The sequence below is a fragment of the Marinobacter sp. EhC06 genome (genome assembly GCF_001650915.1).
GTDB lineage: Bacteria > Pseudomonadota > Gammaproteobacteria > Pseudomonadales > Oleiphilaceae > Marinobacter.
This window is the reverse complement of record NZ_LXYO01000003.1, coordinates 54,218-111,888: the sequence shown is the minus strand read 5'-3', so window position 1 is coordinate 111,888 and position 57,671 is coordinate 54,218. Positions and strand designations below refer to the sequence as shown.

Annotated in this window: 49 protein-coding genes and 1 riboswitch (2 of these 50 running past the window's edge); of the genes, 26 read left to right on the top strand and 23 right to left on the bottom strand. The window is 57.1% G+C overall.

The genetic code is table 11. The annotated features are described in order from the left end of the window. On the top strand, positions 1-444 hold the 3' portion of the coding sequence (locus A8B84_RS03635; protein WP_227512710.1) for a condensin complex protein MksE. It extends 183 nt beyond the left edge of the window; 444 of the gene's 627 nt are visible here — the last part of the coding sequence; its start codon lies beyond the left edge, outside the window; the stop codon is at positions 442-444. 10 nt (positions 445-454) lie between these two features. Here the strand turns inward: A8B84_RS03635 and A8B84_RS03630 are convergent, their stop codons facing one another. Continuing rightward, positions 455-2,161: a putative bifunctional diguanylate cyclase/phosphodiesterase gene (locus tag A8B84_RS03630; protein WP_064228004.1), complete on the bottom strand. Its 1,707-nt coding sequence runs from the start codon at positions 2,159-2,161 to the stop codon at positions 455-457. A 196-nt stretch (positions 2,162-2,357) separates the two neighbouring features. Beyond that, a riboswitch (glycine riboswitch) is annotated at positions 2,358-2,450 on the top strand. Between the two features lie 163 nt (positions 2,451-2,613). On the opposite strand from A8B84_RS03630, the gene A8B84_RS03625 reads away from it, so the two are divergent. Then, positions 2,614-3,834 (top strand): D-amino acid dehydrogenase, encoded by a 1,221-nt coding sequence (locus tag A8B84_RS03625; RefSeq protein ID WP_064228003.1) that lies wholly within the window; start codon positions 2,614-2,616, stop codon positions 3,832-3,834. Here A8B84_RS03625 and A8B84_RS03620 read toward each other — a convergent pair. From A8B84_RS03620 to A8B84_RS03600, 5 genes are all read right to left on the bottom strand, one after another. Beyond that, positions 3,815-5,374, bottom strand: coding sequence for an FGGY-family carbohydrate kinase (locus tag A8B84_RS03620; RefSeq protein WP_064228002.1), 1,560 nt, complete (start codon positions 5,372-5,374; stop codon positions 3,815-3,817). The genes A8B84_RS03625 and A8B84_RS03620 overlap by 20 nt on opposite strands. After that, positions 5,364-6,965: a glycerol-3-phosphate dehydrogenase/oxidase gene (locus A8B84_RS03615; RefSeq protein ID WP_064228001.1), complete on the bottom strand. Its 1,602-nt coding sequence runs from the start codon at positions 6,963-6,965 to the stop codon at positions 5,364-5,366. Before A8B84_RS03615 ends, A8B84_RS03620 begins: the two co-directional genes overlap by 11 nt. Positions 6,966-6,991: 26 nt before the next feature. Further along, complete coding sequence (locus A8B84_RS03610; protein WP_064228000.1) at positions 6,992-8,596, bottom strand: FAD-binding oxidoreductase; 1,605 nt, start codon at positions 8,594-8,596, stop codon at positions 6,992-6,994. A gap of 122 nt (positions 8,597-8,718) precedes the next feature. Continuing rightward, positions 8,719-9,381, bottom strand: a complete 663-nt coding sequence (locus A8B84_RS03605; protein ID WP_064227999.1) for a transglutaminase-like cysteine peptidase — start codon at positions 9,379-9,381, stop codon at positions 8,719-8,721. 8 nt (positions 9,382-9,389) lie between these two features. Then, the gene (locus tag A8B84_RS03600) at positions 9,390-10,040 is read right to left on the bottom strand and encodes a type II secretion system protein N (RefSeq protein WP_064227998.1); all 651 of its coding nucleotides are present in this window, start codon (positions 10,038-10,040) and stop codon (positions 9,390-9,392) included. Positions 10,041-10,206: 166 nt separating this feature from the next. On the opposite strand from A8B84_RS03600, the gene gspE reads away from it, so the two are divergent. From gspE to gorA, 11 genes are all read left to right on the top strand, one after another. Further along, the gene (gene gspE, locus A8B84_RS03595) at positions 10,207-11,715 is read left to right on the top strand and encodes a type II secretion system ATPase GspE (protein ID WP_064227997.1); all 1,509 of its coding nucleotides are present in this window, start codon (positions 10,207-10,209) and stop codon (positions 11,713-11,715) included. 3 nt (positions 11,716-11,718) lie between these two features. Then, positions 11,719-12,930 carry a type II secretion system inner membrane protein GspF gene (gspF, locus tag A8B84_RS03590; RefSeq protein WP_064227996.1) on the top strand — a complete coding sequence of 404 codons (1,212 nt, stop codon included), beginning with the start codon at positions 11,719-11,721 and terminating at the stop codon, positions 12,928-12,930. A 68-nt stretch (positions 12,931-12,998) separates the two neighbouring features. After that, a complete protein-coding gene (gene gspG / locus A8B84_RS03585) occupies positions 12,999-13,451 on the top strand; it encodes a type II secretion system major pseudopilin GspG (RefSeq protein ID WP_064227995.1) in 453 nt (150 codons plus the stop codon). 6 nt (positions 13,452-13,457) lie between these two features. Further along, positions 13,458-13,988 (top strand): type II secretion system minor pseudopilin GspH, encoded by a 531-nt coding sequence (gspH, locus tag A8B84_RS03580; RefSeq protein ID WP_064227994.1) that lies wholly within the window; start codon positions 13,458-13,460, stop codon positions 13,986-13,988. Then, entirely contained in the window at positions 13,985-14,359 is a 375-nt protein-coding gene (gene gspI, locus A8B84_RS03575) for a type II secretion system minor pseudopilin GspI (protein ID WP_064227993.1), read from the top strand. The genes gspH and gspI overlap by 4 nt, the downstream gene beginning before the upstream one ends. After that, positions 14,356-15,135: a type II secretion system minor pseudopilin GspJ gene (gspJ, locus tag A8B84_RS03570; RefSeq protein WP_227512709.1), complete on the top strand. Its 780-nt coding sequence runs from the start codon at positions 14,356-14,358 to the stop codon at positions 15,133-15,135. The genes gspI and gspJ overlap by 4 nt, the downstream gene beginning before the upstream one ends. A gap of 6 nt (positions 15,136-15,141) precedes the next feature. Beyond that, positions 15,142-16,146, top strand: a complete 1,005-nt coding sequence (gene gspK / locus A8B84_RS03565; RefSeq protein ID WP_064227991.1) for a type II secretion system minor pseudopilin GspK — start codon at positions 15,142-15,144, stop codon at positions 16,144-16,146. A gap of 2 nt (positions 16,147-16,148) precedes the next feature. After that, positions 16,149-17,453 (top strand): type II secretion system protein GspL, encoded by a 1,305-nt coding sequence (gspL, locus tag A8B84_RS03560; RefSeq protein WP_064227990.1) that lies wholly within the window; start codon positions 16,149-16,151, stop codon positions 17,451-17,453. Between the two features lie 4 nt (positions 17,454-17,457). Then, a complete protein-coding gene (gspM, locus tag A8B84_RS03555; RefSeq protein ID WP_064227989.1) occupies positions 17,458-17,988 on the top strand; it encodes a type II secretion system protein GspM in 531 nt (176 codons plus the stop codon). Between the two features lie 56 nt (positions 17,989-18,044). After that, positions 18,045-18,716: a GNAT family N-acetyltransferase gene (locus A8B84_RS03550; RefSeq protein ID WP_064227988.1), complete on the top strand. Its 672-nt coding sequence runs from the start codon at positions 18,045-18,047 to the stop codon at positions 18,714-18,716. Between the two features lie 27 nt (positions 18,717-18,743). Further along, positions 18,744-20,105 (top strand): glutathione-disulfide reductase, encoded by a 1,362-nt coding sequence (gene gorA / locus A8B84_RS03545; RefSeq protein WP_064227987.1) that lies wholly within the window; start codon positions 18,744-18,746, stop codon positions 20,103-20,105. A gap of 38 nt (positions 20,106-20,143) precedes the next feature. Here the strand turns inward: gorA and A8B84_RS03540 are convergent, their stop codons facing one another. From A8B84_RS03540 to A8B84_RS03530, 3 genes are read right to left on the bottom strand one after another with little or no spacing between them, the layout of a single operon-like run. Further along, a complete protein-coding gene (locus A8B84_RS03540) occupies positions 20,144-22,087 on the bottom strand; it encodes an ATP-binding protein (protein WP_064227986.1) in 1,944 nt (647 codons plus the stop codon). Beyond that, positions 22,080-23,057: an ABC transporter substrate-binding protein gene (locus A8B84_RS03535; protein WP_064227985.1), complete on the bottom strand. Its 978-nt coding sequence runs from the start codon at positions 23,055-23,057 to the stop codon at positions 22,080-22,082. The genes A8B84_RS03540 and A8B84_RS03535 overlap by 8 nt, the downstream gene beginning before the upstream one ends. Positions 23,058-23,089: 32 nt before the next feature. After that, positions 23,090-25,240 (bottom strand): TonB-dependent receptor plug domain-containing protein, encoded by a 2,151-nt coding sequence (locus A8B84_RS03530; RefSeq protein WP_064227984.1) that lies wholly within the window; start codon positions 25,238-25,240, stop codon positions 23,090-23,092. 130 nt (positions 25,241-25,370) lie between these two features. On the opposite strand from A8B84_RS03530, the gene A8B84_RS03525 reads away from it, so the two are divergent. Further along, positions 25,371-26,015, top strand: coding sequence for a hypothetical protein (locus tag A8B84_RS03525; protein WP_064227983.1), 645 nt, complete (start codon positions 25,371-25,373; stop codon positions 26,013-26,015). A gap of 16 nt (positions 26,016-26,031) precedes the next feature. Here A8B84_RS03525 and A8B84_RS03520 read toward each other — a convergent pair whose 3' ends face one another. From A8B84_RS03520 to A8B84_RS03505, 4 genes are all read right to left on the bottom strand, one after another. After that, positions 26,032-27,027, bottom strand: coding sequence for a bile acid:sodium symporter family protein (locus A8B84_RS03520; protein WP_064227982.1), 996 nt, complete (start codon positions 27,025-27,027; stop codon positions 26,032-26,034). A 3-nt stretch (positions 27,028-27,030) separates the two neighbouring features. Continuing rightward, the gene (locus A8B84_RS03515; protein ID WP_064227981.1) at positions 27,031-27,708 is read right to left on the bottom strand and encodes a FadR/GntR family transcriptional regulator; all 678 of its coding nucleotides are present in this window, start codon (positions 27,706-27,708) and stop codon (positions 27,031-27,033) included. 82 nt (positions 27,709-27,790) lie between these two features. Continuing rightward, positions 27,791-29,281 carry a flavin-containing monooxygenase gene (locus tag A8B84_RS03510; protein ID WP_064227980.1) on the bottom strand — a complete coding sequence of 497 codons (1,491 nt, stop codon included), beginning with the start codon at positions 29,279-29,281 and terminating at the stop codon, positions 27,791-27,793. Between the two features lie 90 nt (positions 29,282-29,371). Then, positions 29,372-30,283, bottom strand: coding sequence for a LysR family transcriptional regulator (locus A8B84_RS03505; RefSeq protein ID WP_064227979.1), 912 nt, complete (start codon positions 30,281-30,283; stop codon positions 29,372-29,374). Between the two features lie 100 nt (positions 30,284-30,383). Here A8B84_RS03505 and A8B84_RS03500 point away from each other — a divergent pair, with 100 nt between their 5' ends. Beyond that, positions 30,384-32,003 (top strand): NADH-quinone oxidoreductase subunit L, encoded by a 1,620-nt coding sequence (locus A8B84_RS03500; protein WP_064227978.1) that lies wholly within the window; start codon positions 30,384-30,386, stop codon positions 32,001-32,003. Beyond that, on the top strand, positions 32,000-34,456 hold the full coding sequence (locus tag A8B84_RS03495; protein ID WP_082905061.1) for a YbcC family protein: 2,457 nt from the start codon (positions 32,000-32,002) through the stop codon (positions 34,454-34,456). Before A8B84_RS03500 ends, A8B84_RS03495 begins: the two co-directional genes overlap by 4 nt. Positions 34,457-34,487: 31 nt before the next feature. On the opposite strand, the gene A8B84_RS03490 is transcribed toward A8B84_RS03495, so the two are convergent. Together A8B84_RS03490 and A8B84_RS03485 are read right to left on the bottom strand one after the other, a co-directional pair. Continuing rightward, on the bottom strand, positions 34,488-34,760 hold the full coding sequence (locus A8B84_RS03490; RefSeq protein WP_064227977.1) for a YebG family protein: 273 nt from the start codon (positions 34,758-34,760) through the stop codon (positions 34,488-34,490). A gap of 146 nt (positions 34,761-34,906) precedes the next feature. Beyond that, complete coding sequence (locus A8B84_RS03485; RefSeq protein ID WP_064227976.1) at positions 34,907-35,875, bottom strand: beta-ketoacyl-ACP synthase III; 969 nt, start codon at positions 35,873-35,875, stop codon at positions 34,907-34,909. 167 nt (positions 35,876-36,042) lie between these two features. On the opposite strand from A8B84_RS03485, the gene A8B84_RS03480 reads away from it, so the two are divergent. The 3 genes from A8B84_RS03480 to A8B84_RS03475 all read left to right on the top strand — a co-directional run bounded on the left by A8B84_RS03480 (position 36,043) and on the right by A8B84_RS03475 (position 37,102). After that, entirely contained in the window at positions 36,043-36,294 is a 252-nt protein-coding gene (locus A8B84_RS03480; protein ID WP_064227975.1) for a YdcH family protein, read from the top strand. A gap of 169 nt (positions 36,295-36,463) precedes the next feature. Beyond that, on the top strand, positions 36,464-36,616 hold the full coding sequence (locus A8B84_RS21635; protein ID WP_008171150.1) for a hypothetical protein: 153 nt from the start codon (positions 36,464-36,466) through the stop codon (positions 36,614-36,616). 234 nt (positions 36,617-36,850) lie between these two features. Then, positions 36,851-37,102: a hypothetical protein gene (locus A8B84_RS03475; protein WP_064227974.1), complete on the top strand. Its 252-nt coding sequence runs from the start codon at positions 36,851-36,853 to the stop codon at positions 37,100-37,102. Positions 37,103-37,105: 3 nt separating this feature from the next. Here the strand turns inward: A8B84_RS03475 and A8B84_RS03470 are convergent, their stop codons facing one another. From A8B84_RS03470 to A8B84_RS03440, 7 genes are all read right to left on the bottom strand, one after another. Continuing rightward, complete coding sequence (locus tag A8B84_RS03470; RefSeq protein ID WP_227512707.1) at positions 37,106-37,987, bottom strand: peptidoglycan-binding domain-containing protein; 882 nt, start codon at positions 37,985-37,987, stop codon at positions 37,106-37,108. A gap of 116 nt (positions 37,988-38,103) precedes the next feature. Next, positions 38,104-40,110, bottom strand: coding sequence for a methyl-accepting chemotaxis protein (locus tag A8B84_RS03465; RefSeq protein ID WP_227512706.1), 2,007 nt, complete (start codon positions 40,108-40,110; stop codon positions 38,104-38,106). 115 nt (positions 40,111-40,225) lie between these two features. Then, positions 40,226-41,191 carry an ABC transporter substrate-binding protein gene (locus A8B84_RS03460; RefSeq protein ID WP_064227972.1) on the bottom strand — a complete coding sequence of 322 codons (966 nt, stop codon included), beginning with the start codon at positions 41,189-41,191 and terminating at the stop codon, positions 40,226-40,228. Between the two features lie 288 nt (positions 41,192-41,479). Continuing rightward, positions 41,480-43,318 carry a protein kinase domain-containing protein gene (locus tag A8B84_RS03455; protein WP_064227971.1) on the bottom strand — a complete coding sequence of 613 codons (1,839 nt, stop codon included), beginning with the start codon at positions 43,316-43,318 and terminating at the stop codon, positions 41,480-41,482. 9 nt (positions 43,319-43,327) lie between these two features. Next, complete coding sequence (locus tag A8B84_RS03450; RefSeq protein ID WP_064227970.1) at positions 43,328-44,929, bottom strand: dihydrolipoyllysine-residue acetyltransferase; 1,602 nt, start codon at positions 44,927-44,929, stop codon at positions 43,328-43,330. 26 nt (positions 44,930-44,955) lie between these two features. Further along, complete coding sequence (locus A8B84_RS03445; protein ID WP_064227969.1) at positions 44,956-45,933, bottom strand: alpha-ketoacid dehydrogenase subunit beta; 978 nt, start codon at positions 45,931-45,933, stop codon at positions 44,956-44,958. Position 45,934: 1 nt separating this feature from the next. Then, positions 45,935-47,119: a thiamine pyrophosphate-dependent dehydrogenase E1 component subunit alpha gene (locus A8B84_RS03440; protein WP_064227968.1), complete on the bottom strand. Its 1,185-nt coding sequence runs from the start codon at positions 47,117-47,119 to the stop codon at positions 45,935-45,937. Positions 47,120-47,521: 402 nt separating this feature from the next. Here A8B84_RS03440 and A8B84_RS03435 point away from each other — a divergent pair, with 402 nt between their 5' ends. The 6 genes from A8B84_RS03435 (at position 47,522) to A8B84_RS03410 (ending at position 56,488) form a co-directional block, all read left to right on the top strand. Then, positions 47,522-49,144, top strand: coding sequence for an arylsulfatase (locus A8B84_RS03435; RefSeq protein ID WP_201257852.1), 1,623 nt, complete (start codon positions 47,522-47,524; stop codon positions 49,142-49,144). Positions 49,145-49,224: 80 nt separating this feature from the next. After that, the gene (locus A8B84_RS03430) at positions 49,225-50,205 is read left to right on the top strand and encodes an HAD family hydrolase (RefSeq protein ID WP_064227967.1); all 981 of its coding nucleotides are present in this window, start codon (positions 49,225-49,227) and stop codon (positions 50,203-50,205) included. Positions 50,206-50,310: 105 nt separating this feature from the next. Then, on the top strand, positions 50,311-52,596 hold the full coding sequence (locus A8B84_RS03425) for a tetratricopeptide repeat protein (protein ID WP_201257851.1): 2,286 nt from the start codon (positions 50,311-50,313) through the stop codon (positions 52,594-52,596). Positions 52,597-52,745: 149 nt separating this feature from the next. Then, positions 52,746-54,215 (top strand): malate:quinone oxidoreductase, encoded by a 1,470-nt coding sequence (locus A8B84_RS03420; protein ID WP_064227966.1) that lies wholly within the window; start codon positions 52,746-52,748, stop codon positions 54,213-54,215. A 29-nt stretch (positions 54,216-54,244) separates the two neighbouring features. Beyond that, a complete protein-coding gene (locus A8B84_RS03415) occupies positions 54,245-55,981 on the top strand; it encodes an isocitrate/isopropylmalate family dehydrogenase (RefSeq protein WP_064227965.1) in 1,737 nt (578 codons plus the stop codon). Between the two features lie 96 nt (positions 55,982-56,077). Beyond that, positions 56,078-56,488 (top strand): ACT domain-containing protein, encoded by a 411-nt coding sequence (locus tag A8B84_RS03410; RefSeq protein ID WP_064227964.1) that lies wholly within the window; start codon positions 56,078-56,080, stop codon positions 56,486-56,488. Positions 56,489-56,501: 13 nt separating this feature from the next. On the opposite strand, the gene A8B84_RS21960 is transcribed toward A8B84_RS03410, so the two are convergent. Next, positions 56,502-56,636, bottom strand: a complete 135-nt coding sequence (locus A8B84_RS21960) for a hypothetical protein (RefSeq protein ID WP_264753885.1) — start codon at positions 56,634-56,636, stop codon at positions 56,502-56,504. Positions 56,637-56,873: 237 nt separating this feature from the next. On the opposite strand from A8B84_RS21960, the gene A8B84_RS03405 reads away from it, so the two are divergent. After that, positions 56,874-57,671: the 5' portion of an AraC family transcriptional regulator gene (locus A8B84_RS03405; RefSeq protein ID WP_064227963.1), read on the top strand. The gene runs 204 nt beyond the window's last position; only the first 798 of its 1,002 coding nucleotides appear in the window; its start codon is at positions 56,874-56,876; its stop codon lies beyond the right edge, outside the window.

Below are 57,671 nucleotides of genomic sequence, written 5' to 3'. Positions count from 1 at the left end.
TACAACCTGTTGTACAACCATCTGTCTCACTTCCGGACTTTCTATGAGCACCTGGGCAGCGAGCTGGTGTTCAACGAATCCGGCGCGTTTTTCTTCCTTAAGGAAAGCAGTGACGACGAGAATGAAGAACACGATGAGAATGCCTTCCGGGTGCAGGTGATCCTGCTGTTGATCGGGCGCTATTTCGCGCGCAGCGGGCGGGATCTTGAATATCTGGGGCGCGCCGATGCAGGGCTGAATGAGCAAGATCTGACGGCGTTGGCCAGTGATGAGGAGTATCAGGAGATCCTCAGGGCAGCCCGGTTCGAAAAAGGCGTGCTGGAAGCCCTGGACTACCTCGATAAGCGCCATCTTATGTTCCGTGCCGGTGCAGGGCGGTGTTTCCTGAGTTCTGCCGGGCTGTATTTCCTGCAGGAACTGGTTCGGGAATACGAGCAGGGATAAGGTTTTGTGCTCAGAAGCTTGCCAGGAACTCTTCCATCTTTTGGGCCGGCATCGGCTTGGCATACAGAAAACCCTGGGCGAGGTCACAGTCCAGGTCTGTCACCAGCTGGGCCTGTTCATCCGTTTCAACACCCTCCACAAGCACGCTCAACCCCAGACTGTGCCCGACCGTGATCATGGCCTCCATGATGGCCATATCGGCGTTGTTCTGCATCGCATGTTGTAGAAAGCTCCGGTCGATTTTTATGCCACAGACCGGGAGTTTTCTGAGATAGACGAGCGATGAGTATCCGGTGCCGAAATCATCGATGGAAATGTGCAAGCCAGCCTCTTTCAGTTTTTCGAGTTGTCTGGTCTGGTTCTCATCACTGCCAAAAACCTCATTCTCGGTCAGCTCGACCCCTAACTGGTGCGGCTCCAGTTTATAGCGTTTGAGGGTTTCGAGAATGTGGTTGGCAAGGTGCGGATTCGTGAGCTGACGTCCCGACAGGTTGATATCAACCCGCAGGTTCTCCAGAGGCGTTCCTTTCCAGGCGTGGAGCTGTTTGCAGGCCGCTTCGATAACCCAGTCGCCAATCCGGTTAATGAGGCCGGACTTCTCTGCCACGGGAATAAAAATGGCGGGCGAAACGGCCCGTGATTGACCGTTAAAACACCGAAGAAGCGCCTCACAGGAGTCACTTTTGCGTTCGCTGAGGCTGATCTGGGGCTGAAACACCAATTCCAGTCCATCGTTGTTCAGGGCATCCCGGAGCAGGTTGGTGATTTCCTGGTATTGCACCAGTCGATCATTGATATCCGGGGTATAGAAACAGAGGCCATTCTTGCCGGTTTCTTTGGCCTGGTACATGGCCGCATCTGCATTGCCCATAAGCTCCGCCACGGTGGTGCCATTGTGCGGAAACAGGCTGACACCGAAACTGGCGGTAACCTGGTAACAATCGCCTTCCAGGTGGACGTGATGTTCCAGGGCATCAATCAAACGACAGATCAGCTCATGAAGCGCTTCGGGGCCATCGAAGTCGAAGATCAGGAGAACAAATTCGTCTCCACCAAAGCGACTCAGCAGGTCGCCGCCCCGTAGTTCGGCCCTCAAGGTTTCCGCCACTGCTTTGAGGAGGCAGTCACCGTGATGATGGCCCAGCGTATCGTTGATGATCTTGAAATTGTCCAGATCGATGAACACGACCGCCAGTTCCTGCTGCAGGCGATCCGCCTCGTCGAGTCGGCTCGACAATTCCGCTTCCATGAAATGCCGGTTCGGTAATCCGGTCAGGTCGTCAAAACTCGCTCGCCGGTATAGCTCATCTCTGGCACGTTTTTGTTCTTCCAGGCTGATGTCGATACAGAACATCTCACAGGCACCGCTCTCCTGTTTGATCATGACATGGCTGGAGTAAACGGGAACCAGGTGTCCTTCTTTATGCTTGAGTTCGAGTTCGTCGGAGGGAATGCTGATGTTGTTTTCGAGCCAGTCGCGATGGGCTTCAATCACACCGTCACGCATGTGATCGGGAATGATCAGGTCTTCCAATAACTGGCCGAGTGCTTCCTGGCGGGAATAGCCGTAAAGACGGGCGCTGGCATCGTTCCAATAAATGACCCGGCGCTCTCTGTCGTATCCCTGGACAGCCACCATTGGCAGACTCTCAATCAGCTCGTAGAACCTGCTTTCACCGTCTTCTGTCGCTGATCGAAATCCTTGTCTATGTCCCATTGCGGGTCAGGATCCTCCTGGTAAGCGTTTAGCGCACCGCAAAGCGATGATGCGATAGAACTGAGCATAGTTCGGGGCCGGCGTGTTATCTAGTTGATTTGCTTCGTGACAGGGTGAATGCTTTGCAGCGGCTGGTTTCCTGGCTCCGGGTTATTTGCTATGTTTAGGCCCGTGGATTGGGTTTTATTACCAATCAGACATGTCTGCGGGAGAGACTGAATCCCTTGCGATCAGCGCCGAAGGAGCAACTGCCCCGGAAACTCTCAGGCAAAAGGACCGCTGACATGAATACTTTCCGAAGAGCTGTCGACAATCGCGTCAGTCGGCACACCGAAGGAGCAAGCGACTGTTTTCATTGAAACAGGTCGTGAATCTCTCAGGTCCCGTGACGGAAGGGGTGCTTTCTGCTATTTCGAGCAGGGAGGAAACCCTTGGCGCTCACGGAGATTGGAATGAAGCGAATTGCAGTTATCGGCGGTGGTATTACCGGTATTACCACAGCCTACACCCTTGCCAAGCGCGGGCTTGACGTTACGGTTTACGAGAAACACCGCTATGCGGCGATGGAAACCTCCTTCGCCAACGGTGGGCAGCTTTCTGCCTCTAACGCGGAGGTCTGGAACAACTGGCAGACCGTTATGAAGGGCATCAAATGGATGTCCCGCCGGGATGCGCCATTGTTGGTCAACCCAAAGCCTTCCTGGCACAAACTGAGCTGGTTCGCCGAGTTCATCGCCGCAATTCCCCAGTACGAGAAAAACACCACGGAAACCGCCCGCCTGGCCATTGCTGCCCGCGACCACCTGTTTGCCTGGGCACAGGAGGAGGGCATCGATTTCGATCTGAAGAAGCAGGGTATCCTGCACATATACCGGGACAAGGCTGGCTTCGATCACGCGGCCAAAGTGTCTCGGCTTCTGGCCGCGGGCGGCCTTGAGCGCCGTTCGGTTACCCCGGAGGAAATGAAATCCATCGAGCCGACTCTGGCCGGTACCTACTACGGCGGCTTTTTCACCGAGAGTGACTCCACCGGTGACATTCACAAGTTCACCAACGGCCTGGCCGACGCCATCCAGCGCCTTGGCGTAAAAACCTGTTATGGCCATACCGTGACCGAGCTGAGCGCCGATGAGCGTAATGCCTGGGTGACCGCCCATGACGGCAACGAGCAAACCCGGGATACCTTCGACGGGGTGGTGATCTGTGCCGGCGTAGGCAGTCGCGGGCTCGCGAAAAAGCTGGGTGACCGGGTGAATATCTACCCTGTGAAGGGTTATTCCATTACCGTAGAACTGGAAGACGAAGCTTCGCAGAAGGCGGCACCCACGGTCAGTCTGCTGGACGACGCCACCAAGATTGTCACCAGTCGCCTGGGCGATGGCCGTTTCCGCGTTGCCGGTACCGCCGAATTCAGTGGCTACAACCGCGACATCAAGGACGATCGCATCCGCCCGCTGACCCGTTGGGTTGAGCAGTGCTTTCCCGGAGTCTGTACTCGCAAGGTAGTTCCCTGGGCCGGATTGCGGCCAATGCTACCGAACATGATGCCCAGGGTTGGGCCAGGGCGCCTGCCAACCGTGTTCTACAACACGGGTCACGGCCACCTTGGCTGGACCCTTTCGGCGATTACCGCTGAAATGGTCGCGGAGCGTGTTACCGGGGATAGCCGGTAATCTCCCGGATTTTCCGGTAGAGGGGTTGGAGCTGGGGGTACATCCTCAGGTAAACCTCGGAATAGAGCCTCTGGTACAGGGCCCGGGTTTCTTCGTTCGGATGGAAAACGTCGCCAACCCGGGTCATGTTTGTCACTGCCGTATCGAAATCCGGATGCAGGCCCAGGCCTACCGCCGCGTCAATGGCGGCACCGAGCCCGGAGGTCTCATAGGTATGAGGCCTTTCGGCCGGCAATCCGAACACATCGGCGGTTAACTGCATGGCGGCATCACTCTGGGAGCCGCCACCTGCCACTCGAAGCTTCCGGATCTTCACACCGCTTCGCTTTTCGATTTTTTCCTTGCCTTCCCGCAGCGCATAGGCAAGGCCTTCAAGGATCGCGCGGTATATGTGCGAGCGGGTGTGAACGTCCCCGAATCCAATGATCGAGCCTTTTGCTTCCGGCCCGGGCTGACGTACACCGGGTGACCAGTAGGGCTGGAGCATCAGGCCCATAGATCCGGGGGGAACGGCTTTGACCAGTTCATCGAACAGCGCTTCGGGCTCAATGCCCCTTTCTTCGGCGATTTTCCTCTCCCGAAGGCCGAACTCCCGCTTGAACCAGCTCACCATCCAGAAACCCCGGTAGATCATCACTTCCGTGGAATAGTGACCGGGCAGTGCAGAAGGATAGGGCGGCATCAGCCGGATAGGTTCCACGTAGCGCTTGCTGGTGGTGTTGATGGTGGCGGTGGTGCCGTAACTCATGCAACCGATGTCTGGGGTCAGCCCGCCGGACCCGAGTATCTCGCAGGCTTTGTCGGAGGCGGCTGCGATAACGGGCAGGCTTTTTTGCAAGCCGAGGTGTCGGCAGGCTTCGTCGGTCAGATGCCCCAATGTTTCCCCGGGCGCTACCAGTTCAGGCAGCATGGAACGCTCGACCGGCATGGTCTGCCATTTGAAATCCCGTTGGCCGGCCCAGCGGTGCTTCTTGTAGTCGAAGGGCAGGTATCCAACCTGGCTTCCGGTGGAATCCCTGAATTCTCCTGTTAGCCGGTACGTGAGGAAGCCCGAGAGCAAGAGAAAGTGTCGGGTTTTCGCCCAGATCTCGGGTTCATTCTGGGCAATCCAGTTAGCCTGGGTCTTTTCCCGAAACCGGTTGATGGTGTCTTCCAGCCGGGCCAGTTTGAACAGCCATCCCCAGGGCCCTTTGACCGGGCCATCAACTCTGGCATGGCGCTGGTCGAGCCAGATGATCGCAGGGCGCAGAGGTTGGCCGTTTGCATCCAGGTTGATAACGGTGCCCCGTTGAGTGGTCACGGTGACCCCGGCAACCTGATCCGGCGTAGCTTCCGTGGAACTCCAGAGCAGTTTGCAGGCTTCCCCGAGCTGCTCCCAGAAATAATCCGGATGCTGCTCGGCCCAGCCGGGCTCCCGCGAGAAATAGGGCTCGATTTCCTGCTTGCCTTTGCCCACAAGGTTGCCGCGGGTATCAAACAACAGCGCGCGAACGCTCTGGGTGCCATTGTCGATGGCCAGAATCAGTGGATCAGCCGGCATCGGACGGCTCCCCCGACGGCATCGAATAGGCATTGTGATAGATGGACAGGTAGCGGGCCTGTTCATCGTCCCAGCGCTGGTCATCCCAGCCAAGCAGGGGTTGGCAGTGCCTGCGGATCTCCGGCAGAAGGCTTTCGGCCGCATTCGGAAGCACCAGGCCCAATCGGGTTCTGCGCAGGAGCAGATCATCCAGGTGCTGCACATCTTCTTTCTGGCAGGCCCAGCAGAGCTCTGCCCAAATCAGCTCGGAAGTCTGGAGAGAAGTAACAGCTTCCAATGGTCCAGCTGCAAGGACCTGGTGAAGCTCGGGGCCATAGAACCCCTGGAGCCGTTGCCAGCACTGATGGCTGATTGCGGCAGGCCTTGCCGAACCTTGTTCTGGCTGGAATACCGGCTCGTATTCTGGCCGCAGAACCGTGGCGGCGTCTTCGCCAAGTCCCCGGTTGAGCGCTTCCCGGGCGATCACCCGGAAGGTGGTGAGCTTGCCCCCGGCAATGCTGACGAGGCCCCGGTCTACCCTGAGTTCGTGTTCCCGGTTTTCCTTCGAGGGCGCTTTGCCCGTGCCGTCGGTTACCACGGGCCGCACCCCGGCCCAGGTTGAAAGAATGTCCTCGCGGGCAATGGGGCTTCCCGGAAACAGCCGTGAAGCGACCTCAAGCAGATAGGCGGTCTCTGCTTCGGAGATAACCGGCTCCTGATCAAGATCGCCTTCATGATCAATATCGGTGGTGCCGAGAACGGTTGTGCCGAGCCAGGGGAAGGCGAACACCGGGCGACCATCCTCAGGATGGAAAAGGGAAACGGAACAGGACACCGGCAGGCAGGACCACGGGAGGACTAGATGGCTGCCGCGCAACGGCCGGATGTGCATGGTGTCCCCGTTGGTCTGGCTCGATTGCAGCCGGTCGGCCCACGCGCCCGTGGCATTGATCACCAGGGGCGCGGAAATCATGATGGGCGTATCGTCTTCCTCTGGCTGAATCAGTAATCCAGACACCTTTCCGTCATCGCTGCGCTTTACTTCCATCGCCCGGGTGTAATTCAGGCACAGGGCTCCATCACGTCGGGCTTCGGCAATCAGGCGCAGCACCAGCCTGGAGTCGTCGGTAACCGCGTCGGTAAAACCACTGGCGCCGGCAAGTTTCTCGCTGGTCAGGCCCGGCACCCAGAGCATGGATTCGGCCGGGGTCAGAAAGTGGCGGCTGCGATTGCGGGCAATAAAGTCGTAAACCCGGAGCAGCGTCTGAAACAGGCGCGGTCCGGGGAACTGGCCTTTGAAATGCGGCATGATGAAGCGCAGGGGGTCAATCAACCCCGGTGCCTCCGCCATCAGCCGTTCCCGCTCCCGCACAGCATCCCGGGTAAGACCGTAATGGCCGCTACCGAGGTACCGAAGGCCGCCGTGGACCATCTTGGAGGACCGGCTGGAGGTGCCCCAGGAGAAATCCTTCTGTTCCACCAGAAGGGTGCGCAGGCCGCTGCCTGCTGCTTCCCGGGCCACGCCGGCACCGGTGATGCCGCCGCCGACCACCACCACATCAAATTCGGTTGTCCCTGAACGCAGCGCATTGAGGCTTTCAGTCCGGGTCATAACGAGGCTCCCATTCGGCGTTGTGCTCACTTCACCAGGGTTTCCGGGTTCAGGATGGCATTGGGATCAAAGGTGTTGCACAGGGATCTGATGGCGAGCATTCCCAGTTCGCCTTTCTCCACCGGCAGATAGGGCGCGTGATCCTTGCCAACACCGTGCTGGTGGCTGATGGTGCCGCGGTTTTTCACGATCAGTTCAGAGGTTGTGGTCTTGAGCTTTTGCCAGCGCGCGAGTGTTTCCTCGTAGCTGTCGCCTACCCGGAACACGTACGTGGTGTAAATGCTGCAGCCCTGGCTGTAAAAATGCGACAAATGAGTGAATACGTGGGTGCCCTCCTGCTGGTCGGTCAGTCCCTCCCGCAGATTGGTCTCGATCAGCCCCAGGAGATTATCGACGTTGTCCCAATCGGTGGCCGTCTCAAGGGTGTCGACGGCGTAGCCCATTTGCCAGAGGGCTTCCCTCAGATAGGGCATGGTGAAACGCTTGGCTGCCCATTTATCGCCGAGCCGGGTGCCGGTATAGACGCCATTTTGGGCCTTACAGATGCTTCGGGCCTCTTTGAGGGCGTTTCGGGTCTGGCGCCGGGTGCCGGTGATACCGAAGGTCATCATGCATTTGCCGGTGCCTGCGCCACGGAGTGACAGAAAGCGCTCGAGCATGCCGATCAGTCTGGGGTGGCCGGCCAGGGCGAGCTGGGTTTCCGTTTCTACCGCATTACTGAGCCTGAGCATCGAGAGTTGCGTGCGGTTCTGCACCAGCTGGCGGCTGGCAGTCCGGGCACTGTCCCAGTCAGGGAAAAACACCACGTGAAAACTTTCGTGTTCGGGAAGCGGGGTTACCCGAACCTTCACTTCGGTGATCAGCCCGATGCGGCCTTCGGAGCCCAGAATCATTTCGCGGATATCCGGGCCGGCGCTGGAAGCCGGAATTGTGGGCAGATCAAGGGTGCCTTGCAGGGTTTCGACCCGTCCGCCAGCAAACAGTTGTTCAATTCGCCCATAGCGGAGGGATTGCTGGCCACTTGAGCGGGAGGCCACCCAGCCGCCCACGGTGGACAGCTCAAACGACTGTGGGAAATGCCCGAGTGTATAGCCGTGGGCCCGGAGTTGGGACTCGACCAGTGGGCCGGGCGTACCCGCGCCGAAGGTTGCGATCTGGCTTTCCCGGTCCAGATCCATCAGGCGATTCATCTTGCCCATATCCACGGTCAGCACGGGCTGACCCTTGTCCAGCGGGTTGATATGCCCAGCCACACTGGTGCCACCACCATAGGGGATCAGGTGAATGGTTTGCTCAGCGGCCCAGGCGAGCAAAGCCTGAACTTCGTCGCTGCTGGTAGGGAAAGCAACGCCATCAGGAAACACGCCAAATTCGCCACTGCGCATGGCCAGCCAGTCAGCCAGGCTCTGGCCCCGGGCATGCCGCACCCTTGCTTCCGGGGTTGTGTCGATCAGTGATTCCAGTTCTGCCGGCGGCTTCAGCCGGGAATCCGGCACTTTGGCGCAGACTGACTCCAGAGTGGCGTCGGCCAGAGGGCGGCCGTTTCCAATCCGCGAAGCCAGAAAATCCTGGCCCTGTTCCGGCATTGCCAGGTTGAATCTTTCATCGCCCCAGCCGTTCCAGCGTCGCATGTGTTTCATTCTCCTGATTAAAAAGCAGTGTGGCGCATTCTAGCGGGTCCGGGTGTCCTGCAGATGTCGCTTGGCGCCAGTCGCGCTGTCATTTGCCGCCAGCCGATTGGTTGAAATGGAGCTCAGGGGCGGAGCGATTCGGTCAGCCGGCTGTTCAGATCCTGCCACCGGGAAAGCCGTCCCGCTTCCCCGATTCGTTTGCGGGCTCCGCCGGATCGATTGAGCCAGAGGCCTTCGCCATTGAAGCTATAAACCGGTTCAAGATCAGTACGTTGAGACGCAGGTTTTATGTCGTTTATGAGATTGTCCAGAATCAGCGGGTCCGCGTCCGGTTCCGGGTACCATGCCAACACCATGTGGGCCTGATTCAGCTCCAGTGCTTTGACATACACGATCCGGAGCTGGTCATCGGGCACCCCCATGGATTTGAGGGTCAGATATTTGGCGATGGAAAAATCTTCGCAATCGCCGCCATTCGTGGTGAGCAATTCCACTGGCGTTGCCCAGTAGTCTTCCTCGCCCCAATGGCGGATATCGCTGACGAAAGCAACCCTGTTGAAGAAGGAGTTGACCAGTCGAAGCTGCCGGTCGACGGGGGCGTTCGTGGCCAGGGCATGAAGGCGCTGCCAGTTTTCCAGGCGCTGGTGGGCCTCGGTGCCGAATTCTTCCTGTACATAGTTCATCAGGCGGGAACTGAGCTCAAAGGCACCTACAACGGAAACCGCCAGTAATAGTGCCGGCAGAAGGCTGGAACGGCGGCGTATCTGGATAGCGGCCGTTTCCATAGCGCGCCTCAGTTATTGTTCCGTAGGCGTTCCCTGAGCTGCTCAAGGCGCCGGCGGATTTCCTCCCGGCGCTGCTCATCGCTGGTGGCGGAGGCGGGCGCTCTTGAGGGCGAGGGGGTGGCAGCCTGTTGCGTTGCAGGCGTGGACGATTCCTGTTCGTCCGCTGTGAAGGACATGCCGCTGCGGTCCTCGGATTCCGGGAAATACAGGTTCTCGAGTTTCCCGGAGCGTTCAATGATCACACGGTTCGGGTGGACCGAGCGCAGCTTGGCATTGCCAGGCAATTCATCACCCACCAGGTAGGCTTCGGTATTACTTTTGTCATCTTCGATCAGAGCGCTGCCGGGGAATTCTCCATCAGCGGCCAGAACACCGCGGAGAAACAATCGAAGGTTGGTTTCCGGCAGGTTCTCGGTATCCATTTCCGCCGGCGCGGCTTCACCCGATGCGGCCCCGAACAGGTCCAGGGACGACAGGTTTACGCTCGGTGGCTCACGGCTGGCAGCCGGATCTGTGACCAATGGCTGCGCGGTGTCGTAGTTTCCTTGTCGGCTTTCCATTTGCCAGAAGCGGTAACCCTGCCAGGCTGTCAGAGCCACCATGGCAGCCCCTGCCACAAGCGCAAGAATCAGGGGAAGCCGTTCATTGTTTAGGAGCATTGATCATCCTGAATGCAAGTTTGTGGGCCGGGAAAAATCTCACAGGTTATCAGACTGCAACGTTTTATTGGCAGTATAGTGTATAGAGTTATTCAGCGGGTCCATATCCTGTGGTAGCCTTTCTGAATTAGTTGAATCGAAAAGGGTTTCACGAACGAGGACGACCTTGGACACAGATACTGAACTTCAGCCGCAGGATGCTCCGCTGGGCCGTCTTCCGTTTACTTTCGCCAAGCGCAACGGAGTAATCCTGACCCGTTCGGATGCCGGTGAACCGGTTATTCTGGTTCGCCCCGGTGCGTCCCATTCAGCCCTTGCGGAAGCGAACCGAATCAGTGGCGGTCGGGCCCGTTTTGCCACCATTGACCCGGATCGATTCGATCAGGCCCTGAACTCCGCCTACCAGAACGATTCCGCCGAAGCCATGCAGATGGTGGAGGGCATCGGCGACGATATGGATCTGGCCTCCCTGGCGGACTCGGTGCCTGAAACCGAAGATCTGCTGGAGCAGGAAGACGATGCTCCGATCATCCGTCTGATCAATGCCATTCTCACCGAAGCGGTGAAAACCAGCGCTTCGGACGTTCACATCGAAACCTATGAGAAGCGGCTGGTGGTTCGCTTCCGGGTGGATGGCGTGTTGCGGGAAGTCGTGGAACCCAAGCGAGCCCTGGCGCCTTTGCTGGTGTCCCGGATCAAGGTTATGGCGAAGCTGGATATCGCCGAGAAGCGGGTGCCACAGGATGGTCGTATCGCTCTCAGGGTAGCCGGAAGGGAAGTGGATATTCGTGTGTCGACCATGCCGTCTTCAAGCGGTGAACGCGTGGTTCTACGTTTGCTGGACAAACAGGCCGGTGCCATAAGGCTGGAATCCCTGGGTATGGCGGGGCGGGACCTGAAAGTCCTGCGCAAGCTGATTTACCGGCCCTATGGCATCCTGCTGGTGACCGGCCCGACCGGTTCCGGTAAGTCCACCACGCTCTATGCCTCGCTGCAGGAAATCAACGATCGCAGCCGCAACATCCTGACCGTTGAAGATCCCATTGAATATAACCTGCCAGGTATTGGTCAGACCCAGGTCAACACCAAAGTGGACATGACCTTTGCCCGCGGCCTTCGGGCCATTCTGCGTCAGGACCCCGACGTGGTGATGATTGGTGAGATCCGGGACCTAGAGACGGCGGAGATCGCGGTTCAGGCGAGTCTGACCGGCCATCTGGTTCTTTCCACATTGCACACCAATACAGCCGTTGGCGCCATTACCCGGCTTATGGACATGGGGATTGAGCCCTTCTTGATTTCATCAAGCCTGGTCGGCATTGTTGCCCAGCGGCTGGTCCGGGTTCTGTGCCACGAATGCCGGGAGCCCTACACGCCAACCGAAGAGCACTGCGAGTTCCTGCAGCAGGACCCCGCCAATCCGCCCACCATTTACCGGGCAACGGGTTGCAGCCACTGCAACCAACTGGGTTACCGCGGCCGTATCGGTATCTATGAGGTAGTGGAGATCTCCGAGGAAATCAGCGCTCTGATTCACAAGCGGGCTGGTGAACTGGACCTTGAAAAGGTGGCGCGCCAGCATGGCCCAAGTATTCACGCAGACGGCGTGCAGAAGATACTGGATGGTGTGACAACGGTGGAAGAAGTGCTCCGCGTTACACACCGGGGTCAGTAAGCCATGCCTGCATACGAATACAAGGCGCTTGATGCCCGCGGCAAGCAGAAACATGGTGTGGTCGAGGCGGATGCCCCGAGAGCCGTTCGCCAGCAGTTGCGGGAGCGCGGCCTGACGCCACTGGCGGTTGAGCCGGCAGCAGAAAAGCAGGCCCGAAGCAATCCCCTGAGCAGCCGGGGCTCCCTGGCGGCTGCCGACCTGGCCCTGGTTACCCGCCAGTTGGCAACGCTGATTCAATCGGGTATTCCCATCGAGCAGGCACTTTCTGCCGCCGCGCAGCAGTCCCCGAAGCCAAGAATTCGCAGCATGCTGATCGCTATCAGGGCCAAGGTCATGGAAGGTTACACCCTGGCAGACAGCCTGGGCGAGTTCCCGCGCGCGTTTCCGAGGCTTTATCGGTCCACCGTTGCCGCGGGCGAGCACGCCGGCCATCTGGACCTGGTGCTCAACCGGCTGGCGGATTACACGGAAAGCCGTCAGGAGGCACGCCAGAAGATTCAGCTGGCGGCAATCTATCCCATCATTCTGAGTATCGTCGCCATAGCCATCGTGGTGTTCCTGCTCACCTACGTGGTGCCGGATATCATTGATGTGTTTCTCAAGCAGGGGCAGGAGTTACCAACGCTGACCATGGCGATGCTGGCAGTGTCGGAATTTCTGGCGGATTACGGTGTCTACCTGTTTATACTGCTGGTTGCGGCGCTGATGGTGTTCCGTTTTTTCCTGACCAAACCCGGATTCCGGCTGCGGTTTCACAAGCGTCTGCTACATCTGCCCCTGTTCTCCGGGATGGTTCGCGGGGTAAACACCGCCCGGTATGCCAGCACCTTGAGTATTCTGACTACCAGTGGTGTGCCGCTGGTAGAAGCGATGCGCATTGCCGGTGAGGTGCTCTCCAACGATTTTCTCAGGCAGGAATTGAGGGACGCGGCCAGGAAAGTGAGTGAAGGCGGCTCGTTGCACCGTTCCCTGGATCAGACCGGGTATTTCCCGCCGATGATGCTTCACATGATCGCCAGCGGGGAGGCCAGTGGTGAACTGGACAGCATGCTGGAGCGGACCGCCCGAATGCAGGAAAACACCCTGCAGTCCAAGATAGCCGCGATCGTAGGGCTGTTTGAGCCCATGATGCTACTGGTAATGGGCGTAGTGGTGCTGATCATCGTGCTGGCCATCATGTTACCGATACTGAATATGAGTAATCTCGTGGGATGACACCCATGCCGGATTGTCAGTAGACGAATCCGGACCGAAAGCAATCAATGCCAATGACGAGTGAGACAATGACCATCAAGAAACTCAACACACACAACCACAGCCGCGGCTTCACCCTTATCGAAATCATGGTGGTGATGGTGATCCTCGGCCTGCTGGTGGCCATCGTGGCGCCAAACATTATGGGCCGTAGTGATCAGGCAAAAGTCACCGTGGCCGAAACCCAGTTGAGCAACATTGCCAATGCGCTGGACCTGTATCGCCTGGATAACAGTCATTACCCGTCTACCCAGCAGGGTCTCGAAGCGCTGGTTTCCAAGCCCAGCGGCAGCCCGGAACCGAAGAACTGGAACGCGGATGGTTACCTCAAGAGCGTGCCGGAAGATCCCTGGGGATCTGAATACCAGTACGTGAGCCCGGGCACTGAAGGCCCCTATGATCTGTATTCCTACGGCTCTGACGGCCAGGAAGGCGGCGACGGCGATGCCGCCGATATCAGTGTCTGGGATACCGAAGGCTAAATAACTGTGCAGGTCAGCTCCCGACAGACCGGTTTCACCCTGATTGAGATACTGGTGGTCCTGGTGGTTGTGGGTCTGCTGGCCTCCCTTGCTGTGTTCACAATGGGAGGAAGCTCCCAACAGCGGGAATTGGAAAACGAAGTGCGGGAGTTGTATCTGCTCATGCAGACTGCTTCCGAGCAGGCGGTGCTCAACAACCTGGAGCTAGGCTTGCGACTGGAGGAAGATGGCTACCAGTTCGTGGCCTTTCAGGATCAGACAGGGGACTGGAAAGCCTCTGGCGAGCGCATGTTCCGGGCCCGAAGCCTGCCCGAATGGCTGACCGTTACCGAGTTTATCGAGAGCGACGCACCGAGACTGGCTTCATCCGAGGACACCCTGCTCCCGGATGTGGTGTTCTTCTCCAGTGGCGAGACAACGCCGTTCGAGCTTGAATTCACCACCGGCAACGGGTCAGACACCATGCATGTGCTGGCTTCTGATGGCGTGTCGCCCATGGAATGGCGCAAGCCGGGCGATGAGGGGACTAGCGGGTGAGAACGCAGAAAGGGTTTACCCTGATCGAAGTGCTCATCGCTCTGCTTGTGTTCGGTTTGATTGCAACCGCAGCGGCCGAAGTCGGTAGCCAGTATATTTCCAGTTATGAACGGGTGCGGGACAAAACCCTGGCAAGCTGGTTGGCAGAAAACCGGATCAACGAAATCCGCCTTCAGGAAAACATCCCGGGAATCTCCGAGAACTCCAAGGATGCCGATTTCGGACCTTATCGTTGGCGGGTAACCACTGCGATACTTGCCACCGCCGAGGCGAAGATGCGCCGCGTGGAGGTCACTGTTGCCCGTTACCGGGAGGAAGGCGCGCAGCCGGTTCCGATACATACCCTGTCTGCTTTCGTGGGGGCACAATGATGTCCGTGCCTCGCCAGCGCTGCCAACCGCGGCAAAATGGTTTCACCCTGTTGGAGGTGTTGATCGCCGTCACCATTACCGCCGTCATTGGGCTTGGTGTGTGGCAGGTTATCAATGGGGTGGTGAATTCCCGTGATCGGGTAAACGAACTGGCTGAACAGTTTGACGGTCTTCAACGTGCCATGCTCTTGCTGGAGCGGGATATCATGCAGGTGGTCAACCGGCCGGCCAGGGATATCTACGGCGATTTCCAGCCCGCATTGTCCAGCCGAGAGGATGACTTCTCTCTGTTGCTGACCCGCCAGGGCTGGCGCAATCCCCTTGGCATCCGCCGCAGTGGCCTGCAGCGTGTTGGCTGGGAATACACCGGCAGCGAATTGCGGCGCCGGTATTGGCCCATGGTGGACCAGGGCCAGGAAGATGACAGCCGTGACGTACTTCTTCTGGAAGGCGTAAAACGCCTGGAAGTACGGTTTCTGGATTCCAACCGGAGCTGGCAGCCCCAGTGGCCAACGGATGAAGTGATGGCCGGATTGACCCCTGGTAGCCGCCCGGATATTCCATTGCCGTTGGGAATGGAAGTGACTCTGGAGCATGAACGTTTCGGAACGCTGGTGCGGACCTTTGCCCTGCCGGATTTTGATCCGGCAGTTGCCCAGGGTGCCCTGAATCAGGCCAACCAGGCTGCCAGTGAGGCGGAAGAGGAAACTGGCGAAGAGGAGACCACTACAGAACAACCCGGTGAGAGTACCGGCGCAACCGGGCAGGGGGGCTAGGCCGCTATGGGGCAGATCCCTCAGTTACCTTACCGTCAGCGCGGCGTTGCCTTGATCATGGTGCTGCTGGCCATGGCCCTGGTGGTCATGCTCGCGTCAGGCATGACGCAGCAGCAGAGCCTGAGGGTGTTCAAGGCGGGCCATTATCTGGCCCAGCAGCAGGGCCAGAGTATTGCCCTTGGTGCCGAAGCCTTTGCCCGCCAGATCCTGCGCAGGGATTATGACGAGGACAAGGAAGAGAACCTGATGGTCGACAGCCTCGACGAGTTCTGGGCCGCCAACGCCGCCGTTCTGCCGCTGGATGATAACGGCGTGGCCGAGGTTCAGATTGACGACCTGGGTGGCCGACTGAACCTCAATGATCTGGTGGGCGCCAATGGCCAGGTAGACCCCATCGTCCGGAATCGTTTCGTTCAGTTGTTTGCTGCACTGGGCATAACGGCCGTTTCCGTGGACTCGCTGGTGGACTGGATCGATCCCAACGACCAGACGGTAACCGCCTATGGCGCGGAGGATGGCCAGTACCTGATGGCCGAGCAGGGCTACCGGGCTGCCAACCAGCCGTTTACCACGGTGACCGAGCTGCGCCTGATCGAGGGTATGACCGAAGAAATTTATCGGGCCCTGAGGCCCCACGTGGCGGCGCTGCCGGTAAACGGTGCGGGGATCAATGTGAACACCGCCACTGCCATGGTGATCCGCTCGCTCCATGAAGAGCTGACGGACGCCCAGGCTGCGTCTATTCTAGAGAAGCGGGAAGAGGAACGGTTCGAGAACCTTCAGGACTTTCTGGCGTTGCCGGAATTCGCCGGTCTGGGACTCAAATCGGTTGGCCTGGGGTTGCAGACACGGTTTTTTGAAGTTGCTTCGCGGATTACCTACGATAACCGTGTCGTGAATATGGTCAGTACCGTGTTCCGGACTCCGGAAGGCGAAGTCCAGACGGTTAACAGGGATACCGGGCAGAAAAACCGAATCACCAAAGAGCCTTTTACCATTTCAGAAGGATAATCATGTCTTATCGCCTTTACGTCCGCCCGATACCGCCCTTTGCGGACGCTGACCAGGATCCCGGTGCCCAGATGTTCAACTGGGTGCTACACGACGCCAGTGGCGATGCCCAGGCCCGGGGTACCGGCGACAGCCGCGATACCATCGAGAATACTCTTGGACAGAATGCCCTGGATAACGTCCTGTTGATTGGCCTTATTCCTGGTGAGGAAGCGATTTACTGCCTGGCTGACATTCCCGCGAAGCAAAGTCGGTTCATCAATCAGGCCTTACCCTACGCCGTTGAGGAGCAGATTGCCCAGGACATAGATTCCGTGCATCTGGCGCTGGGCTCCCATACCGAGCATGGTTACCGGGTCGCTGCCATAGACCGTGAGCGTATGGGGCAATGGGTGCAGTTATTCAGCGGTTGGGAGCATCTCCGCCTGGATGCCATTTTTCCGGACGCCTCGTTGCTGCCCCGCACCGAAGGCGGCTGGTCAGTCTGTCTGGACGGCGAAACGGCCATGATGGTCAGCGAGCGGGGCGAGTGGTTGAGCATGCAGTCTGCCAACCTTGGTATGTTTGCCCACACCCTCGCGGCGCCATCCGCCGAAGAAGTGGTGGCGGAGATCCCGGTCACCGTGTACGGCACCGACGAAGAGTTTGATGTCCAGCAATCTGCACTTACCGAGTTAGCTGGCTCGGGGCGTCTTGCGGTTCGTCGGGAAACCCTGGAGCTCATGCCGCTGGAATTGCTCGCCTACGCCCATCACCATCATCTCTGCGAGCCGGTGAATCTTTGCCAGGGCGTGTTTTCGTCCAAATCGGGCAAAGCCAGCCCGCTGAAACCCTGGAAACCGTTGATTGCGGTGGCGGCAGTCTGGTTCGGCGTTCAAGTGGCGTTGAACCTGGGCATGGGGTTGTACTATCAGAATCGAGCGGAAGAGCTACAAAACGAGGCCATGGCAATCTATCGTGATGCTTTCCCCAATGACCGGCGTACTCACGCAGGTAATGTCCGGCGTGTGATCGAAGGTCAGTTGCGGGTGGCCGGCTCCAGTGGACCGGAAGTGGACTTTATCACCCTGATGAAATACACCGGCCAGCAATATGCCCGCCTCCCGGGTAGTCAGGGGGTGAACTTCAATTCGGTGAACTACAGCCGCTCAAGGGGAGAGCTTATCGTGGATGTGCGAGCTGACAGCTACGATCGCCTGAGTGCCCTGCGTAACGGCCTCGCGAACCAGGGCCTGGAAGCGCAGATTGGCTCGGTCGTGAACGAAGCGAGCGGCGCCCGCGGCCGCCTGACGGTTTCAGGAGGTTAAGGCTATGCTTTCACGAATCAAGGATCAGCCGGCAGTCGGCAAACTCATTGCACAGTATGATCAATTGCCCCGCCGCGACCAGCAGGCTCTGGTCGTGCTCGCCATCGCTGTTTTTCTTGGCATTCTGTATTTCGCCGTCTGGCGCCCGGCGGCCGTATTCCATGATCAAGCGGAATCTGCCCGGAACAATGCCGGCGAGCTGTTGGCCTGGATGCAGGCAAATGAACAGACGATCCAGCGTTTGGGGAATGCCGGAGGTGCCAGCACGTCGGCGTCGGCAGACAAGCCTGCCGATGGCCGTGCCCTGATGGCCCTGGTGACCCGTTCCGCCGGTGAGGCGGGTTTGTCGCTCCAGCGGTTTGAACCTAGCGGGGAAGATGCAATCCGCGTCTGGCTCGAGAACGCACCTTTTGCAGAGGTGGCGGCGTGGCTGGAGCGGCTGAATGGCAGCCATGGTGTTGTGATCGATCAGGCAGCCATGGACCGGGCAAGTGAACCGGGCCGGGTGTCCGTTCGTTTAACCCTGGCCATCTGATTCTGAAAACCAGATTCCGGGCCTTCCGTCCGGAACTGATGCAGGAGAGGGAAGCGATGAGTAACGGCAGCGACAACAAGAACAAATCCGAGCCAGCCATTGTTCGCCTGGACGAAACAGCGGTCAATGAAGCCAGATCCATTCTGTTTCACGCCTATCGAAACGAGCCGACGTTTCAGTACCTTTTTGATCATCGGCGCCCCGGTTACGATCAACGGGTTCGGGCAACCATACGGGAACTGATCGACCTGTATTTTGAGCTCGATCAGGAGGCCATCGGTGTGATGGTAGACGACACGCTGGTTGCCGTGGCGTTTATCGGGGACCCGGAGCTCAGGATGAACCTGGCTGACCAGCTCAGCTGGCGGATCCGTATGGTGCTGACCACGGGATTTGCATCCACGCGCCGATACCTGGATTACCACCAGAAAATCCGGGACATGTTGCCACAGCCGTTGGCGCACCAGTTGCCAATGATGGGCGTAAATCCCAAATACCAGAATCGCGGCTATGGCCGGCTGTTGCTGAAAACTGTTGAAAGGCTGTGTGCAGAGAACCCAAGGGGGAGCGGCCTGGTGCTTGATACCGGCAACAATCGCTATCTGCCTTTCTACGAGTCCGAGGGTTTCCGGAGCCTTGGCAAGATACAGCTCGGCGATTTCGAGGATCACGTGCTGTTCAGGGAAGTGCATCCGGAAAGTAAAACGGCCGCGCCCGGCCAAACCTGACTTTTTTAACGTTTAACGGGAGAAGCTGTGTCTGACCAGCAGGATTTTGATCTGATCGTTATCGGAGCCGGCTCCGGCGGTGTTCGTCTCGCCCGAATGTCTGCTCAGCGGGGCGCCAAGGTGGCTGTGGTTGAATCCAGGTATCTTGGCGGAACCTGCGTGAACGTTGGCTGCGTGCCCAAGAAACTGTTTGTGTACGGGGCTCACGTTCACGATGAGCTGGAAGACGCAGCCGGTTATGGCTGGCAGGTGCCTCTCGATGATGTCAGTTTCGATTGGCCAAAGCTGGTGGCCAACAAGAACGCCGAGATTGAACGCCTGAACGGCATTTATGGCCGGTTGCTGGAAAATGCCGGCGTAACCATCATCGAAGGGACGGCGTCACTGTCGGACGCCAATACAGTGTTGGTTGGCGATACGTCTTACCGGGCCAAACACATTACCATTGCCACAGGTAGCTGGCCGGTTATTCCGGACGTGCCCGGCAAGGAATGCATCCTCACCTCTAACGAGATGTTTTACCTGCCACAGCTGCCGAAGCAGGCGGTGGTGTGGGGCGGCGGCTACATTGCTGTGGAGTTTGCCGGCATCCTGGCGGGATTGGGTGTTGAAACCACTTTATTGTATCGGGGTGAGTTGTTCCTGCGCGGGTTTGATGGGGATATTCGCCGGTTTACCGAACAGGAGATGCGCAAGAAAGGCGTGAACCTGCGGTTCGGTGTGACCATTGAATCCGTTGAAGCCGAAAATGCCCACTATAAGGTTCAACTGAACAATGGCGAAACCCTGGAAACCGGCCTGGTGATGGCGGCGACCGGGCGCAGGGCGCTTGTCGACGGTCTGGGCCTGACGGATCTTGGCGTTCAACTCAGCGCTTCAGGTCATGTTGTGGTGGACGATCACTTCCAGACAGCGGTGCCCTCAATCACGGCACTGGGTGATGTCATTGGAACGCCCCAGCTCACGCCGGTCGCCCTGGCACAGGGCATGGTGCTCTCCAGGCGGCTGTTTGGGGACGGCAAAGGTGAGATGGACTATTCCGCTATTCCAACCGCCGTGTTCTGCCAGCCCAACATCGGTACCGTTGGGCTGACTGAGGAAGAGGCCCGGGAAGCGGGGCATCGACTGCGGATTTACCGTTCCGAGTTCCGCCCGATGAAATACACCCTCAGCGGTCGGGATGAGCGTAGCCTGATGAAGCTGGTCGTAGATGATGAGACCGACAGGGTGTTAGGTGCCCATATGGTGGGCCCGGACGCGGGTGAGATTACCCAGGGCCTGGCGGTTGCAATCAAGGCTGGTGCCACAAAGGCTCAGTTTGACTCCACCCTCGGCATCCATCCGACCTCTGCCGAAGAATTTGTCACCATGCGGGAGCCAGTAGCCTGAGCTCTTGCCGGCGCCCGGGTGAGGGCGCCGGAGCTTCATTAGAGCTGAATCCAGCGGCTGAGCACCTCTCGCAGCATTTCCTTTCGGACAGGTTTGGCCAGATAGTCGTTCATGCCACAATCGAGGCAACTCTTCTCGGTTCCGGGCAGTACGTCTGCGGTTAACGCTATAATTGGCGTACCGATCTGGCCGTTGCTCTGTTCCCACTCCCGGATATAACGAGTGGCTTCGTAACCATCCATCACCGGCATCTGACAATCCATCAGAATAATGTCGTAGCCCGTGTGATTAGTGGTTACTCTCTCCAATGCTTCCTTGCCGTTGTTGGCGGAATCCGTCTGAAAACCCAGTCGTTTTAGCATGGCCGTGGCTACACGCTGGTTCACCGGGTTGTCCTCTACCACCAGTGCGTGGCTGGTGCCATTGATGGCTTCCCTGGGTGGTGGGCCGGAAGGCTCTGGCTGACTCGATGGATTGGCCAGCTCGAAGGGCAGTTCAAAGCGGAACGAGGAACCTTTACCCAGATCGGTTTCGACCTGAATGTGGCCACCCATGAGTTCCACCAGACGTTGGACCAGGGACAGTCCCAGGCCGGTGCCGCCATATCCCCGGCTATTTCCGCCGTCCAGCTGCTCAAAGGAGTTGAAGATGTCCTGCAGACGATCCACCGGAATCCCGGACCCGGAATCGCTCACCGAGCAATTGAGAATGATGCAGTTGTCTTCGAGGGCGAAGCAGCCCGCCTGAATGTTGATAAAACCATCACCGGTAAACTTGATGGCGTTATCAGCCAGCCCGGCAAGTATCTGACGAAGACGGGCGGCGTCGCCAACCACAATCGGGTTGTCAGGCCAGTCGCCAAAGAATTTGAGATTGAGAGCGAGGCCCTGCTGTTCAGCCAGATGTCGATAGGTAGCGGTGCAGTTTGAAATCAATTCCCGAAGGTCAAATTCCTGGTTCTCAAGCTGCAGGGTGCCGCTGTCGATCTTTGAGTAATCGAGGATATCCGCAATCACCGTAAGGAGATCCTCGGTGGATTGGCGGGCGGTATTGAGGTATTCCCGTTGGCGATGGGTCAGGGGATCCTCCTGAACCAGATCCACCATGCCAAGAACACCGTTAAGGGGCGTGCGTAGCTCATGGCTCATGGTGGCCAGGAACTCGGATTTTGCCTGGTTTGCCATTTCAGCCTTTTCCCGGGCGCCTTCGGATGCGGCCAGTGTCTGGTCCCGGGCTGTCTTCAGGCCCGCCAGGTGCCGTGCAAGTTCGTTGAGTTGCTCTTCAATAGCGACAATTTCCCGGGAACTCTGATGGGTGTTCAGGGGGCGTTCCTGGTATTCACCGGCAGTCAGTTTGCCAATTCGTCCGGCGAGATCCCGTATGGGCGCGAGAATGGTCCCCAGAAAATGGTTGATGATTAGCATGGTAAACAGAAGCAGGGCCACGCCGACCGCAATGGAAGTCCAGAGGATATCCTGTCGTCTGTCGGCCAGAACATCGTGACCCACACCCACCTGAACCGTACCGACCCGCAGGGAACCTGAGCCAAAGCCATAGTCTGGTTCAAACCATTCCGCAGTACGCTCCGAACCAAATTCCAGGGGCTGCTGAAGAATGTCGGCCTCGTAAATCTGATAGCGCCTGGGCATATCGCCGGGGTTGACCGGTTCATGGGAAACAAATCCGATCTGGTCACCCATAACGTCAGAAACGCGGATCCAGTCAGCTTTGCTGCGGCGCAGTGATTGGGAAAGGATCTGATCCAGTGCCAGGGAGTTACCAGAAACCACGGCGTACTCCAGGGCAGGAGCCAGGCTGTCCGCAAGCATCTGGCTGCTGTCAGACAAATCCCGGCGGGCGTCTTCGAGGCGCGCGGAAGTGAAGAACACCATAAGCACGATGAACATGACAACGGCCGGGAGCGCGCCCAGGAGCAGAAGTTTGCGCGACAGGGGGCGCTGCTGACGGTGGATGTTACTCATCAGACACCTCCCCGTTGACGGTCAGTTGTCGATCCACCCGTGTGGCAATATCTTCACGGCTGGGAAGGGGTATGTTCAGGGAGCGTGCAACCTGAGCGTTCACTTCTACCCGGAAATCTTCCGGATAGGACGGTGCCGGAAACTTTCCTGTCTCGAAAAAGGTGGCGAGAAAGTTACCCGCCATTTCGACCATCTCCGGGAACGGTGCATAACTGGATGCCAGTGAGCCCGCTTTCACATAAGCCTGAGTCGGCCCAATGACGATCTGATTACGACGATAGGCGGTCAGAAGAATATGTTTGATGGTTCTGGGGTTGTAAATGGCACTGTCCGGGGCAGCTAACAGGAAATCACCGTAACCCAGTGCCCGGACGAGCGTCGGAATCAGTTTGTCGTTGTTGTCGACAAGAAATATCCGTGCTGACATGCCATAGGTTGGCAGCTCGTCAATCAGCGGCTCGTAGAGTTCCACCGAGTCTGCGGTTGCCAGCAGGGCTATCTTGGTAGCCTGTGGCAGGATGGCCTTGCCCGTCAGGGCCTGGCGGATGAGAGGAACGTCATAGAGAACGCCGGTGATCTGGCCAGGGGAGCGTTCCGCAAAGCCTGAAATAAATGATTTATCAACCAGCATCGCGAGAATATGAGCGGAACGGTTTGCCTGGCGAGCGCGGGAGAAAGCGGCGGGTCCAACAGTGATAATCGGGCCGGCATCGAGCGTAGCCAGTTGGTCATCGGAAACCTCGATCAAGGAAATTGCTGGCTCAAGTTCTCCCTTCAGGAGCTGAACCAGATGTTGATCAAGAGGTGCGTTGCCTGAACCGGCGAAGTAGACAGTGCTCGCCGGTGACCCCTGGGCATGGGCGAACGCGGAAGATAGCGCGAGAAGCAGAACGCAGAGGATCCTTGGAAAAAGGCTCCGGGTTCCGCTACCGGCCCGCTCTCGGTGTATCGTGCCTGACCTTCGTTCCATACCGTCCAGGGCTCGCGCTTTCCTTGTTAAATTCAGAAACGAATACCAGCCTCAACAAAAAACTGGTTCTGATCCTCAATCCGGTTATCCGGGCTGATCCATGGTTTGTGGTTAAGGTAGTGCTGGATCGTTAGTGCCAGCATATAACTGTAATCGCTTTTGTCCACCCGACGGGCCAACCGGAAATCGGCTCGCTCGAATCGAGTATCACGTACTTCATTGGTCCAGTACATGGCCGCTGACGTCATGAAGCCCTTTGGCAGATCCTGGATCCAGGCAAAGCTGCCGGAATCCCGGGCCGAGAGTCGGGCAAGTAGATCGACAGCCCGTTCCTGTTTGTCCACGGGCAGTGCGGCCGGATCGCCGGTGTACCGGCCTTCCTGTTCCAGATAGGCGTAGGTGGCCCGAAGTTTGGTGCCGGAGAATTCCAGGGAAGTCTCCAGCTCCACGCCTTCCTGCTCCAGATCAACGTTGTTGGCGATATACCATTCTTCTTCGTTGATGACGCCACTGATCATGTCATGGAAATCGTCGTTGAAGTAGCGCACCTCCACCGAGAGCAGGGCACTTTCCAGATGGAACTGGCCAAAGTAGCTGATCTCCCGGGAGGTGATCCACTCCTCTTCCAACTTCTGCCCGTAAGTGGACGTAGTCGGGTCCAGGATACTTTCCACTTCGATCTTCTGGCCGTCCAGTGCTTCAAAGGGAGGCTGAACGTTGGTAGGCGTATAGGACCAGTCCGGATTCTGTTCGAAGGCATCCGGTGTGCGAACCGCCCGGGAAAAGACAAACCGCAGGGCGTGGTTGTTGCTCAGGATAAAGTTTGCCGCAGCTCTGGGGGAAAAATAGTCTTCATCGGTGGTCGTGGTCCGCTCCCAGTTGCCGCCTGCGTTGAAGGTCAGCCACCGAAAGGGCGAGTACTCAGCGTTCGCGAATACCCGGGATTGGTAATTTTTCCCTTTACCGTTAAAGAAGGTTTCTGACTCAAAAGAATCCTTGCGATAGCCTAAACCGGAAACCAGCTTGAATTGGTCGCTGAAAATTATGGTGTCCTGAAATTCGATTTCCTGCCGGGTTTCCTCCAGGTCTTCGTTCAGGTCGGCGATGAACGGCCCCTGATCTTCGGGGAAAGGCGGAAAACCAGTCGGCAGAAGGGCATTGATTTCGGCCGCAGGAGCTGACACCGACCAACGTTGCCGCTGCCGTTGATTCTGGTAGCTTGCCTGAATGTGGTAGAAATGGTCGGGTGAGGTCGCTCCGTCGAACCGGACATGGAGGTAGTAGTCATCCATGATAATGTCCGGGTTTGTGGTGGCGCCCAGCTTTCCGGACTTCTCAAGATCTTCTTCATTTACGCCATCCAGAACGCCTGCTCGCACGTCAATCGAATGCTGGCGGTCAATTCGGAATACGCTGTCGAAATTGAAGTTGTTGATGTCGTGGCCATCGTGAAAGGGGATCTCCTGGCCGCCATCAATCTGACTGTCAAAGCCGTTGGATTTGCGCTTCTCGTACGACAACCGCCAACTTTTGTCGGCATCGGTATCGCCCACAGAGGTAAACGTGCGAAGGTGACCACGCGACCCAACCGAGGTGTAGGCTTCCACGCCCGCCGTGTCTTGCGGTGAGCGGGTAATGATATTGATGCTTCCAAGAAACGCGTTGATGCCATAGGCGGCGGAATTTGGGCCCCGGCTCACTTCAATACGTTCGATATTTTCCAGTGCCACCGGCATGCCCAGCCAATCTACGTCTGCGAGGCTGATTCTGTAGGCGGTTCGCCCGTCAATCTGAACCTGCAGGCGGCGTTGCTCGTACTGGGAAGTACCGTGATAGGTTGCCACCGGGTTGGTGCTTCCCCAGTGGCCAACCACCATGCCCGGAACCAGCCGGAATGCCTCTACGAGGTTCATGATGCCGAGGTCACGGATCATGTCGCCGGTGATGATCGTGGTGGTGCCGGGAACCCGGAGTTTGGACTGGCGCAATCGTGTTGTAGTCAGTACTTCGGGGATTTCGCTTTGTTCGCCTTCGAGGGCAAGCAAGCCAGGCATGAAATCAGGTGTGTCAGTTTGGCCGAGCGCGGTAGCCGGAAGCAGGGCGGACAGGGCAAGGCTGATGCCGAGGCAGGTTGCGAGAGGGCGGTGGTCACCCATTCCTGCCGTTTTTGTCGATTGATGCATGGTTGACGTTCTATAATCTGCCGAGAAAAAGGATAAAGCGGTTTTATTATGATTGGTTCCTATCGTAAGGGACTACAGACGTTTTGTCTCTCTGAAATGTAATGAATCTCGGCCCGGGAGTTGCAGCTGTATGAATTGTTGGGAAATCCTTGGAATTGAGCCAACCGGCGATCGTCGGAAGATCCAGGATGCGTATGAGCAACAGCTCAAATTTGCCTCTGAAGACGAGGCCAGAAGCCTGGAGCAGGCCTTCCGCGAAGCGGTGGGCGATGCTCCGGCCCCGGTTATGCGGACCGAGAACGCTGTTCAGCCTGAACAGCCGGCTCAGGGGCCAGACGAGGCGGCTGAACGTCCCCTGGATGCCAACGACGGACAGGTGGTCCGTGAGGTTGTTATCCAGATCAAGGCACTGCTAAACGACTCGTCCAGAAGCAAAGATGCGGGCATCTGGAAAGCCATTCTGTGCGAACCGCCTGCCGATCAGCCGCAGTTGCGACGCGAAATTGGCCGGCAACTTGAGCCCCATGTGCGCCCGATGGCTGAAAACGGGACTTTCCAGGCGCCAGTTGCCCAGTTTCTGGGGGAGTGGTTTGGCTGGTTTAGCGTGGAAGAGGCTCCTGAGGCAGCAGACGAGCGTAACTACCCGGAGCCTGGTATGGCGGAAGAGCAGGGTGAGCAGCCACCGCAGATGATGAATTTCTGGCCGGCGGTGATTGGCTGGATTGTCGGCCTGGCGATTCTCGCCACGCTGTTTGGCGGGATGGGCGGCGGTTAATTCCGCCGGCCCCCGGTTAGCTAACCTTATTGGCGTTTGCTCGCTCAATTTTTTCACGGTATTTCTGGGCCAGGATCGCCCCGACAATCACCTGTATCTGGTTGTAGCACATGATCGGTAAAACGATCATGCCGAAACCGGGATGGCCGGAGAACAAAACCTTCGCCATGGGCAGGCCTGACGCCAGGCTCTTCTTAGAGCCGCAGAACACCACCGCCGCCTCATCTTCCAGGCTGAAGCCAAATCGCCGCACCAGAAACTTCGCAAACACCATAAACAGCAGTAGTAATCCCAGGCACAGCCCGATGGCGAACAGGATGGCCTGCAGTGGCAGGTTCTCCCACAATCCGCTTTCCACCGAGTGTGAGAAGGCGGAATAGACAATCAGCCAGATCACGCATTGATCATACCGTGACATCAGGGTTTCGTTTCTGCCGAGGAACCCTCCTAGCCAGGGCCTCAGGGCATGGCCCACTGCAAAGGGCAGAAGCAATTGAAGAATGATGTCTTTCAGGGCCTCCGCTATGGAGAAATCCCCGCCGCCGGACGTGCTTACCAACAGCAACAGCAGGAACGGTGTCAGCATCATGCCGAAAACATTGGAGGCGGCTGCACTGCAGATGGCGGCTGGCACGTTGCCCCTGGCCATCGCGGTATAGGCGATGGAGGAAGAAACCGCGGAAGGCAGCACGCCCAGGTAAAGAAACCCGAGCCCAAGATCCTTGGGCATCCACGAGGGAGCAATGTCGCTGAGCTCGTTGATCGGCAGCACCGCCAGCGGAAAGAAAATAAACGTGAGTGAGGTGATCAGGATATGCAGCCGCCAGTGGGTGGCACCGGCAATAATCTGTTCCCTGGAAAGTGCCGCGCCATGGAAGAAGAAGAGCAGGGCGACAGCGACGGTTCCGGCAGTTGCCAAGGCGTCCCCGGCCTGGCCAGTGGCGGGCAGGAAGGTCGCCAGTACGATGGCGCCCAGTAGCAGCAGGGTGAAGGTGTCGATCCGGAATTTCATGAATCAGGACCCCCGACGCTTGAGTGCCTGAAGGCTGGGTTTCAAAAGCTCTCTGGCCAGGGTCTCGGCCTTGCTCTCATCCTGCCGTCTGACAGCGGCCAGCAGCAGTTCGTGGTCTTCCTGGGAAGGCTCCGGAAGATCCGAGTCGGTTTCGGTCTGCTCAATGGTCTGGCTGATAGCGTGGGAGAAGTAATCGTACAGTTCTACCAGCGCGGAATTATGGGAAGCGGCTACCAGGGCGTGATGGAAGGCTTCATCGTGGCAGATGCGGGCCTTAAGATCGCTTCCGGCTCTGGCGCGTGCATCCAGGGCCGTTGTCATCTGTCGCAGATCCTGGTCTGTTCGCCTGGCCGCGGCCAACTTGGCGGCCTCGGTTTCCAGCATGATTCTGACTTCCAGCTGATCCGCCAGCTGAGTTCGGGCAATCCTCCGCAGTGTTTCCCCGGCATCGCGGGTGGCGCGCACGTAGGTGCCATCGCCCTGGCGGGTTTCCAGCATTCCTACGTGTACCAGCACCCGAACCGCCTCGCGCACGGTGTTGCGACTGACTCCAAGGGAGTCAGACAGCTCCGATTCCACGGGCAGACGATCACCCACAGACCAATCGCCCTTTTCGATAGCGTTTCTCAAACTCTCTATGGCGGTTTCCACCAGAGAGCCTTTGCGGATACGTTCCAACATGGTGTTTATCATCCTTCAAACCGATAACCCAATCATCCTATGAATATGGACTTCCTTCAAGAGAAAGTGCAAGGCGGGTGCTTTAATCCGTGGTTTGCCCGGGGTATAGAAACTGGTAATCGGCGGTGTCCACGTGGCGGGTCGCAAACCGGTAGGTGAAGGTAAATCCCGGCCAGTTAATGGTGTTACGGCCATTGGCATCCAGGTACCAGGAAGTACAACCGGAGCTCCAGACCGTGTCTTCCAGACCCTTCTGCACCACATGGGTGAAGCGGTCCTGGCGATCCTGGCGGACGTCCATGGCGGAGTGCGGGTATTTTTCGAGCGCTTCAAGACATTCCAGAACGTATCGGAACTGTGATTCCAGCATGTAGAGGATGGAGTTGTGGGCCAGGTTGGTGTTCGGCCCATACAGCATGAACATGTTCGGGAAGCCGCTGACCGTGATGCCTTTGAAGGCGGCTGCGCCGTTTTGCCAGGCTTCGTTGAGTGTCTTCCCGCCCCGGCCGGTTATGTGAATGGGTGAGAGAAACTCCGAGGCCCGGAAACCGGTGCCACAAATAATGGCATCGGCAGGATGGTGGTGGCCGTCCCGGGTGATCACGCCAGTCTCGTCAACGCGGTCGATCGGGTCGGTAATCAGGTTCACGTTGGGCCGGTTAATGGCGGGATACCAGTCATTGGAAATGAGAATGCGTTTACAGCCGATCTTGTAGTCCGGAATGATCTTTTTCAGTTTGGCGGGATCTGTCACTCGCTTTCGCGCCTCACGTTTCGCCTGATTGGCGTAATACTCCAGCAGGCCACTGAATTTGGTGAACGCGAGGGCCCGACTCTCGTTCTTCCAGTAGATCAGGTAACGATAAAAGCGATCCCAGAGCGGGAGTTTCTGGAACAGAGTCTGCTCCCAGCGCTTGAATGAACGATCTGGCTTGGGCAGCACCCAGGCCGCGGAACGCTGGAACAGGTCCAGCTGTTCGACCATCGGTGCAATCTCCGGGACAAACTGGATAGCGCTGGCGCCGGTACCAATGACGGCGACCCGTTTACCGGTCAGGTCGTAATCGTGTTCCCAGCGGGCCGAGTGGAACATCTTGCCCTGAAAGCGATCCAGGCCGTCGAGTCTGGGCCAGGCAGGTTGATTGAGCTGGCCGGTGGCGGTGATCAGCACGTCCGCTGTGAGTTGCTCGCCGCTTGTAAGGGTGACCGTCCAATGGTTCGAATGGTCGTCAAAGACTGCCTCTTGTACCTCCTCATGGAACCGGATGTGATCGCCAAGCCGGTATTTCTCGACGCAGTGCTCCATGTAGCCGAGTATTTCCCGCTGCAATCCAAATTTGCGCGACCAGTCGTGCTTGGGTTCAAACGAATAGGAATAAAAGTGTGACTGTACATCGCAGGCGGCACCGGGGTAGGTATTATCGCGCCAGGTGCCGCCAACCCGGTCCGCCTTTTCAAGCATGGTCAGGTTTGTGAAGCCTGCCAGTTTCAGTTTTATGGCCATGCCCAGGCCACCGAAACCGGTGCCGATGATCAGAATAGACGGGCGTTCACGGTTGCTGTGCTGAGTCATGATCGGGTGTCCGGCGTTATTATTGTGGTCTTTCGACTTCAGTATACGGATGTAACCCGCCCGTATGGATGACATTTTTCGCCACACGGGCTAGTCAGAATGACCAATCGGTGTCCGGGTCAGGAAGTTTTCCTCGGTTTGAGACAGCAGCTCCCGAAGCGCCGGCGTCTCGAACTGGCGCCGGATGCTGATGGCATAGAACTCCTCAAAGACGCCGGGCAGGGCGCCATAGTCCGCCAGGGCTCCGCTCTTCATTTCGTCCCGCACCACCACCGGCGGCATGATGGCGAAGTGCCCGGTATCCCGGGTCAGAAGTCGCATCATGGCCATGTCGTCCACTTCTGCGGCGATGTTCGGGCGTAGCTTGTGGTATTCGCAAAGCTGGTCAAAGGCCTGGCGTATGTTGTTGTCGGGCCCTGGAACAATCAGGCTCCTGCCGCGCAGTACCTCGGCGAAATCGCCGTGAACATCCATTCCCCGGGGGCCGATAATACTTACCGGCTGTTTGGCAATCAGCCGGGAACGCCATGGATTCTGTTCATCGCCCTGTACGGACTGATTGGCCAGGATAAGGTCCAGTCGGTGGGCTGAGAGCCGCCGAAGCAATTCATCAATGTGGCTGCTTTGCAGGCTCAGTTCCAGATCTTCCCGATTGAGCAGAGGTTGGAGAAAGCCTTCCTGGAAGTTCCGCGAAAGAGTGGCAACGGCTCCGATCCTCAGGATCTCCCGGTTGGGCTGGGCGCCAGAGGCAAACAGCGCCGTCAGTTCTTCACCCTGCCGGAAGATCTCCTCGGCGTATGAGAATGCCATGCGCCCGGCTTCAGACAGCTTCAGGCGCCGCCCCTCGCGGATAAACAGGTCATGGCCCAGGCTCTCCTCCAGTTTCCGAATCTGACCCGACAGGGCGGACTGGGAAATGTGCAGCGAGTCGGCAGCCCGGGTCAGGTGGCCGGTGCGGGCAACCTTCCAGAAATAGTAGAGATGGTGATAGTTGAGCTTCATGGCCATTCGTTCTCAAAAACAGAATGAAGTGATCAGTATAAACCATTTTTTCTATGGGACGAATAAAGGCAAAGTACATGCAAACAGGAGGTTTGCTGATATGAATCCAATCGCCGAATTTTCATCGCTATTGATCCTCGCAATCTGGCTGCTGCTGCCGGTGAGCCTTTTCGTGCTGGCCGGGCTGAGTGGCTGGCTGAAAAGCCCCCTGAAGCTGAACCACTGCTGGCGCCTCGCAGGATGGATGATGGTGGCCTCCATGGCTGCGTCCCTGATGGTGGGGGTGTTGCTGTTGGCACAAGCCCAGGTTGGGGGTAACAGCAACACTCTTGCGACCCTTGGTGGTCGGTTCGGTCTGTACCCGGACGGTATCGCGGTCTGGATGGCCCTCATGGTTGCCTTCATTGGCTGGGTGATCCTGCGTTTTGCAGACAATTACCTCAGCCAGGATCCCGGCCGTGACCGGTTTCTCCCATGGTTCCTGGTGACGGTTGCCTCAGTTCTGGTGCTGGTATTTACCAACCACCTGTTGATTCTCGCGGGCGCCTGGATTGGTGTCAGCCTGGCTTTGCATCATTTGCTCACCCTCTACCAGGACCGTCCCCAGGCGCGCATGGCGGCAGTCCAGAAGTTCATTGTCAGCCGGGTGGGCGATGCACTGGTTATTTCCGGTGTGGTGGCCCTGTATCTTCACTACGGCACCTTTTACCTGCCGGAAATGGTTCAGAGTGAGGCCGCCCGAGCCGGCGGATCCACGGCGCTGACGGTTGCGTCGGTTGTTCTGGCCCTGGCGGCTGTCCTCAAGTGTGCCCAGATTCCCTTCCATGGCTGGCTCATTCGGGTAATGGAAGCCCCGACGCCGGTCTCGGCGCTGCTCCACGCCGGGGTTATCAACCTGGGCGGGTTCCTCTGGCTGCGCCTTTTCCCGGTTTTCGATGGTTTTACGGCTGGCCACATGATTCTGCTGGTAATTGGTGGAATGACAGCCGTTGTTGCTGTCCTGACCATGATGACCCAGTACTCGGTCAAGCATGCCCTGGCTTGGTCTACCTGCGCCCAGATGGGATTCATGCTGTTCGAAATCGGTATGGGGGCATACACCCTGGCTCTGCTTCATCTGTTGGCCCACTCACTGTATAAGGCACATTCTTTCCTGGCATCCGGTCGCACTGTGGCCGTATCTGCGGCAACGCGCTTCCCGGAATCGCCGGCAGCCAGCCGGCTGTTCTGGGCCGGCGCTACCGGCCTGGTGGCGGCTGCCATCCTGGTCCAGGCGCCCTGGATCGTTGAGAACAACCCGGTCTTCGGAGCGCTTCTGGTGCTGGCGGTGTCTGCAGCGGCAATGGGCATTCCGGCCGGAGCAACTGCCGCAGTGAAATTACGGCTTGCAGGCCTGGCGGTACTTCTGGTCCCGGTCTACTCCCTGCTGCACTTCCTCGTTGGCCCGGCAGTGCCCGTGCATGAGGGGTTCGCTATCCCGACGACAGCCTGGGCGGTCAGTTCAGCAATGGTTGCACTGCTGGCTGCCTGTTCGCTGATGATCGTGTTCGGCGCCCGGTTCCCGGCGACCCGCGCACTGTGTGCGCACTTCCGCCAGGGGCTTTACCTTGAGTTGCCTTTTGACCGGTTGACGCGATTCCTGGCGGCGGAAGCCCTGAAGGTGCCCACCATGTTCCGCCGGGTGCCCCACCATCCGTTCAGACTGGAGGAGAGATCATGAGTAACGTCTGCGTGTCGGTACCTGAGCTGCAGGTAATGAACGATGGCTGGCGAAAGCCGTTCCGGCAGGCCTGCGACCTGATCGCCCCGGTCTGGCCCCTGGACCAGTGGATTGCCGTGAATCCGTTCTGGGGGCTGCGGCACCTTCCCGTCTCGCGGGCAGATCAGGTGCTTGGCGAGCGCGGCGGATTCAGCATGCTTATGCCAACAGAATACTATCGGGAGGCCTGGGAAGGCGGTCGTATCCGCGAGGAGGATCTTCAGGCCAGCATCGCGGAGCGCGGCGATGATCGAAACATTGCCTGGTATCTGGAATGGCTCGGTCGAAATCCATCTTCAGCAGCGCCCCTGAGGAGTTCCATTCTCGATACCTACAAGGGCGCAAGCGATGACGACGAGGGCGTTGGTTTGGTCGAAACCGTTTGTGATCAGGTGTTGCGGGTTTGTGGTGCGTTCTTCGATCAGCGACAGGGTCGTTGGTCAGCTGCTGGCGATAACTCGGACACGAGCTTGTTCCAGTTCTGGCTCGAGTCAATCCGCCAGGATCTGTCGCTGGATTTCAGTACCGGGCTCAAGGGCGCCAGGGCCTTCTTCAAAACCGTGCCTGACACCATGGATGAGGCCATTCTGGACGCCGTAAAGCGGATTCGTGTCTCCGGAGAGGAGCTGGAGGCCCTGTGCCACAGCTTGCTGCTGAAAGTGAACGGCTGGGCGTCGTGGTGCCGCGGCGAGGACTGGCGGGCAGGCCTTGAGGGCCGCTCATCGGATCGCTGCTCGGAAATTCTGGCCATTATGCTGGTTTGGGAATCCGCAGGTGTTGCCTTTGCCTCGACCGGCCAGAAAGCCGAGTGGCAAAGGCAGAGAGCGCGGGCGCGTCGGAGCGGTGACCATGACAATCGCAGCAGGCTATGGGTTTGGCAGCGTGCCTTTGAAATCGGCTATCAGCGTTCGCTCTGGCGGGCGCTCGCGGTCGTTCCGGAAAGACAGCCTGGACCAGATCCGGAAAGCGAAACACCGGTTGCCCAGGCTGTTTTCTGTATTGATGTCCGCTCGGAAGTGATGCGCCGGCACCTTGAGGACGTTATCCCCGGTGTTCAGACACTCGGCTTTGCCGGATTCTTCGGAATGCCCATAGACCACCAGCAGCATGGACCCTTCGCTCCTGCCCGCCGTTTGCCCGGGCTGTTGCCCGCCTCGTACCGGCTAATCGATACCAGGGGCAGCCTGCGTGAGGACCTGGCTGAGAATCGATCCCTGGATCAGCGGGAGATCGCCCGGGAATCGGTAAGAAAGGCGAAATATACCAGCCTGTCGACCTTCACACTGGTGGAGACGACCGGGCTGGCCTGGGCCTGGAAACTGGTGAAAGATTCACTGAAGAAAGGCCACAAGGCCAGAGCGGAAAAGGACGTTGAGGGCCGATTGGTACACAACCATGGGGGAGATCCGCTGTCGGATGCCGAGAAGGTAGGGCTGGCTGCAAACATGCTCCGTGGTATGTCACTCACCAAGGGCTTTGCACCCTTGCTGGTCCTGGTGGGGCACGGTAGCCATACCGACAACAACCCGAACCAGGCCGGTCTGGACTGCGGTGCCTGCGGTGGTCAGAGCGGCGGCGTGAATGCGCGGCTTGCGGCGCGCCTGGTGAATGATCCCCAGGTTCGGGCGGGGCTGGCAGCCGAGGGTATCAAGATCCCGGATTTCACATGGGCGGTGGCTGCCGAACATTGCACAGCGACAGACAAGGTAACGATTGCCGATCGCCATTTGGTTCCGGATTCCCACGTACAGAAGCTGGCTGACCTGGAAGCCGGGTTTGAAGAGGCTGGCATCCGCGTGCGCAAGGAACGGGCCACACCATTGAAACTGAACGGTCTGGACGACGATAACCTCAAACAGGCTATGGAAACCCGCACCCGGGACTGGTCTGAGGTGCGCCCGGAGTGGGGGTTGGCCAACAATGCAGCGATCATTTTTGCCAAACGGAGCAAGACCCGGGGCTGCAACCTCTCGGGGCGGGTTTTCCTGCACGACTACGACCCCGAACTGGATGCCGATGGTGGCCTACTCGAGGCACTTCTCGCGGCACCCATGGTTGTCGCCAACTGGATCAACCTCCAGTACTTTGCATCGGTCACCGTGCCGGAGGTGTATGGATCCGGCAACAAACTGCTGCATTCGGTAGTTGGGGGTAACGTCGGAGTGGTGGAAGGCAATGGCACGCATTTGAGAATCGGCCTTCCGTTGCAGTCTGTTCACGACGGCACCTACTGGCGTCATGAGCCGGTTCGCCTGACGGTTCTGATTGATGCGCCTGCGGAGCGGATTGAATCAGTCCTGCACAAGCGGCCTGACGTGGCGGCGCTGGTGGAAAACCAGTGGGTGAGCCTGCATCGAATGACCGACAACGGTGCCGAACGTTACGACAATGGCAGCTGGATAGCAGTAGTGTGATGAGAGGGCGGCCAGTGTGGGCCGCCCTTTTTTATTCTCGCTCCGCGTTCAGCAGCTCCGGCTTCTTGAGAGCCTTCTGGAACAGATCCTTATCCTCGGCGATGGCCATGGCGCAGCGTTCTGCCAGATCGTCACCCAGACCTTCCACCTTGCGGGCCAGGAACACCTGAATTTCTTCGGCCAGCTCCAGCACCTTGTCCCGGGCGTCGGCTTCGGCCTTTGAAGTGAACAGCATCGTCTCAGGATTTTTCAGTGCCATATCCAGGCCGTCCCTATCAGAAAAGTAGACTGCTTGTACTGCCATGGTTATTCCTCGCAGTGAGCGTTGGTTATACTGTATAAAAATACAGTCTATCTGACAGGGTGCGGTAAATACAACGAAAAACGGGCTTCAAATGATGTTGAAGCCCGTTTCTGAGTCAAGCCTGATAAAAGCCAGGAAGAAAGCAATCAGTACCTCAGCAATGCCGAACCCCAGGTGAAGCCGCCGCCAAAGGCCTCCAGGAGAAGCACTTCGTTGCGCTTGATTCGCCCATCACGAACGGCGACATCAAGGGCCAGGGGAATGGACGCAGCTGAGGTGTTGCCATGTTCATTGACTGTTACGACCACCTGGTCCATGGACATGTTCAGCTTCTTTGCCGTGGCCGAGATGATGCGAAGATTAGCCTGGTGCGGAACCAGCCAATCGATCTCCGATTTCTGCATCTGGTTAGCCGCAAGGGTTTCGTCCACGATCTTGCCCAGGGTATTTACCGCTACCTTGAACACCTCGTTGCCTTTCATCTCTACAAAGGCACGGCCCGCTTTCACCTGGTCGTAGCCATCGGCAATGCCGCAGGGAACGTGCAGCAAGTCCGCATATTGGCCATCTGCGTGGATATGGGTGGAGAGGATGCCGGTTTCTTCATCGGCTTCCAGGATCACCGCACCGGCGCCATCGCCAAACAGGACACAGGTACCGCGGTCCTCCCAGTTGATAATGCGGGAAAAAACCTCGGCGCCAATGACCAGTGCTTTCTTGCTGCTGCCGGTCTTTATGAACTTTTCCGCTGTTGCCAATGCGTAAACGAAACCGCTGCAGACGGCCTGGATATCAAAAGCAGGGCAGCCATGAATGCCCAGGCGCGCCTGTAGGATGCATGCCGAACTGGGAAAGATCTTGTCCGGCGTGGAGGTGGCAAACACGATCAGATCAATGTCTTCCGCCTTGATACCGGCCGCGTCGATGGCGTTTTTTGCGGCCTGCTCGGCAAGATCTACCGTGGTCTGGCCTTCGATGGCTATGTGACGTCTTTCGATTCCCGTGCGCTCCCGAATCCACTGGTCGGTGGTATCGACCATTTTCTCAAGGTCTTTATTGGTAACAATGTTGTCAGGCAGGTAAGAACCGGTGCCGGTAATTCGTGCAAAGGTCATTCGCAAGTGTCCCGAGGCGTAACTGGATAACGTACTACCATGCTATACCCATGCAACGTCGTGCGTAATTAGCGATTTGTCAAAGACGCCCAGAAACTGGCACGCTCGTCTATGCTGAAGATGATCAGCCTTGATCATAACTCTGCAAAGAAAAGGAGAGTAAAACGATGGGCATTTCCAGCCACGAGCTTCACGTAGAATTCCCGCAGTACCGAGACCTCATTCAGGAACTCAAGAGCAATGATCTGAAGTTCAACGAAAAGCTTCAGGAGTACACGCACCTTGACCACGAAATTGAAGGGCTGGAAAAGAGAGACTCTCCCATTGGTGACGATAAACTGCACCGCATGAAACAGAAGCGGGCACAGCTCAAGGACGATCTTTACCAGGTGCTGATTTCAAACGCCAAGGCGTCATGAAATCGCAATTTAAATGAAATAACAGTGAAGCCTGAAAATGCTGGGAGCCCCTGTTTATAGGGGTTTCCAAGTATTCAGAAAACTCCTCGTCAAGCCTAGAATAGGATCCTAATTAAACAAGGTCCCGGTTTTAACGACCGAATTTTTGGGTTGACTAAGGAGTAATGAAATGAAAAGAGCTGCTTCTCTTTACAAAGGCTGGCGGATGAAGCGCAACTTTATCCACCTGGTAATGACAATGGACCGTCGGTTGCTGAACGACGTTGGATTTTCACCGGAGCTGGTTGAACAGAAACTGAGCACTCCGTTCTGGAAATTCTGATCGGTACATGCGATCGGCAAAGGCTACGGTAACCTTCTGAACTGGTTGAAAAATAACCGGTTCGGAAGGTTACACATTGTCACAATAATGAAATATGCCCTTGTTCTTAAAGCGTTTTTATCTCAAAAAAATCTAAGAAAATTGATCTGAATCTGTATTCTCTATTACCGGATCAGCTTATAGTTACGCTACCTCCAGAACCACACCGGTTCACCCTGAAAGGAGAGCTTGACGATGATCCAGGAATTTCTTCGAAGTACCTTGCCTTTAGACTCATCCGTTACCCTCAAGCGTTCAGATACTGAACCAGACACCGAAATTGCCCACGCCCGTAGTGAAGCCTTTGAGATTGTCTCAGATGCCGGTGAAACCGTTGGATTTGTAAAAGCATGGGAAGATGACCCCAGCTTCCGTGGCTACGTCCACTTCGATTCCGATGGCAACGTTATTGACTGGAAGGTATTCAAAGACCGGTTGCAGAGCTGACGGTCACACCAGCCAACCAAAAAAGAAATCGAACAGCGCACTGAAAAAGCCGCCGCCGGTGCTCCGGGAGTTGTCAGCGACTGCGGGTTTTCTCGGTGCAGGGGTATTATCGCCCTGTTCTGGCTGGACTTTCTTCGAATCGGTTATCTCCGGCTCAGCGTTTCCGGCACTGGTAGGCTCTATGGGGAGCTGAGCCAGGATTGGATCTGGCTCTTCGGTGGCTTCCGGTGTTGTTCTATCGACAATCTCGGGTTCCGGCGCGGGAGTGGAAGCAGGGGGCTCTGAAAGTTCCAGCCCGGATGTTGCCTGGGCAGCTATCGAGACTTCTTTTACTGGCGTGACTTCAGCTTGCGTTGAGGTTTCCTCAGCAACTATCTGATTTTTAGAAGGTTCGGCACCGGTTGCAGTTTTCGGTTCGATCGGTTCGGAAGACTGCTGAACCGGGTCCGGACTTGGTTTTGGCGCAGGTTCCGGCGCAGGTTTTGGCTCAGTCCGGGCAACGCTCGGGGTGCTCGAAGTTGGCTCCGGCAGGGACAAACCAAGCTCTGCCAGTGACGCCTTGCGACTGCCCACCGAATTTGCTGCGATGGTTGTGCTTGATGCTTCGGCTACGCCAAGCGCTTTCAGCGTTGGCGCATCCAGGTTGCCGTTGGTTTGCAGCCCATTTTCATTCTGATAGGCGCGTATGGCGGTTCGGAGCTGCTCGTCGAGCCAGCCGTCGGCGCGTCCGATATCATGACCTGCACCATAAAGCGCATTTTCGGCGGCAAAAATGACTTTCTCGGGCTCGGCAGCGTGAGCCGTGCCCAGGCAGGTGGCCGCTGTCAGCATGGTAATGACAGAGACACGAATGCCTGGCTTCCTGGGTGAATGAAAGCGCGTCATGGCGGGATACCTCCGGGCAGTCCTTTTCCGGTTACATTGTGTAACTTGAAACCCCAAGGTATCAGGTAATCATTCTCGCTCTCGTGAAGTGGTTAACATCTGCAACCATTGTCTGTTCAGGTCTCATTGGCGCGGAAGCGCCTTACAAGCGTGTTCAGCTCATCGGCCATGTCCGCCAGCGACCGGCTTGACTGGTTTACCTGGGAGATATCCCCGGCCAGTTCCTCGATGGCACCACTGCTGATTTCCACATTCTGGGTCATTTCCGCAGCCGTTGCTCTCTGTTGTTCGGTGGCGCTGGCGATCTGGGTCGTCATTTCGACGATGCTGTTGACCGCAGCGAGAATATCGGTGAGCGCCTCGCCCGACTTGCTTGCCTCTTCGCTGGCTTCCTCGGCCATCTGTTTGGCCTTGCTCATGTCCACGACCGCGCCGGCCGCGCCACTTTGAAGCTGGGAGACTATCCGCTCAATGTCTACGGTCGATTCCTGCACCCGCCTGGCCAGGCCGCGAACCTCATCGGCAACCACGGCGAACCCACGTCCTGCTTCGCCCGCACGTGCCGCCTCAATGGCGGCGTTCAAGGCCAGAAGATTGGTCTGTTCCGCAATGCTTTGAATCACCGCCAGGACATTGCCAATCTCTGCTGACTCGTTTTCCAGTTGCTGGATGCGGGTTGATCCTTTTTCCACCTGATTGGCAAGGTTGGTAACGGCGCGAATAGCTGAGCCAACCGTTTCCTGGCCGGAGTCGGCCAGTGAGGAAGCCTTGCGGGCTGATTCGTCGGTATCACTGGTGTTCGAGGCAATCTCTTCCGAAGTTGAGACCATTTCCTGCATGGCGGCAGACACCTGAGTGATCTGATCGCGCTGTTGTTCTGAGTTGGCGGTGGTTCGATCCGTGATGCCGGAAAGCGATTCAGACTCGTCAGTTAACTGGCGAGAAGCCCTCACAATCTGAGAAATCGTTTCCTCGAGTGTTTCCAGGAATGTGTTGACGGCGCCAATAAAATCACCGATCTCGTCCGGGCGACCGGGGGTTAGCCTGGTGGACAGGTCACCGTTGTTGTTGGCGATGTCGTCCAGATAACCGAGAATCTCCGTTTTCGCGCGTTTCACGCCAGAGCCCATCATCCGGCTCATCACCACGGCGACGATCAGGCCCAGAACCAGTGAGACAAAGAATGCAATCAGCGTAAAGCGCAGGGCCAGGTCGGTTTCCGCTCCGGCAGCGTCGGCTTCGACCTCCAGGGAGGCGAAAATGCTGGACTCCAGCTCACGGGCCATGCGGGCGATTTCTGGACCGAGAACATCCAGTTTATCTGCCTTGACGCTCACTACAATACTCTGCTGTTCCAACATCCTCTGAACTGCAGCCTGATAGTTCGCCAGTTCCTCTACAACGGTCTCCATGTACACCTGAACAAAGTCCGGGCCATTCTCAGGTTGGAGCAGTTCCAGTGCATCGGTCAGGTCTTCGATGGCCCAGCCGAGCGCCTTGCGGGAATCCTCATCACCGTTGGTCAGGTAGCGTTGGGCAGTCAGTTGCATGACCATGGCATCGTTCAGCAGCTGTTCGAGGCCGGCCCTCAAGTCGCTTTCGGGTTCCCGGTTGGCAACGCCGTTGAGGGCCATCCGCAACGCCTGAGTGGCATTTGGTCCGTGTACGTCCAGCTCTTCCTTAATGATTGTCAGGACCTGGCGTTTGGCCGGAACCAGCTCTTTCTGGAATGCCTTGATGTATTCATCGGTGGTGGTCTTGATTTGATCCACCATTTTGGCCGCCTCAGGGTCCTGAATGTTCTCCTCGGCCCTGGCCATTACTTCATTGAACTCGGCTTCAAGCTCACCAAAGTGGGCCAGGGTTTCTTCATCGCCAGTTGAGAAATAGTCGAAAACACGCAGGCGCATCCGATAGACGCTGATGACCGATTCGGTACCAATTGCGGTATCCGGTGCCAAGTCCCTGGCGACGGTGTTCATCCGACGGTCGAGTTCCTGGAATTCATAAACACTGAAGAAAGTTACCGAGGCAAACAGCAACAGAATGAACACCGGAGCAATCAGCAGTTTCCCGGGAACACCCAGTTTACGTTCAACAGATGAGAGAACAGAGGAAGCCAAAGCGTCATCCTTTAATGAGTTGTTTTTGTGATTATCGGCAGCGCCACTGAAACCTGAAGCCTTACGGTCGGAGTTTCATTTGGGCGCAGCCTTCTATGAGTCGGCGGCGGCCGGGTTACTCGACAAAGTTGGCCTGACTGGCGATCATCGGGGAGAGATCAAGATTCCAGTGTTCAAGGCCGCTCGCACTGTAGACGTAATGCCCACTGAGGGATCTTAGCTGTGGTATCTGGTCTGGCCTCATGCCATTGAGAATCAGCGATGCCAATCGGGCTGCGGTAAGCCCCTCCTGTTTGGCCGAGATGGTGAAACCGCCGATACTTTGCTCCTCGCCAACAAAGATATCCCAGAACGAAAACAGGGGAAGTTGGGCCCTATAAAAGGCTTCTTTTAACAGATCGTGAGGTATGACGTACTGGCCATCCTTGTCCCGGATTGTGTGGTGGGTGCCCAACACAACAGCATCATAGCGCTCATGGGCATTCACCACAGTGTTCAGCCAGGTGTCCTTGTCGTTAGTCAGGACGATGTCCAGTTCTGAGCCATAGATCGTGGCCTGACGCTTGTCTCCGAAGTACTCGTTGACTGCGTTGCGCATGGTAGGGGAGTCATCCATCAGAACCAGGAATCGCTCCTTCTGCCGGAGTATTTTTCGAAGATGACGGATGCTTTCCGAGAAAAAGGGACGCTCAAGTATTCCAGTTACCAGAGGGTGTTCGAGGGTAGGGTGCTGAACAGGGCCACCGTTCACACCAAGGAAAACAACTGGAATCTCCTCCCCGACCAGGTGATCAGCCATCAATGTAAAGGCATTGTCATCACCGAGGATAGCAACATCGGGGTTGATGTCCGCAATATTGCTCTGGATTTCAGCGACTTTCTTTGGCCACTCCGGTTTTGAGAGGCGTTTGGTGTCGAGTTCAAAAACGTGAATATCGTGATCCTCCCCGAGTACAGACCGGACCGCATCAATATAATCTGCGTCCCATTTGTATTCGAGGTGGTAGCTTTGGATGATTACAACGGTTTTTCCGAAACACAGGGGGCTGACCAGCAGAAGAGCCAGGAAGAGTAAACGCATAGTTGTTCCTTATTATTGTCCGAGCAACATTGAAAAACAGAATGCTTAACGATTTGTTCTTCAGGCAGTTTTTGTAGTTATGACCGGTTTCAATACAGGAACTGTGCCAGTTGGCCAAGCCATTGTTTTAAAAGGTTTCTGATGGCTCTGGAGGGCTTTGCTTCCCGTTTTCATCGTAAAGTGTCCGGTGTAAGGGACAGTTGGCGGCGTGCGGGCCTGGATGTGTTGGTTTTACCGGACAATAGCGTCCGAAATAGCGGACACAGAAAAGTTGGCTCGGGCTGAGGTTTACGCTTGCTCGGTCCTTGGATTGCGCGGGTAGTACCTCTCAGGCAGGCGCTCGATATGCGGAAAGAACCGGGTGTCTTTGTAGGGCATTTTCATGAACCCGGAAACGCCCAGGCCGGTAATCTGTTCCACCGCTGACAGGATTACGTCCAGCAGTCGGCGGAATTCCTGCTCCCGGTCCGGGTCCAGCAGCCGGTAATGGCTGTGGATTTTGAGATGGCGGGGCAGGGCTTCGAAGATGATCATACCTGTGTGATGGATGGCGTTGAGCTCCTCCAGGGCATGAATAATGGTGTCAGGTAAGACCAGGAATTCCTCCGGGTCCGGGCCGTCCTCAAAGTAGGAGTGGACCCGGCTTTCATCCTCTACTTCCGGTGCTGCACTTACCTCGTAATGCAGCCTCATATTCGGTGACACCACAAAGGGCTGGGTCGGCTCGTCGCGATCAACGTGCAGGGTGTTTCGGGCGTTGAACAGGCAGCTTTTGAAAATCCCCTTCCGGTAAATGGCCTGGGCCAGGTAAACCATGTTGTTGACGGCCTGCACAAACGCCGACTTCAATGCCGGATCGTGCAGATTTATCGACGTGTCTATGTAGATGCCATCGGTTTCCCAGCGCACGGCCAGCCCGCCTTCCACCGGGTAGCGCCCAAGCCGGCTGACGGCGGCCAGGAAGGCTTTTTCCGTTTCGCCCATGCCCTGCATGAAGTTTTTGTAGTAGCGGTCCAGCTGCACGTCGTTCACATCGTTCAGGGTTTCGGGTGCGCCTTCCTCGCGCAGGAACGACTTCCGAGAACTGTAAACCACGGTGTCAATTTCCTGGTCTGAGGTCCGCACCCAAACGGGTACCTGTGCCGCGACCGGCTTTTCGGGCAGATCGATCATCACCGCGCGGGCCATCCGTGGCATCTCTCTCAGATAATAGTCACCTGCTTTGCGGCGGGTGTCCGGATCCGGCGACAGCATGCCATCCAGCATTCGGGCAAACTCCATGGGCAGGCCCAGGGAGGTAGCCGGGATTGCCCGATGGCCAAAGCGGCAGGATTGCGCCGAAGCCAGGGCGTAAAGCGTGCCGGCCGCGCCTTGTTCATCGAAACGGGGAGACGACAGCCCCCCGTTCAGCTGTTCATCGCCAATAAAATAGACATCCCCCAGCCTTGCGTTGGTTTGCTGCAGGTTATCGGACATCAGCTCCATCACGTTGGCGGTAATGAACTGCTGGTTGGCGTCCAGCTGGGCGAACACGGAGGAGCCCCAGTCAATCAGGGCGATGTTTTCAGTACTGGCGTCAAAAACCAGATTCGAGGGTTTGATATCACCGTGTACGATCGGCCTGCCGGCGGGGCCGTTTTCGCGGCGCAGGTTTCGCAGGATGTCGGCAAGCTGATCCGCGATGCGGATGATGAGTCGCGGTTTCAGGCGGCCATCACGTAGGGAAACCTCTTCCAGGTTCAGGCCGGCAGCACGCTCCATAACCAGAATCGGTTGGTTATTGGCCCGCTGATAGGAAATCAGCCGAGGCACCCTGGGGTGCCGGACCTGCTCGAGAATGTAGGCTTCATCTTCAAGCCGGTCCTGGAGGTGTCGGGGCAGGTTGATGCGAGTGAATTTGAACACATGTTCCGGGCCGCCGATTGCCGAGCCCGGCAGGCGGCCGGCGAACACAAAGCCGTAGGCGCCCTTGCCAATCAGTTCGATGTCGTCGTAACCGAGTTGGCGGAGCTGGGCAGCGCAGAGCGCCACCCAGTCCTTGAGCTTTTTGGCATCATCATGGCTGAGCAGATAGATCGACTGCTCTTCGGGGATGTAGAACTGCTGCAGTTGCGTCTTCTGCGCCATGATGAAACGTCAGCCCATATGCAGGAGCATGGTTTGAGGCGATTCCAGATAACCTTTCCAGCGATTGCAGAATCGGGCGATGGTTCCGCCGTCGATAATGCGATGATCGCCGGCCCAGCTCACGGTCATGATGGAGCGTTCCACCACCTGGCCGTTGGCATCAAACCGGGGCAGTTTCTGGGTGCGTCCCAGGGCAACAATGGCCACCTCCGGTGCATTGATAATGGGCGATGCGTAGGTGCCGCCCAGTGCACCAATGTTGGAGATGGTGATGGTGCCGCCCTTGAGGTCTTCCTGACTGACGCGACCAGATCGCGCCGCTTCGGTCAGGCGCGCCACCTCGTCGGCAATGCCCAGCAATGACAGGCTTTCAACGCCCTTGATGTTCGGCACCATAAGCCCTGCCTTGCCATCCACCGCCATACCGATATTGCACTGGGGCAGGTAGCGAATCTCCGTGACCTCATCGTTGAGCTGGCTGTTGAGTACCGGGTATTCCTGGACGGCGAGCGCAATCGCCTTCATGACGAAGGGCATGAGCGTAAGTCTTGAGCCCCGTGCTTCTGCCTCCGGCTTCAGTTGTTCCCGCAGCTTGAGCAGATCGGTGACGTCGATATCCTCGCTGTAGATAAAGTGAGGAATGGTGGTGGCCGATTTCACCATGCTTTTTGCCATGGCGGCTTTCATGCCCCGGATAGGCTCGACCCGTACTTCCTGTTCCGGCGCCAGTTGCCTGCGGGCACTGCTCGTGGTGGTAGCTTGCGTGTCGTCGGCGCGCGCCTGAGTCTGGGCCGGTTTTGGGCCTTCCTCAAGATGAGCCAGTACATCGGCTTTCAGCACCCGGCCATCCTTACCGGACCCGGCGATGTCGCCGAGATTGAGCTGGTGCTCCCGAACCAGGCGACGAACCGCAGGGCTGGCGGGAATACGCTGTCGGCTCGCCGTAGCCACAGGGGAGGCCGTTGCCGTTGAGAGCTGGGCAGCGGCGGGCACCGGTTTGGCTTTGGGCTCGTCCGGCTCTTCACGATCTCGGGGGATGAACGCGAACAGCGGGGCATGAACTTTGGCCATTGCCTGCTGTTGATGATAGAGCTTGGTTACGCGCCCGGCTTTGGGAGCGGTAATTTCAACCATGGCCTTATCGGTCATCACGTCGACAACGGGCTGGTCTTCCTCGATTTCGTCACCTTCGGCGACCCGCCATTCCACCACCTCGCACTCGACAATCCCTTCGCCGATATCCGGCAGGATAAAGTCCTCGGTGGCGTCATCGTCAGAGGCTGGGCGTGTAGCGGATTCGGTGTTGGTATCACCGGCTGGCTCTGGTTTGGCAGACTCCGGAGATTGGGCCGCCGGCGCCTGGCCACCGCTTTCGCTCTCATCCACCAGCTCAAACAGCGGGGCATGAACCTTGGCGATATCGCCTTCCTTGTAATAAAGGCGGGTTACACGGCCCTTGTAGGGTGCCGGAATTTCCACCAGGGCCTTGTCGGTCATCACCTCGGCCACTGGCTGATCTTCCTCGATGACATCGCCTTCACTGACCAGCCATTTGACCAGTTCACATTCCACGATACCTTCGCCGATATCGGGCAGTATAAAATCACTCATAGTCGCTCTCCTGTCCTGATATCAGCCTAGAATTCAACGCTCGCCCTGATGGCCTCGTAGACCTTCAGGTGGTTGGGTAGGTGCTCTTTTTCCAGCACCAGCGGGAAGGGGGTGTCCATCCCGGTTACCCGAGCGATCGGAGACTCCAGATACAGGAAGCACCGTTCCTGAATCGTGGCGGCGATTTCACCGGCGAAGCCGCCGGTCAGGGGAGCTTCGTGGGTGACCACCAGCCGTCCGGTCTTGAACACGGAGTTGGCGACGGTTTCCACGTCCCAGGGCAGAATGGTCCTCAGGTCGATGACCTCACAGGAAATACCATCTTTCTCGGCCCGTTCCACGGCCTGATCAATCACTTCCATCTGGGCGCCCCAGCCCAGAATCGTTACATCCGTGCCTTCCTTGGTGACTTCGGCCTCGCCCAAAGGCAGGCGATAGTCTTCATCTGGCACTTCACCCACCGAGGCCCGGTAAAGCCGCTTGGGCTCGAAGAACAGGGTAGGGTTGGGATCGTGGATAGCTGCGAGCAACAACCCTTTGGCCTGGTGCGGGTTACGCGGCACCACGATTTTCAAGCCCGGGGTGTGGGCAAAGTAGGCTTCCGGTGATTGTGAGTGGTACAGACCACCGGCAATGCCGCCGCCGTAAGGCGCGCGAATGGTCAGCCCGCCCACGTTGAACAGGTTGCCTGAACGATAGCGGAACTTGGCGGATTCGTTCACGATCTGATCGAACGCCGGGAAGATGTAGTCGGCAAACTGGATCTCGGCCACCGGCACGGAGCCCTGGGCTGCAAGGCCGTTGGCAAACCCGATGATGCCTTGCTCTACCAGCGGCGTGTTGAAGCAACGCGCCTTGCCATATTTCTGTTGCAGGTTGCTGGTGGCACGGAAAACGCCGCCAAAGACGCCCACATCCTCACCGAAACACAGCACTCGCTCGTCTTCTGCCATAGCGGTGTCGAGGGCGTTGTTGATCGCCTGGAGCATATTCATCTTGGTCATCTCATGCTCCTCCCTTGGCGTGTTCCGCACTCTTCGGGTATTCGTCCGGATACCGGCGGATATGGGCTTTCAATTTGTCGAACTGCTGAGCCAGCGCTGGCGGGACCTCGTCGTAGACATCGCTCACCAGGGTTTCAAGAGGCGGTGGTGGCCGTTTCTGGGCTCGCTTCATTGTTTCAAGCACTTCCCGGCGCATGTTTTCCTGGAGCTGCTTTTCGTCGTGCTCACTCCACCATTTCTTGCTTTCCAGCCATAGGCGCATGCGCAGGATCGGATCTTTCTCACGCCACACAGCCTCTTCGTCCTTGCTGCGGTAGCCGGAGGGGTCATCGGAGGAAGAGTGGGCAGCCAGGCGATAGCTCATGGCCTCAATCAATACGGGGCGGTTGTATTCCACAGCCAGCTTTCGGGCTTCCTGGGTGGCCTGGTACATCGCAAGAATGTCGTTGCCATCCACCCGGATCACGTCCATCTTGTAACCGTAAGCCCGGGGTGCAACGCCATCGGCAGCAAACTGTTCGGCGGCCGGCGTGGAAATGGCATAACCGTTGTTGCGGCACAAGAAGATCACCGGTACGCGATGAACTGCCGCCATGTTCAGGGCCGCATGGAAATCGCCTTCGGATGCGGCGCCTTCTCCGAAATAGGTAATGGTGCAATGCCCTTCACCGCGAAGCTTCTGGCCATAGGCATAGCCGGTAGCCTGGGGAATCTGGGTGGCCAGTGGCGAGGAGATGGTCATGTAGTTCAGCTTCTTCGAACCATAATGCACCGGCATCTGGCGGCCCTTGCCGTAGTCCATCTCGTTGCCGAACAGCTGGTTCATGAATTCGTCGATGGTAAAGCCACGATAGGCGAGGGCGCCTTGCTCCCGATACTGCGCCATGATCATGTCGCCATCATCCAGTGCCGCCGCACTGCCGATCACGGCGGCTTCTTCGCCGGTGCACTGCATGTAAAAGCTCAGGCGGCCCTGTCGCTGGGCGGCTAGCATGCGCTCGTCGAGTATTCGGGTGGTGACCATCGCCCGATAGATCCGAAGGGCCTTGTCTTTGTCGAGATCAGGAGCCTTGGCGCTCTTGTAGAGCTTGCCGTCCTGTTTCAGAAGCTTGAACGTGGGAATACGAAATTCCGCACCGTCGGTAAACACTGGGGAATACACAACTTTGGACTTTGTTGTTGTCATAATCCTCTTCCTGGGGTAGTGGCCTGAGGAACAAACACTCCTTGTGGGAGTGTAGTTAATGTCATTGTAGACAGCCTGGCAGAATCTGGTGTGATTCGTGCCAGGTGACGTTTACCTTAACGTAAACTGCGGTTTAGGGGTAGACCCTCTTGTCGAGATTTTCTTGAGCCGCCTGAAACTGCTAAAACCCTTAAAACGAAAGAAAGAAATCCTTCCAGAGGGCAACCGGGAGACGTCGGCTAAAATTCCAATTGGATATTTGGCAAAGCAAACACTCTGATCTAGATTTAATTTTGTGTTTAGGGAATAGGACGTTCCTGACCGAATAGTAGCCATCACGGCTTGAGGATGTCATTCGGCAGTGTCGGAGAACGACGGCTGTTTGACGTGAGGAGAATTGTGATGGCTTTTTGGTTTGAAAGATCCGCGAGATTCATTATGGGGCTTACCGCAGGTCTTGCACTTTCGGTAAGTTCGCTGGCTCAGGGCGCTGAGGGAGAGAAACCCAACATCCTCGTCATCTGGGGCGATGATATTGGTACATGGAACATCAGCCACAACAACCGTGGCATGATGGGCTACACCACTCCTAATATCGACCGCATTGCCAATGAAGGTATCGCCTTCACGGACTATTATGGCCAACAGTCCTGCACCGCTGGCCGTGCCTCTTTCGTTGGCGGTACAAGCCCGGTTCGTACCGGCATGACCAAGGTCGGCCTCCCTGGGGCCCAAGAGGGATGGCAGGAGACAGATATCACCATTGCGGCGGTTATGAAGTCTCTTGGCTACGCCACCGGTCAGTTTGGCAAGAACCACTTCGGCGACCGGGATGAACACCTGCCCACCAACCACGGTTTCGACGAATTCTTCGGAAACCTTTATCACCTGAATGCGGAAGAAGAGCCGGAGCATAGGGACTACCCGGGCGACTACGTGCTACCCAGCGGGGAAACCTTCGCAGAGAAGTGGGGGCCACGGGGTGTGCTTAAGGTGACTGTTGACGACGACGGTACGCAAGACATTGAAAATACGGGTCCGCTCACCAAAAAACGGATGGAGACCGTTGATGAGGAAACGCTTGCGGCTGCCAAAGACTTTATTAAGCGCCAACACGAAGCCGGCAAGCCCTTTTTCACTTGGTGGAACGCGACTCGTATGCACTTCCGTACCCACGTCAAAGACGAACATACTGGAATAAGCGGGGCGAGCGGCAACGAATACCACGACGGTATGGTTGAACACGACCGGCATGTGGGCGAACTGCTGGACCACCTCGACGAGCTGGGCATCTCCGACAACACCATCGTGTTCTATTCAACCGATAATGGCCCGCATTACAACACCTGGCCAGACGCCGGCACCACGCCGTTCCGCAGTGAAAAGAACTCCAACTGGGAGGGGGCATACCGTGTGCCCGCCTTTGTGCGTTGGCCCGGAGAATTTCCTGCCGGTACTACCATCAACGGCCTGGTCGCCCACGAAGACTGGATGACCACATTTGCCGCAGCTGCGGGCAAGGATGACCTCAAGGAAGACCTGCTCGATGGCTATGAGGCGATCGGGCGGGAGTACAAGAATCATCTCGACGGCTACGACATGACCGAGTATCTGTCCAAGGCAGGCAGCTTCGAAACCATCAATGACGATATCGCCGCCTCCCCACGCAAGGAGTTCTGGTACTTCAACGACGACGGTGAGATGGTCGCCATCCGTCTGGGCGACTGGAAGGCCGTGTTCTATGAGAACCGCGGAGAAGCCTTTGAGGTCTGGCGTGAGCCGTTTACTGAGCTGCGTGTGCCCCTGCTGTTCAATCTTCGCCGTGACCCCTTCGAAAAGGCGCAGCATAACTCAAACACCTACAATGACTGGTTCCTGGATCACGCATTTATTCTGGTGCCGATGCAGGCAGCTGCGGCCAAGTATGCGCAGACATTTATCGACTACCCACCGAGCCAGAAGCCAGGGTCGTTTAATCTCGAAGGTATTGTCGAGAAACTCAAGGAGACAGGTGGGACACGCTGATTCGTGAGCCTCACCCCATGGCGCGCCTGGCACCCTTGTGGTCAGGCGCGCCTCCTGCAAATTAACTGAAGGACCAGCTTATGTTTGCGAGATATGCCCTGATCGTCCTGTTTTTGTTCGTGTCTCCCACGCTGGCTGCGGAACCCTTACCTTCCTGGAACGACGGGGCGAGCAAAACGGCAATTGTGGAGTTCGTTGAACTCGTTACCGAAGAAGACAGCCCTGATTATGTGCCACCGGCGGAGCGTATCGCGGTGTTCGATAACGACGGGACCCTGTGGGCTGAGAAACCGGCCTATAGCCAGCTCTTCTATGCGGTTGATCGGGTAAAAGCTCTGGCACCATCCCACCCTGAGTGGAAGGATCAACAACCGTTTAAAGGTATCCTCGATAATGATCTTGAGTCGGCGCTGGCTGGCGGTGAGGAAGCGTTGATGAAGATCATCATGGCGACCCATGCTGGTATGACGACCGACGAGTTTGAAGCAGAGGTGGCGGATTGGCTAGAGACGGCCCGGCATCCCGAGACTGGAAAGCCCTTTACCGGAATGGTCTATCAACCGATGCTGGAGGTGCTGGATTACCTGCGCGCCAACGGTTTTAAAACCTTTATTGTGTCCGGTGGAGGCGTAGAGCTTATGCGGGTATTTTCCGAGGCGGTTTACGGCGTACCGCCGGAACAGGTGGTTGGTTCCAGCATCAAGACAGAATTTCAAATGCGCGATGGTGAGCCCGTTCTGGTGAAAATCCCGGAACTGAACTTCATTGACGACAAGGCAGGAAAGCCGGTTGGGATCAACCTTCATATTGGCCGACGGCCCATTGCCGCTTTCGGAAACTCAGATGGCGATCTCCAGATGTTGCAATGGACCACCGCAGGTGAGGGTCCACGCCTTGGTGTTATCGTTCATCACACCGACGCGGAGCGTGAATGGGCGTACGATCGTAAAAGCCACGTCGGCAAACTGGATCAGGCGCTTGATGAAGCCCCGGACCGGGGCTGGGTAGTGGTCGATATGAAGTCTGACTGGGAAGTGATCTATCCGAACGATGGTCAATAACGGACAAGGGACAGAAGGTGTTGACGTATGACTCTTTCCTGTCGGCTGTCACGGGTTCTTTGTGCCCGTTTCCGAGTAGGGGTCTGTTCCAGTCTTCGGAGAGTTTTGTTCCTTCGCATTTTATTGATCGTTTCAAGTCTGATGCCGGCGCTGGTCTGGCCGGACACCCCGCCAGGTCTGGCGTTGGAGGGGCAGGGCTACGTGCCAGCGTCGACCTGCGAAGGTTGTCATCAGAAGGCCACTGACGAATGGGCCGATTCCGATCATGCCTGGGCAATGCGGCCAGCAACGGAGAAATGGGTGCTCGGCGCCTTCGACGACAAGATATTCAATGATGGCGCCGTAAGCGCCCGATTCTTCAGGCGGGATGGCTCTTACTTTGTTGAAACCGAAGGCGATAATGGTGTGCCTGAAGAGTTCCGGATTGCCTACACTTTTGGGTACTTTCCACTCCAGCAATATCTGGTTCAATTTCCGGGCGGGCGCTTGCAGGCCGTAACTATTGCCTGGGATGCCCGAAACCGGGAAGACGGGGGCCAGCGTTGGTTTTCGCTCTATCCGGGCGAGCGGTTCGCGCCTGATGACGCTCTGCACTGGACCGGGCGTTACCAGAATTGGAACGCCATGTGCGCGGACTGTCATTCCACCAATCTGAGCATGAATTACGATTCGCAGGCAGATACCTTTGCGACCACCTGGCACGAACAGAATGTTGGCTGTCAGGGCTGTCACGGGCCCGGGCAGGATCACATCAAATGGGCGGACAACCAGCAAGGCAGTGCCAGCGATAAACTCAGTGCCAAGGATATGGGACTGAAGCTCGACTTCAGGGCTATGGACGGTGAGCAAGTGGTAGAGGCATGCGCCTATTGCCACAGCCGGCGCCAGGCCCTGAAAGACGGACATCATGCTCAGGAGTCCTATCTCGACAAAGCCTTGCCCGCGACCTTGAGGCCGGATTTATACCATCCTGATGGCCAGATTCAGGGTGAGGTATATGTGTACGGATCTTTCACCCAGAGCAAAATGGCGGCCGCCGGGGTTGATTGCCTGGATTGTCACAATCCGCACACCACGGACCTGCTGGTCGAAGGTAACGGCCTTTGTCTCCAGTGCCACAATGCTTCGCCCCCTGATCGATTTCCCTCCCTGAAAGCGGGCAACTATGCGACCGCGGCTCACCACCACCATCCCCTGGATTCGCAAGGAGCAATGTGTGTTAGTTGCCATATGGCTGAAAAGACATACATGGTTGTTGACCCGCGGCGGGATCACAGTTTCCGGATTCCTCGCCCTGATCTGACTCTGACCACCGGTAGTCCGAACGCTTGCAACGACTGTCACGATGATAAGACCGCGGAATGGGCTGTTGCCGTCATCGATGATTGGTTCGAGTCGCCCAGAAGACCACAGCACTTTGCGAGAGCGTTGAGCGCATTCCGCCAGGAAGAGGATGATGCGTTTATTCGTCTTGCCGGACTGATTCGCAATCTGGATGCGCCGCCAATAGCGCGGGCAACTGCTGGCGAACATCTGATCGGCTTTGGTGCGCAGGCCGGATCGGCACTGCGTTCAGGGCTGCTGTCGAACGAGCCTCTGGTTCAGGCCTATGCGTCGAACAGCGCTGCCATGTTGCCAACCGAGGTTCGCGTTGACTGGTTGCAACGACAGCTAGCGCCGGACCAACCCAGAGCCGTGAGGGACCAGGCTATCCGGGCTCTTGCAGGCGTGGATATTCTGGAATTTCCGGAGGAGAACCGTGCACGTATTGAATCGCTAAAATCGGACTACGAAAAACGTCTTCACGAGATGGCGACGCTTCCCGGAACGCGCCTGAACCTCGCGGTCTATCTGCATCGTGAAGGCAGGTATTCGGAGGCGATCGATCATTATCAGCGAGCGCTCAGGATGGATGGGGACTTCACGCCGGCGCGGGTCAATCTTGCGACCCTCGCCAGCGAGCAGGACCGGACAGATCTGGCTATCAAAGTGCTTGTTGAGGGTGTCGATCGAAAAGAAACCCCCGCCTCGGATCGTGGACACATGGCCTATCTCCTGGCGCTCGTTTTTGTCGAACTTGGCGATCTCCCAGAGGCGCTGGTCCGGTTTGAACAAGCAGAGCTGCTCAGCCCCGAGAACCCTCGCGTGGCCTATAACCATGGCCTGGTACTTGTCCGAATAGGACGCCTGGATTCTGCTGAACAGGTCCTTCTCAATGGGCTGAAAACACATTCTGAGGACCCGGGACTGCTGAACGCGATGGTATTTCTGACTATGCAGCAAGGCCGGCTTTCGGAAACTCTGAATTGGGCCAAGCGCTTGAGGGACGCGTCCCCAAATGACCCTCAGGCTGAGCGGCTAATTCGCGATCTCGAGACTCGGCTGAATTGAACTCGGGAAACAGGCAGGTACTGCGGATGCAACGATTACCGTTGACTGCTTTGTCGAGCGCTTTTTCGTAAATGGTAAAAGCGTGCTACCGTCCTTGCAGCAAACATTGCTGAATAATTGCAGAAATTTGACTCTGGCGGGTAGAACGCATGAACGTAATTGTTATTGGCGCGGGAATCATGGGCACCACCTTCGCCACCCTGGCGAAAGAGCTGGCACCGGAACTCGATATCACGATTATTGAAAGACTGGACGGTCCCGGGGCGGGAAACTCCTGGGTCTTCAATAACGCCGGCACCGGGCACGAGGCGAATTGTGAGCTGAACTACACGCCGGTGGACGAAGAGGTCATTTCGGTCGAAAAGGCTGAGAAGATTCATGCCCAGTTCAATGTGGCCAAGCAGTTCTGGGCCTATCTGATCCAGAAGGGGGCCATCAAGGACCCCAAGTCGTTTATCAATCAGACCAAGCACTGCACCATCGTCTCTGAACCATCAGTTCCTGAGCTGAAACTTCGTTACAACGAGATGTCCGCGCACCATTTCTTCGAACAGATGCGCTACTCCGAGGATTTCGACCAGATCAAGAGTTGGATTCCGTACACCATGGAAGAGCGCCCTCGCCATGAAAAAATGGCGGCGACGGTTATCGAAACGGGTACCGACGTCAACTTCGGGGCGTTGACCGAGCAAATGGCCGAATATGCGGTTAAGGATCTGGGTGTAAAGATTGAATACGGCACCCACGTCAAACGTGTGCATCGAAGCCCCGCCGGTAGCTGGCTGGTGGAAACGCAGAGCAGGGGAGTTGATCGTCGGTACAAGGCAGACGTGCTGTTTGTCGGTGCCGGGGGTGGAGCTTTCCCGATCCTGAAGAAGAGCCACCTGCCTTTCGCCCGCCGATTCACCGGTTTCCCGGTTGGCGGCCGCTTCCTTCAGGCTCCGATCAGCGCCGAGCAGGCTGAGCAGTATCGGGCCAAGACCTATGGCAAAGCGAAGGTTGGTGCGCCTCCAATGTCTGTCCCGCATCTGGATCTGCGGGTAGCCAATGGCCAATATTATTTGCTGTTCGGTCCTTTTGCCTCGTTCAAACCGGTGCTTGAGAGAGGCCGTGGCTTCCTGGATTACCTGCGCGCCATGCGCCTGCATGATATTCCAGGGTTGCTCAACGTGGCTCTTGAGCACTTTCCACTGGTCAAGTACCTGGTGTCTGAAACCTTCAAGGGTGAAAAGAGCATGTTCGAGGAACTGGACAGCTTCGCCCCGGGCATGAGTAAAAAGTTCAACTGGAAAGCGGTCGAGGCAGGCCAGCGAGTTCAGATCATCCGGGATGGCGACCTGCAGATGGGCACAGAGATCCTGGTATCCAGTGACAAGACCTATGGCACATTGCTGGGCGCATCCCCGGGAGCTTCGGTATCGCCGGAAGTCATGTTGCGTTGCCTGGAACAGCTTTTGCCGTCTATTTTTACCAGTGAGGAAGCGGGTAAAAAGAGAAAAGAAATATTCCCCGAGGACAATCTGGATACTTTGGCGAAGAATCCCGAGCGCTATCGGGAGATCCGGGATGCCGTTAACGAGCGGTTGGGTATAAAACAAACGGCATCGCAGCAGGACTAACCACGCCAACCAACAGCAGGGAGACTTTCATGGACAGCAGAATCAGTGTGACCTCGCCTCTCGTGATCCTTCACGGCGACGAAATGGCCCAGGTTGCGTTTGAGCATATTCTCAAGAAGTTCGTGAGCTCACGGCTTGATATTCAGCTTGAGGAAATCGATCTGTCCGCGGAAAACCGCCTGCTGACCAATGGCCGGGTGGTAATCGATGCCATCGATTCGCTCCAGCGCCACGGCGTGGGCGTGAAGAATGCTGGTATGACGGTGAACCGTCAGCAGTTGGAGGACTTGCTCCGCAAGCATCCGGATGTGGATGGCAACAACCTGCATCCGCTGGCGAACAAGTCTCCCAACGGTGCTATCCGGAAGGGTATCAGCGGCAACATTACCCGGGAAGACATCAAGTTCCGCAACCTCAATATCCGCCGGCCGGAGTGGGTAGGGCGCGATATTGAGGTGGATACCATGGAATTCGGTGGCATCAAGGACAGCTTCAACCAGCTGTCCATGGCAACCGGTGTGGTCAAACTGATGTTTGTGGGCAGCAGTGGCGACCCGGTAGAGCTGCATCGGCGAGAGATTCGCAAGGGCGATCCGTGGCTGCTTGCTACCAACGACATCGAGGATGTTAAAGCCTGGGCCCACCGTTTCTTCCAGCGGGCCATCGCAGAAAAACGCGATGTGTACCTGGGCCTTAAAGACACCGTGATCCCAGGCTATGACGGCGCCATGCGCTCGGTGATCGAGGACATCTATCACAGCGACTATAAGAAGCAGATCGAAGATCTGGGGCTAAAGTACTACTACGAGCTTATTGATGCCCAGGCTGCGCGCATTGTCTCCAACCCGCCGGAGCGCGCACTCTGGGGGGTGCCGGACAACACCACCGGCCGTAAACTGCTCAAGCTGGTCAATCAGCTTCGCGAGTTTGGCATTCCGGGCCGGGGTGCCCACGTGTCCATCTCACGTATGAGTGCCGGTGGCGGCGACCAGTATGGCAGCTTCAACATGGCGGCGAAGGAGGATGGCATTCTCAAGGTGATTGTCGACGGTGACGAGAAGCATGCCCGCCGGGTCAGGAAGGGCGATCCCATGCTGCTCATGTCCAATGACCGGGAAGCCATCAAGGACTGGGTACTGCAGGTTTTCCGGGATGCGTCGCGCAAGGACAAAGAGGTGTATTTCGGTCTTAAGCGCGAGTACATGGAGTACGACGAAGTCTACAGCGACGTAATTACCGAAGTGCGTCGGGAACTGGCCAGCGAACACACGCCGCCGCCCTCGTTCATGATCATGCGGCCCTCGAGCCAGCTCAAGAAGATGATCACAGATCCACCCAGGAACGCTCTTTATCCTTCCCAGAACCTGGATGGCGACATCTTTTCGGACATTTCAGCGGCGCTCGGTGGCAGTCTGGCGACCGCCAGTTCGATCATCGAGAGCAAGGACGGCACCATGCTGTTCGAGGCGCCCCATGGCACAGCTCATGATCTGTACCTGAAGTATCTGGAGAGCGACGGGAAAGTGGCCCATTTCAATCCGTCGGCGTTGATCTTCGCGCTGGCCAATGCCCTGGAGACTCTCGGTGAAAGAGAGGGGAACGAGCCTCTGAGCCAATACGCCGTTCAATTGAAGGTCGCGTTAACCGACACGGTCGACCGGGGCATTGTTACTGCAGACCTGAAGGGCAAAACCGTTGATCCGGATTCGGAACAGGTGGTGGATATGATTGGATTTCTGGAGGCCGTGGAAAAGGCGCTCCAGTGATCTGTTTGCTATTTTAAAGAGAGGATTTGTTTGAAAATCAGCGCTGCCAAACTTCCTCAATGAATTCTAACGACCCTCGGCCTAAGGACAGTCAAAATGATGCGAACACAGTTCCTGCAGGATTTGATTAAGCAGCTCTCGCCAACACTGGATGAGACGACGTACGTTTACTGCACTGTGCCAAAGGCAAAGTACGGGGATCTGGAACACCTTAAGCCCATTGTCAGCATTGCTGAACTGGAAGGGCTGACTCTGGTTATTCCGCTTGAAGAGGCCAAAGCCGAGGGCCTGGACTATTACAGAGTCTTCAGGCGTATCACCCTTGAAGGCCACTCCAGCCTTGAGGCTCTGGGCCTGACATCGGTGGTGACGAGCCTGCTGGCCGAACGGGGCATTACCACCAACGTTATTGCAGGCTTCTATCACGACCACATGTTTGTGCCCAGTGATCGGACTGATGAGGCAATGAGGGCCCTCAAGGAACTCGCAAGCAATCCAGGTGGCTGAACGCTACTGCCGTTTAAGAGCCGGTGAGCTGGTTGTCGTTCTGCTTCTGAATCATCTGAGTTTTGCCGGCGGCATATCTGAGCGTAATGGCCAAAGTGAAGAATGCCGCCAATCCGCCAAACAGAGTAATCACGGGGATAATGTTCATAGGTTTTAAACCTCCAGTGGTTTAAGTCGGGTATCGGTATCGCATCCAAGCTTATAGTTAGTATACGAAGAAAAGTCCGACCCTGGCGTATGCAGAAACCATTACTGCTCGTATGCAAATACCCCTAGTTCGTCTTTGCCGTACAGATGTACCTCCATATGCTGCGCCAGAGGCGCCGCTTTCTGACAAGGCTGAAGAGGTTGCACAACCAATAGAACATGGATTATCTATGTTGCCATGGCTCAAATAACTTCACTGTATGTCTACAAGGTGGTCAGTCAGGCAAGCCCGGGCGTCGAAACGCGGGACTTGATACGTAAACTTGGCCTTCCCGTGGACGGCCCCATTGATCCCACTCAGATGGTGTCTTCAACAGAGTATTATGATTTCTTTGCTGCTTTGGTTGATCGAGATCCCAATGGCCTCTCATTGCCGCTGAAAATCGGTGCCTCAATGCGAAGCGACGAGTACGGCGCCTTTGGCCTGGCCTGGAAATCCGCGCCGACCTTGCGCGGTTCATTTACAAGGGCAGAGCGGTACGGGCATGTTCTTGGCAGTGCAGAAACGTATTCGCTTGAGGAAACGACAGAGGGGTTCCTATTCAACCTTGAAAAAGCAGGGGATGGTTGTCCGGGCATGCTGCTCTCCAATGAGGCCAGCATGTCGGCGGTATATACCATTAGCAAAGAAGTCAGCTCCTCGAATTTCATTCCTTTTGCCATTTATTTCAAGCATGCGCCGAGAGGCGATACCAGAGTGTACGAGAACCATTTCGGTTGCCCGGTCCATTTCGAGACGGGACGAGATGCGGTGCTTGTAAGTAAAGAGAGCATCGAAATCCCCAACAGGCTGGGCGATGAATCCATCGCCAAGTTTTTTGACCGACATCTTGAACAGCAACTGAACTCCCTTAAGGGCGAGATCGACCTGCAACAACAGGTCCGGCGTGCAGTCGCCAACGTGCTTAGCGAAGGGGTACCGAAGCTTTCCCGGATTGCGTCCGAACTGAATCTGGGCGCACGGACACTGCAAAGA

Excerpts from the sequence above, each read along its gene's own strand:
- A8B84_RS03430 (WP_064227967.1), top strand. The coding sequence starts at position 49,225 with ATGTTTGCGAGATATGCCCTGATCGTCCTGTTTTTGTTCGTGTCTCCC.
- A8B84_RS03415 (WP_064227965.1), top strand. The coding sequence starts at position 54,245 with ATGGACAGCAGAATCAGTGTGACCTCGCCTCTCGTGATCCTTCACGGC.
- A8B84_RS03550 (WP_064227988.1), top strand. The coding sequence starts at position 18,045 with ATGAGTAACGGCAGCGACAACAAGAACAAATCCGAGCCAGCCATTGTT.
- A8B84_RS03520 (WP_064227982.1), bottom strand. The coding sequence starts at position 27,027 with ATGAAATTCCGGATCGACACCTTCACCCTGCTGCTACTGGGCGCCATC.
- A8B84_RS03505 (WP_064227979.1), bottom strand. The coding sequence starts at position 30,283 with ATGAAGCTCAACTATCACCATCTCTACTATTTCTGGAAGGTTGCCCGC.
- A8B84_RS03530 (WP_064227984.1), bottom strand. The coding sequence starts at position 25,240 with ATGCATCAATCGACAAAAACGGCAGGAATGGGTGACCACCGCCCTCTC.
- A8B84_RS03480 (WP_064227975.1), top strand. The coding sequence starts at position 36,043 with ATGGGCATTTCCAGCCACGAGCTTCACGTAGAATTCCCGCAGTACCGA.
- A8B84_RS03455 (WP_064227971.1), bottom strand. The coding sequence starts at position 43,318 with ATGGCGCAGAAGACGCAACTGCAGCAGTTCTACATCCCCGAAGAGCAG.
- A8B84_RS03620 (WP_064228002.1), bottom strand. The coding sequence starts at position 5,374 with ATGCCGGCTGATCCACTGATTCTGGCCATCGACAATGGCACCCAGAGC.
- A8B84_RS03410 (WP_064227964.1), top strand. The coding sequence starts at position 56,078 with ATGATGCGAACACAGTTCCTGCAGGATTTGATTAAGCAGCTCTCGCCA.
- A8B84_RS03610 (WP_064228000.1), bottom strand. The coding sequence starts at position 8,596 with ATGCGACGCTGGAACGGCTGGGGCGATGAAAGATTCAACCTGGCAATG.
- A8B84_RS03460 (WP_064227972.1), bottom strand. The coding sequence starts at position 41,191 with ATGCGTTTACTCTTCCTGGCTCTTCTGCTGGTCAGCCCCCTGTGTTTC.
- A8B84_RS03490 (WP_064227977.1), bottom strand. The coding sequence starts at position 34,760 with ATGGCAGTACAAGCAGTCTACTTTTCTGATAGGGACGGCCTGGATATG.
- gspK (WP_064227991.1), top strand. The coding sequence starts at position 15,142 with ATGGGGCAGATCCCTCAGTTACCTTACCGTCAGCGCGGCGTTGCCTTG.
- A8B84_RS03630 (WP_064228004.1), bottom strand. The coding sequence starts at position 2,161 with ATGGGACATAGACAAGGATTTCGATCAGCGACAGAAGACGGTGAAAGC.
- A8B84_RS03615 (WP_064228001.1), bottom strand. The coding sequence starts at position 6,965 with ATGACCCGGACTGAAAGCCTCAATGCGCTGCGTTCAGGGACAACCGAA.
- A8B84_RS03475 (WP_064227974.1), top strand. The coding sequence starts at position 36,851 with ATGATCCAGGAATTTCTTCGAAGTACCTTGCCTTTAGACTCATCCGTT.
- A8B84_RS03445 (WP_064227969.1), bottom strand. The coding sequence starts at position 45,933 with ATGACCAAGATGAATATGCTCCAGGCGATCAACAACGCCCTCGACACC.
- A8B84_RS03510 (WP_064227980.1), bottom strand. The coding sequence starts at position 29,281 with ATGACTCAGCACAGCAACCGTGAACGCCCGTCTATTCTGATCATCGGC.
- A8B84_RS03625 (WP_064228003.1), top strand. The coding sequence starts at position 2,614 with ATGAAGCGAATTGCAGTTATCGGCGGTGGTATTACCGGTATTACCACA.
- A8B84_RS03485 (WP_064227976.1), bottom strand. The coding sequence starts at position 35,875 with ATGACCTTTGCACGAATTACCGGCACCGGTTCTTACCTGCCTGACAAC.
- A8B84_RS21635 (WP_008171150.1), top strand. The coding sequence starts at position 36,464 with ATGAAAAGAGCTGCTTCTCTTTACAAAGGCTGGCGGATGAAGCGCAAC.
- A8B84_RS03500 (WP_064227978.1), top strand. The coding sequence starts at position 30,384 with ATGAATCCAATCGCCGAATTTTCATCGCTATTGATCCTCGCAATCTGG.
- A8B84_RS03540 (WP_064227986.1), bottom strand. The coding sequence starts at position 22,087 with ATGAGTAACATCCACCGTCAGCAGCGCCCCCTGTCGCGCAAACTTCTG.
- A8B84_RS03495 (WP_082905061.1), top strand. The coding sequence starts at position 32,000 with ATGAGTAACGTCTGCGTGTCGGTACCTGAGCTGCAGGTAATGAACGAT.
- gspL (WP_064227990.1), top strand. The coding sequence starts at position 16,149 with ATGTCTTATCGCCTTTACGTCCGCCCGATACCGCCCTTTGCGGACGCT.
- A8B84_RS03605 (WP_064227999.1), bottom strand. The coding sequence starts at position 9,381 with ATGGAAACGGCCGCTATCCAGATACGCCGCCGTTCCAGCCTTCTGCCG.
- A8B84_RS03420 (WP_064227966.1), top strand. The coding sequence starts at position 52,746 with ATGAACGTAATTGTTATTGGCGCGGGAATCATGGGCACCACCTTCGCC.
- A8B84_RS03525 (WP_064227983.1), top strand. The coding sequence starts at position 25,371 with ATGAATTGTTGGGAAATCCTTGGAATTGAGCCAACCGGCGATCGTCGG.
- gspM (WP_064227989.1), top strand. The coding sequence starts at position 17,458 with ATGCTTTCACGAATCAAGGATCAGCCGGCAGTCGGCAAACTCATTGCA.
- A8B84_RS03535 (WP_064227985.1), bottom strand. The coding sequence starts at position 23,057 with ATGGAACGAAGGTCAGGCACGATACACCGAGAGCGGGCCGGTAGCGGA.
- A8B84_RS03600 (WP_064227998.1), bottom strand. The coding sequence starts at position 10,040 with ATGCTCCTAAACAATGAACGGCTTCCCCTGATTCTTGCGCTTGTGGCA.
- A8B84_RS03435 (WP_201257852.1), top strand. The coding sequence starts at position 47,522 with ATGGCTTTTTGGTTTGAAAGATCCGCGAGATTCATTATGGGGCTTACC.
- gspF (WP_064227996.1), top strand. The coding sequence starts at position 11,719 with ATGCCTGCATACGAATACAAGGCGCTTGATGCCCGCGGCAAGCAGAAA.
- A8B84_RS03515 (WP_064227981.1), bottom strand. The coding sequence starts at position 27,708 with ATGTTGGAACGTATCCGCAAAGGCTCTCTGGTGGAAACCGCCATAGAG.
- A8B84_RS03450 (WP_064227970.1), bottom strand. The coding sequence starts at position 44,929 with ATGAGTGATTTTATACTGCCCGATATCGGCGAAGGTATCGTGGAATGT.
- A8B84_RS21960 (WP_264753885.1), bottom strand. The coding sequence starts at position 56,636 with ATGAACATTATCCCCGTGATTACTCTGTTTGGCGGATTGGCGGCATTC.
- A8B84_RS03470 (WP_227512707.1), bottom strand. The coding sequence starts at position 37,987 with ATGACGCGCTTTCATTCACCCAGGAAGCCAGGCATTCGTGTCTCTGTC.
- gspG (WP_064227995.1), top strand. The coding sequence starts at position 12,999 with ATGACCATCAAGAAACTCAACACACACAACCACAGCCGCGGCTTCACC.
- A8B84_RS03440 (WP_064227968.1), bottom strand. The coding sequence starts at position 47,119 with ATGACAACAACAAAGTCCAAAGTTGTGTATTCCCCAGTGTTTACCGAC.
- gspJ (WP_227512709.1), top strand. The coding sequence starts at position 14,356 with ATGATGTCCGTGCCTCGCCAGCGCTGCCAACCGCGGCAAAATGGTTTC.